The organism is Planococcus sp. 107-1 (assembly GCF_021513255.1).
Classification (GTDB): domain Bacteria; phylum Bacillota; class Bacilli; order Bacillales_A; family Planococcaceae; genus Planococcus.
On record NZ_CP090977.1, the window covers coordinates 1957934 to 2015604 of the forward strand.

Consider the following 57671-nt stretch of genomic DNA (forward strand, 5'->3'; position numbering starts at 1 on the left):
GATGGTGATATTCATGCATGAACCAATCCTTTATGAGTTCTTTATCGTTGGCCAATTCCCCAAAGACAATCATCCGCTCGATTTGTGCGAGCCATTGTTTTATCCAAGGACCTTGCTTTAGGCTATTCCACTTCATTAAATCCGAACCATTTACCGCCATATCTGCCTTATTGCGGATCGGCAGTTTGGATTTCTGCCCGGCAATATCTGCATTACGACCTTGCAGTGAAGCAGCAATCGTTAACTGCATCGCTGTATAACTGTAAAAAACCCACTCATCCCATTCCGGAAGGCGAGCGGCTTCTAATGCCCTTTTGATCATCTGTTTTTCTTCGTTGGAAAAACGATACGGCAAAATTTCTTCTATGTCTTTCATGTGCTCAAATAGCATGTATGACCAGCCGGCAACAGCTGCATCAACTGGACGAAACTTCGTCCAATCGGCTTTGAACAAATAACCTGAAGGCAGATGCTGCGCTAACCCAGTATCCGTTAAATAATCGAAACTTCGCCAAGCTTTCTCATGGAGCATAATCTTATCGATTTCACTCTTGATGCGTTCAATCGCAATCGATTCGATTAAATGTGCCTGATGCCCAATGGAAGTTAAGGTAGCCGGGTCGATTTGAAAATCCAATTGGCTGGAGAACCGGATGGCCCGCAACATGCGAAGCGCATCTTCTTGAAATCGTTCATCCGGATTCCCAACTGCCCGGATCAACCCTTTTTCTAAATCATGTGCTCCGCCAAAAGGATCTGTGATTTCCATTTTTTTATCCATAGCCATGGCATTAATGGTGAAATCGCGCCTTTTCAAATCCTCTTCCAACGATTGGACAAATTCCACAGAGTCGGGACGCCGGTTATCGGAATAAGTCCCTTCCGTCCGGTATGTCGTCACTTCGATTCCGGTTCCATCTTTTAACACAAGCACGGTTCCATGTTCAATGCCGGTATCGACCGTTTTTTCGAATAAGGATTTCACTTGCTCCGGTGAAGCATTGGTCGCCACATCAATATCATGCGGCATCTTTTCAAGCAGGTAATCCCGGACCGCACCGCCTACCATATATGCTTCAAATCCTGCTTTCTCGAGCTGTTCAATCACTTTAATGGCTGTTTTCATTGCAACTTCCTTCTATCTAATAAACCCTCATAGATTTTTTCATATTGCTTTAGAATCTGTTCCGAATGGAAACGTTCTTTGACAGTCGCCAATGCCGCAAGTTTCATCTTTTTGTGCATTTCTTCATCTTTTAGCATGCTTATAATGAATTCTGCAGCCCGGTCCGTATCACCTAACTCCACCAAAAAGCCGTTCTCTCCGTGGTTGATGATTTCGGGAATTCCGCCGATAGACGATCCCACACAAGGAACACCGCAAGCCATCGCTTCCAATAATACGAGGCCGAACGCTTCTTTCTCGGATAATAATAATTTGGCATCGCTTAAACTATAAAGTTCAGAGAGGTTGTCCCGTTTCCCTAAAAATAAAACCTGTTTTTCAAGGTTCAATTCTCTTACTTGCTGGACAATCCTGCCCATCTCCGGTCCATCTCCGACCAGCAATAATCGCGTGTCCATCTCTCGGTTTACTTTAGAAAAAGTTTCAACGACATCCATCACCCGTTTCACTTTCCGGAAGTTGGATACATGGATCAGAATTTTCGCATTCTCACTTAATCCCAAGTCCGCTTTTAGCCCGCTTGAATCTTTCGGGCTGTATTCCCTTTCGTCAACAAAATTGTAAACGGTTTGAATCTCTTTATCAGGATTGATCATTTCATAGGTTTGATTTTTCAAGGAATCCGAAACAGCCGTCACAACGTCCGATTTCTCGATGCCATAGCGGATTGCTTCTTTTAATGAAGAATCCGTTCCAAGCACTGTAATATCCGTCCCGTGTAAAGTTGTCACGATGCCGATATCCGATCCAGCCATATCCCGGCCGAGAATTGCACATACCGCATGCGGAATTGCATAATGCACATGCATCAAATCCAAATTTTCATTTTTGATCACTTCTGCGATTTTCGTAGCTAAAGCGATGTCGTAAGGGGCATATTGAAATACCGAGTAACTATTGACATCCACTTGATGGCTATAAATATTCGCATCCATTCCGTTTAAACGAAATGGGGTACTGGAGGTGATAAAGTGGATTTCATGCCCTTTTTCTGCAAGCATTTTCCCGAGTTCTGTCGCAACTACTCCAGAACCCCCTACAGTTGGGTAGCAGGTAATCCCAATTTTCATTTTACGCACCTGTATCTCCCCCTAGTTTCTGCGCCCTTGTATCAGGCGCCAATCCACAAATCCCTCTTTTAAGCCTTGCAGCAAAACTTCAGCCGTGCCCATATTGGTAGCAAGAGGAACATTATAGACATCGCATAAACGGATCAATGCCGTTACATCCGGTTCATGCGGCTGTGCTGTCAACGGATCTCTGAAAAAAATTACCATATCCATATCATCTTTCGCAATCATGGCTCCAATCTGCTGGTCTCCGCCTAGAGGTCCTGATTGGAAACGAATGACATCCAAACCGGTTCCGTCAATAATGCGTTTGCCTGTAGTGCCGGTTGCGTATAATGTATGTTCGGCTAAAATTGGTTGGTATGCTGTAACAAATTGGATTAAATCGTCTTTTTTCCGGTCATGAGCAATTAAAGCGATTTTCATAAAATCTTCCCCTTTTAAATGATATGTTCCAATCCGTAGATCAATTCTTCTTTTTCCATCACCGTTTCAATTGAAAGGACAACGCCAGACATAAATGAGCCGCGATTAAAAGAGTCGTGCCTGATTGTCAGCAATTGGCCGTCTCCTCCAAGCAAAACTTGCTGATGGGCAACTAAGCCCGGCAACCGGACGCTGTGAATCCGCATGCCGTCATAATCCGCTCCGCGAGCGCCTCTTAAAGTCTCTTTTTCTTTCGGATGCCCTTGTCCATGAACCGGACGCTGATCGGAAATCAAATGCGCTGTCTTCATCGCTGTACCTGAAGGGGCATCTAATTTTTGATCGTGATGCATTTCGATAATTTCGATGTCCGGCAAATACTTAGCAGCCTGTTCCGCAAATTTCATCATCAGAACAGCCCCCACTGCAAAGTTCGGCGCGATAATGCAGCCAATTTTCGAATCCCTCGCTAATTGGGTGAGTTCGTCCAATTCCTCATCTGAGAAACCGGTAGTCCCGACCACTGGACGAATATTCGACTGCAGCGCCATTTTCGTATGTTCATAGACGGATTCGGGTGAAGTCAAATCCACTAAGACATCCGGTTTCGTTTCCGTATGCAATTTTTTCAAATCCATATAAACAGGAACTTGATAAGTATCCGGAAATAATGAAGTATCCGCTAAACTTGCGCCGATTTCTTTGTAATCCAAAACAGCTACCAATTCCATGTTTTCATTTTTCATGACCGTATGTACAGCTTCTTGGCCCATTTTCCCCCGGGCACCTGCTATTGCTACTCGAATTGCCATTAGTTTTCTTCCTTTCTGGTCCAACGGTCTTTATCCCGTGTATTGAATTTCTCCATGACACCGTCATGGGCTTTTGCCAAATCGATATCCATTGAATTCGCCATGCAGATCAGGACAAATAGAACATCGCCCATTTCTTCTTCAATGGAATTCTTTTGTTCGGAGGATTTCTTTTTCTTCGGGCCGAATTGATGCATGACTTCGCGTGACAACTCTCCAAGCTCTTCTGTCATCCGTGCCATCATTTCCATCGGGGTGAAATACCCTTCTTTGAATTGTCCAATATAATTATCCACATCTTGCTGCAATTGTCTCATTGATTTATCTCCGCTCATATCATCACACTCCTCATCTCATCGTAAAGAAAACTAGAGTTGTTGTCAAAATCAGAATAATAAACGATAATACAGAAGTTGAGTTTTTCCAAAAGGAGTTGGTTCGGTGTCATGAAAGGTTTACAGTTGAAGAATATATTCTTCATTTTGCTTGGTGCAGCTATTTATAGTTTCGGTTTTGTCCATTTCAATATCCAGAATGAATTGGGCGAAGGAGGATTTGCCGGAATTACCTTGATTTTATTTTTCCTTTTTAATTGGGACCCTGCGTTGATGAACTTATTATTAAACATCCCTTTATTCTTCATCGGTTGGAAACTTCTTGGAAGGAAGGTTTTCCTTTATACGATCATCGGCACGGTTGCGGTTTCGGTGTTCTTAAAAATCTTTTTGGTCTACGAAATCCAAATCGATTTGCATAATGATCTGTTCTTGGCTACTTTATTTGCCGGAGTGTTTGTCGGTGTCGGCCTTGGCATCATTTTCCGCTACGGCGGGACTACGGGCGGAGTGGATATCATTGCCCGTTTGGTGCAGAAATACAGCGGCTGGAGCATGGGAAAAACGATGTTTCTATTCGATGCCTGTGTTATCGTCCTTTCACGCTTGACGTTCCTCGATAACCGGACGATGATGTATACCTTAGTCGCCGTTTTTGTCGGGGCACGCGTCATCGACTTTGTACAGGAAGGCGCTTATTCCGGACGTGGGGCCATGATCATTTCAAATTCCCAAGAAGAAATCGCCATGCGCATTGCGAATGAAATGGATCGAGGCATCACCATTCTCCGCGGCTATGGCCACTTCACAAAAGAAGAGCGGGAAGTGCTCTATTGTGTTGTAGCTAAAAACGAAATTGTCCGGCTTAAGAATATTATCAACAGCGTCGACCCCCATGCATTTGTTTCCTTGACGGAAGTCCATGACGTCATGGGTGAAGGATTCACGCTGGATGAACAAAAACAGCCAATTGGCTGAACATAGAAAAAGCCGGCCCATTCTCGGGCCGGCTTTTTCTATTAAGATCTGTTCATATTTGTGTAAATAAGCAATAACCGTGCAAGTTCCAATACAGCTACTGCAGTGGCTGCGACATAGGTCATGGCAGCGGCACTCAATACTTTCTTCGCATGGCGTTCCTCGTCGTTGCGGATGATATTATGCTCCAATAGCTGGTCCATCGCCCGGCTAGATGCGTTGAATTCTACCGGCAACGTAATCAATTGGAATAATACCCCAGCTGCCAACAAGATGATTCCGATCAGCAAACCCCCGCTCCAATAAGTAAACAAACCGATCATGATGAAGACCCATGACATATTCGACGAAATATTTACAATCGGAACTAAACGATGGCGCAATCTCAAGAATGAATAATCTTCAGCATCTTGGATCGCGTGACCCACTTCGTGCGCAGCAACTGCTGTACCCGCTACAGAAGCGTCGTGATAGTTATGGCTGCTTAACGCAACAACTTTTGTGAGTGGATTATAATGGTCACTTAACATTCCGCGGCTTTCAATTACTTGTACATCCGTTAATCCGTTGCGGTCTAATATAGTTCGTGCAACTTGTGCCCCAGTAATCCCGGAAGTTGACCGTATTTTTGAATATTTACCGTAGGTCCGTTTTAATTTAAACTGTGCCCACATTGGAATAATCAGCAAAATTATAAAATAGACGATAAAACCCATCTAATTATCACACCTCTCTTTTATTCCTCTCTCCTTATTTTACAAGGATTGGTCAGCTATGGTCAACTGATACGGCGCGAGGTTTATTGAGGTTCACAACGAAAAATGCAAAGGCGATGCATGCAATCGAAAGCCAGAAAGTGAAGTAGCCAATCTGGGCACTATAGGCATCTAAACTGCGATAAATGGGCATCTGGCCAAAGACATAATCAATGACATCGTTATGCAATGTCCAAATGGCAGCGAGCGAAGCGGAAATCCAGCCGAAGCGATAATGGTCAATATACAATACAGCTTGAAGTGCCATAGCAAAATGCGAACCGATCAGCATCCATCCCATCCAGCCGATCGAACCGGTTTCAACCAGTGTAAGCAGATTCATCACAACTGCCCACAAACCATATTTAATCAATGTGACTACCGCTAAAGCCTCGATCAAGCCATTCCTTTTGCCCATGAGCCAAAGCCCTAAGACAATGGTAAAGAACATACTCGCGGTTGGACTGTCTGGCACGAAAATAAGGAATTTGGGCTCGGTGATGTCCAATTGCCATTTATACCAAATGAAGCCATAGACAGTCCCGCCTAAGTTAATCAGAAATACTAAGAACAAAAATGGCCGGAACATCAGCCATGCAGAAATTTTTTGCATAAACGATATCAACTGGCTCACCCCTTCAGATAGAAAAAAAGAGCCGGTTTCCCGGCTCTTTTTCGCTATTATTCTTCTCCGCCAAGTCCAGCGATGAATTCAGTCATGACTTTAAGGTCTTCTTCTGAACCATCCCAAGACGGCGGCATTTTTTGTTCTCCATCTACTTCAATACCGTTTACAGCGATTTCAGCAATTTCTTCAGCTGAAAGGCCAGTAGCAGTAAGAGCCGGTCCAACTGCACCTTCTAAATTATCGCCATGGCAACTGATGCAAGCGGCGCCTGAGTAAATTTCATACCCCGGGTCGGCTGTATCGATTTCCACTTCTTCCACGATTTGTCCTTGTGCTTCAGCAGCTTCCCAGTCATGGTTCGCAACAGATTCCCAAGTAAGGAAAACGATTGAAGCCACTGCAAGAAGCATAAATCCTGTTGGAAGCGGACGTTTTGAAGGGCGTCTTTCTGGACCTGGATCCAAGAACGGCGCAAGAGCCAACGCACCAAATGCAAGACCTGGCATAATGATGGCACCGACGATGTTGAATGGACCAGATGCAAATTCATACTTTAATAATTGGTATAAGAATAAGAAATACCAGTCTGGCAATGGAATATAGCCTGTATCTGTCGGATCCGCTTGGCCTTCAAGAGGTGACGGGTGTGCGACAGTCAATAGCAAATAACCAATTAAGAAGACAGCACCAATCATCCATTCTTTCAAAAGGAAGTTTGGCCAGAAAGCTTCTGTTTTGCCAGGATATTCGGAGTAATCTTTGGGAACGTTCGGCATACGATGCTGTAAGCCTTTAACACGGGAGTCCCCAACGAATTTCATCCCTTTTCCGCGATGCATAGTGTCCCCTCCTTAAATAAATCCTTGTGGCCGCTAGTCTTATAGCGGGCCAGAAATACCTTGTCTTCTGATCATGATAAAATGCGCTGCAAGCAACCCAAGCAAAGCAGCTGGCAAGAAGAATACATGGATCGCGAAGAATCGTGTCAATGTTTGAGCACCAAGGATTGTTGAATCCCCAGCAAGCAAAATTTTGATTGACTCACCGATAACCGGTACAGAAGCGGCAATTTCAATACCAACTTTTGTTGCGAACAATGCTTTCATATCCCATGGAAGCAAGTAACCAGTGAAACTTAAACCAAGGATAACGGCAAATAGCATTACGCCGACGATCCAGTTCAATTCACGCGGTTTTTTGTAAGAACCCGTAAAGAATACTCGTAGTGTATGTAGGAAAATCATTACAACTACAAGAGAAGCTCCCCAGTGGTGCATCCCACGCACAATTTCTCCAAAAGCGACTTCGTTTTGAAGATAATAAACCGACTGCCAAGCATTTTCAATATCAGGTACGTAATACATTGTCAAGAACATACCAGATAGAATCTGAATTACTGTGATGAAGAACGTAAGTCCTCCGAAACAGTAAACGAATGCTGAAAAGTGGTGTGCGGGGTTAACATGTTCCGGTACTTCATGGTCAGCGATATCGCGCCAGATAGGCGTAATATCCAATCGCTCATCAACCCAATCATATAACTTGTTTAGCACTGGTGTCGTACCCCCTAACTATTAAACTATTGTGTTCGCTTTTACTGCCCCTAGAGCCACAAAACCATCTCTGTCTTCAACTTCGAATTCATCGAGCGGCCCAAGTGGCGGTGTTCCAGCGACGTTTTGACCATTTTTCTCATAGCGCCCTGCGTGGCACGGGCAGAAGAATTGGGTCGGGTGTTCCGGGTCGGCTGCCCAGTTTACTGTGCATCCTAAGTGTTTGCAGACTGGTGAAAGGGCAACGATTTTATCTCCCTCTTTGTACACCCACGCTGAACTAGTTACTTCAGATGTATACCATGCATCTACTTGTTCATAAGCGAAGTCGACGCGTACAGGTTCTTCTGATAAATCAGCTACTGCTGTGTCAGTCAATATGAAATCTCCAGCATCGTGCTGTTGGAGAATTGGGTCAACTGCAAAACGAACCATTGGCATTAGCATACCTGCCGCCATAAATCCGCCAACACCTGTTAACGTATAGCCCAAAAATTGACGTCGTGATACACGATTATTACTCATCCTTATCCCCCCTCTAACATTCAAGGTCAGTCCAATGGACATACTCATTTCAAATATAATTACTAGGACAACCTAATGATATATCAATCAAATGTTAAGGTCAATATCGCAATGAAGCGAATATGACAGTTTGTGAACATTTCATGAAGGCTTCGACCATTCTTTTAAGAAAACAGGCAATACCTGGCGCAGTTGGTCTTCCATGACCGATAGCTTGAAAGATTGATCCATGTTTTCCGTCGGAATGGCTGGAAGCCAGATGACATTTGGCGCAGTTTCAATGGCTCGCCATTCCGGGTCAGTTGTGACATAAAATACATGTTTAAATTCTGTGTGGTTTATTTCAGCGGAAATCTCCGCAGCAAGCCGGCATCGGTCTGAAGTTTTGCTGTAGGAAAGCGGCGGAAAAAGCAGCACACGTCCTTTAAATTGTTTTTCTAATAGATTGGTCAATGATTGCAAATAGTCGGAGGCGCTAGCGCTAGGCTTTAATCCGCCTGGGCTAAGGTCCAACTGAACCAAAGGCACAACAGCAGTATCGACATACTCTTTTTGCTGTACGTATTGATCCATATCTTTACCTGTAAAATGCATAAAGCTCATTCACTCTCCATTTTCTTTAAAGTCTTGACAGAATGAAGCAAAGCAGACAATTCAAAAAAACGTTCCCGGTCATTCGAATCCAATGCTTCATCAATTTGCTGGAGAATTTTCTCCTCCTGGAATGTGGACATGCTTTCTTCAAGCACTTTTTCCGCTATTAGGCGGTCTTGGTCCGTAATCGACGCGTTCTTCGGCATGTACGGATTTTCCTCAAGCACCGATATATAAAGAGGCGAAGGTGGACGGTTAGGAAAGTTTAATTGCACATACAGATCGTCATCTGGATTTAGCCGCAAATCATGAAAAGATTTCTCAGCATCCGCCGTCATCAGATTGCCCTTATAGAAACGGAAAGGAATTTCATCGGATTCTGTAGAAGACATCACCATAGCTCGGGGACAATAATGTGCTTCTTCCACGAAATGTGTTTTTTCCAGAAGCTCTTCATTGCTAAGCATGTAATTAAGAATCCATATGCATTCCCTTCTCTTCATCTTATAGGATTGCAAAAACCACTTGACGAATTGCTTTTTCTCCCCAACAGAGATATATGCGGTCATTGGCCAACCTCCTTTCATTCGAATGACTGCTGCCAGTCAAACCATTCAGGGTTTTCAGGTTCCAGAACCTGCAGCTCTTTAATGATTTCGAGAGCCCGCTCCCTTTTCCCTTCTTCAATTAAAAAGCGCGCGAATTTTTCAAGGAAGTTCGGATCATCTTGAAAAGCAGGATAGGCTTTTTCATAATATACCGTTGCTTGATTGAATTGTTCCATCCGTTCATAAGATTCAGCGAGCATTGGGTAGAGTCCGGCCCAATCATCTTCGTTGGCAATGACATTTTCCGCCAGCTCCAATACATCCTCATCCAATTCTTCCGCGTGGAAGTATGAAATCAGCGTATAAATGGCTTCCATGTATTCCGGGTCCAACGCAATGGCTTCACGCAAATACTTCACACCATCTTCTGTATGACCAAGCTTCATGGCTAATTTTCCGGCGAATAAATAAAGTTCTTTGCCAAACTCATCCCGGGCTATCCCTTCCAGACTCGCCTTGTAAGCCGCTTCATAATCTTCGGCCAAATTATAGCTCTGCGCCCGGAGCAGATAGGCAGAGAAATAATCCGGATCAATTTCCAGCAGTTCATTCAGCTGGCGCACGGCCAGTTCGTATTGTTTCGTCTGAAACGCAGCGAAAGCAGCACGGTACAAGACATCCGGCTGTACTTGCTGTTTCAAAGCTGCTTCATAATTGGGCAGCGCTTCTTCGTATGCAGCTCCAGCGCTGTATACTTCAGCCAGCCTTTCAGACAGATCGATGCCTTCTATCACAATGTCCTGATCTTTTAAATCCTGATAAATCTTAGCTGATTCAAGGTACCTTCCTGAATCCAGCAATAATTCCGCTTTCGCCTGCATAAGCAAAGGCTCCTCCGGCAGCAAGTCGATTGCTTCGTTTAGCCGGCTTTCTGCCGCTTCAAGCAACCCCTGCAATTGGAATAGATCGGCAAGCGTTACAAGAGCTTGTGGATACAATTCATCTTCTTTTGAAACTTCCATCAAACTATTCAGCGCTTCATCTTCCCTGTCGATTTCGATCAGGAGATTGGCGCGATCAATCTTAAGCTGCCCTTCTTCAGGGAAAATGTACTGAAGATGCTCCAGCACTTTTATCGCTTCTTCTACGTAGCCGATTTCCGCCAGCCATTCGGCCAATCCATATTGTTCATCGGGATCTCCGCTGAGCAGATAAGCCTCCAGTAAATTATTGACGGAATCGGGGTCTCCCAGTTCCACCGCTTTTTGAATATCTTCTATACTCGCCATTCAATCACCTATTCTTTTCAGTTTCATACTTCCATCCTACACGAAAGTTTGTTCGAATCATAATAAAAAACTCCCCCTAAGGAGAGTTATTGGAGTAGAGAATTCATCTCTTCGACAAAATTTGGAAACGACACAGCGATGCAATCCGGGTCGTCAATTTTCACTTCCCCATCCGCTATCAATGCGGCTACAGCGGCCATCATGCCGAGGCGGTGATCTCCATATGACTTCATATGCGCTCCGTGCAATTTACTCGGCCCGTTAATGATCATGCCGTCTTTCGTAGCGGTAATATCTGCACCCATTTTGGATAATTCTGCCACAACCGCTGAAATACGGTCCGTTTCTTTTACCCGAAGTTCTTCAGCATCTTTGATGACCGTCCGCCCTTCAGCTTGTGTTGCAATCAAGGCAATCAATGGAATTTCATCGATCAGACGGGGAATCAAATCGCCGCCGATTTCAATCCCTTTCAATTGGGATGAACGGATCGTTAAATCAGCAGCTGGTTCACCAGCCGTTTCAAGTTCTTTGACGTCAAAGTCGGCACCCATTTGCTCAATCACATCGAGAATTCCTGTACGCGTCGGATTTATTCCTACATTCGTCAATTTCACTGTACTCTTTTCCGTGATTAATGCGGCTCCGATCATAAATGCGGCTGAAGAAATATCACCCGGTACTTCAACATGTGCAGCCGTCAGCTTTTGCCCGCCTTCGATTTCGATGCGGCCGTCTGCTGTTCGGTTGATGCTTGCTCCGAAATGCTCCAGCATGATTTCTGTATGATCACGTGTCGGCATCGGTTCTACGACGACCGTCTTGCCTTCTGCTTTCAGTGCTGCAAGCAAAATAGCAGATTTGACTTGGGCACTTGCTACAGGCAAGGTATATTCGATCGCTTTTAACTGGGTTCCTTGAATGGCTAAAGGTGTAAATTGGCCATCTTGGCGGCCTCTTATATCCGCCCCCATCTCGCGCAGCGGGTTGATGATCCGCTTCATTGGCCGTTTTGCAATCGATTCATCCCCTGCTACAACTGAATGGAAAGATGAGCTGGCAAGAAGCCCTAACATTAACCGCGTCGTGGTTCCCGAATTCCCGGTATCCAGCACTTCGGCAGGCTCTTTCCAAGAGGCCTCACCTCCGCTTTTAATACTGACGGATTTTCCGTCCAGTTCAATTTCCACACCCATCTTCCGGAAGCAACTGATGGTGCTTAAACAATCTTCCCCGAGCAAAAATCCTTCGACTGTTGTCGTGCCTTCTGCAATCGATCCGAACATGATAGCACGATGGGAGATCGATTTATCGCCTGGTACTTGAATTTCACCTTTTAATGACGGTTTTGAAAAAGTTAAAGTTAATGCCACAATGCCGCCCCCTTTTACGAAATATAAGAATCATAAGAAGTTCTTCTATTAAAACAAATCCGAGCCTTTTCCCGATCTTCCGGGGTCTGGAAACTGATGACGAGGATACCGAAGACATCTTCACGGGTTTCGATGATCCGCAAATTAACAATGCTGATTTGCTCTTCAGCTAAATAACCCGTAATTTCGGAAAGGATACCGGGAATATCCGGAATGTCGATATACAAATCATATGCACTGTACAATGCCCCATGCCCTGCAATCGGCAATTCGTCGCGGACTGATTTTGCTTCTTGGAAATAATGTTGAATGGCGGTTTCTTCATTTTCGACCAACAACTCCCGAAGCTCAGCCATTTCCGCCATCCAATTATCCATTTGCTGTACAATCATCGCATTATTTTGAGTTGTGATATCCCGCCACATTTCCGGATTCGACGAAGCGATTCTCGTAATGTCGCGGAATCCGCCTGCAGCTAGTTGACGAGTAAAAGGATATTCTTCTTCTTTCGCCAATTGGTGAACTAGCGAGGCAGCAATCAAATGAGGGAAGTGGCTGACAATCGCCGTCATATGATCATGGTCTTTTGCAGCCAGAACTTCAATTTTCGCTTTCGTGACTGAAAGGAGTTCTTTCAAAAACGCAATGCTTTCCGTTGAAGCCCCTTCGTTCGGCGTCAGCACATAAAATGCATTTTCGAATAGCATTTCCTTAGCTGCTTCCACTCCGCTTTTATGGGATCCCGCCATAGGATGCCCACCGATAAAGATGCGATCAAGATTTTTTGCAGCTTCCATGATCGTTTTTTTCGTGCTGCCGGTATCCGTTAAGATAACGCCATTTTTCAAATCCCAGTATTTGCTTTGCTCCATCAATTTCAAGGTTGTCGCCACCGGCGTCGCAAAAATGATCACATCCGCTTCTTTGGCTGCAATTTCAACAGACGGTGGAGAACTATGTATGATTCCCATCTTGTAAGCTTTTCGAGCTGTCAGAGCATCCGCATCGTATCCGGAAATATGCACTTCTGGATGGCGTTGAAGGGCCTTTGCCAACGACCCGCCAATCAATCCAAGGCCGATGATTAGGACATGAGTGTTCATTTTGCTTCCACCCGGCTTTTCTTCACTAGATCAGGTCTAAGCTTAATCGCATCATTCAAGTAAATATGCTGGATTTCATTTTGAGCGACTTCTGTATTCACGTGCATCATGACACGGATGCATAATGGCAAACTTCCGGGAACATCCATCTCATGCGTGCACATTACTGGGACATAGGTCCAATTTTCAAGCGTCCGTACAGCTTTTGCGGGAAAAGCGGAGGAGATGTCAGTAGTTGTTGAAATAATGACCGATGCTACAGCATCCGGATCGATTCGGTTTTCCTTGGCCATCTCTGTGACAAGTTTTTTTGTTTCCATTAAAATTTCCTCAGGCTTATCTGCTGAAACCGTGATGGCTCCTCGAATTCCACGAATCATTTCGTCATCTCTCCAATCTTTAAACGTAGTTCTTCATAACTTTTTGCAGCAAATTGCTCATCGATTTTCTCCATTTGTGGCTGTGCGATTTGGTGAAGCATGACAAAATTCAAGTTTCCATCCGATGACTTTTTGTCTTTTTTCATATAAGGCAGCACGTCTTCAAACGAAATTCCCACTATCTTCTCAAAGGGATAGCCATGCCGGAACCCCCACTCCAAAAACACAGTGGACTTATCGCTGCCTGATAGGTGGAGAGCATAGGCCATGCCTAGCACGACCGCTTCCCCGTGTGTGATTTTTCCGTATCCAAGATGAGCTTCTAAGGCGTGTGCCAAGGTGTGCCCAAAATTCAAAAACTTTCTCATGCCATTTTCAAACTCATCTTCTTCTACAATAGCGGCTTTGACCGCAATCCCTTTTTCAAGATGCTCTATTAATTGCTGTTCGGTTAAATCTTTGAAAGACTCTACAGCCAGTAACTCATCCAACCATTGCCCATTTGAAATAAAAGCATGTTTGATGACTTCGGCCATACCCGACCGCCATTCGTGGTCCGGTAAAGTTTTTAACAACTGGACATTATACAGAACCGTCTCAGGCTGATAAAAAGTGCCAATCATATTTTTTCCTAAAGCATGGTTGATCGCCGTCTTCCCGCCAACTGCGCTGTCATGAGCCAAAATAGTCGTTGGCAGTTGGATATAAGGGATCCCGCGCATAAAAGTCGATGCAACAAAACCTGACAGGTCACCTGTCGCGCCTCCGCCAAAAGCAAGGATCAAAGTTTTTCTAGAACAGCCCTTTGCTAACAGAAAGCTATGGCAGTCCATGAAAACGTCAATTGACTTTGCCTGTTCTCCCGCAGGCACTTTAAAGACATCCACTTTATAAGATTCCAGATAGGGCAATAATTGGTCTAAATGAAGTGAAGCAACTTTTTCATCCGCAACTACGATAATACGGTCAGCTGATCCAAGCAGTTCACGGTATTCGGAATTCAATAACCCAAAAACATCCGATCCAATATGTACGCTATAAGGCCGTCCTGCTTCTACTCGAATGGTCGGCATAATCAGAACCCCTTTGTATAATCTAAGTAATTCTGCACGTTTTCTTTGAGCCTTGGAAGCTGGTCGGCATCAAATTGCTCTAATAGCGCATTAGCAGCTTCCCATGCGACTACATGTTCAGCCACAATCGATGCAGCTGGCACTGCACAGCTATCTGAACGTTCGATGCTTGCCTGGAAAGGTTCTTTCGTTTCAATATCAATGCTCTGAAGCGGTTTGTACAAAGTCGGAATCGGCTTCATGACGCCTCTGACGATAATAGGCATACCCGTCGTCATACCGCCTTCAAAACCGCCTAAGTTATTCGTTCTGCGCGTATAGCCCTGTTCTTCTGACCAAAGGATTTCATCATGCACTTGGCTGCCTGGTTTTCTCGCCATTTCAAACCCAAGGCCGAATTCCACGCCTTTAAATGCATTGATGCTCATAACCGACGCTGCGATTTTTGCATCCAGCTTCCGGTCATAATGGACGTAGCTGCCGATTCCAGGCGGCATTCCTTCAACGATAACCTCCACAGTGCCGCCTATCGAATCGCCATTCTTTTTCGTTTCATCTATTAAATCAGTCATTTGTTTCGTAACAGATGGGTCTGCACAGTAAACCGCATCGTTTTCAACGATTTCCCGGATTTCTGCAGCTGATTTCCCGATATAGCTTTCCGGATTTGTTTTTATGCCGCCAATTTCCGTTACATGGGAAACAATCTCTACTCCTAATTGTGATAGCAATTGTTTGGCTACCGCACCAACAGCTACACGAACCGTGGTTTCCCGTGCAGAAGAGCGTTCTAGAACGTTCCGAAGGTCCCGATGGCCGTATTTCATGCCTCCATTAAGATCTGCGTGTCCAGGACGCGGACGTGAAATTTGGCGCTTCACTTCATCGTTTTCATCAATCGGTTCGATTCCCATGATATTCGTCCAGTGCTTCCAGTCATCATTCTTAACGACTAAAGCGACTGGAGAACCCAGCGTTTTCCCGTGGCGCACCCCTGATACGATTTCCACTGTGTCCTTCTCAATCTGCATGCGTCTACCGCGGCCATGGCCGCCTTGTCGCCTTTTAAGCTCTTTGTTAATCATTTCTGCCGTTAAAGGCATTTGTGCCGGCAACCCCTCAATAATAGCTGTAAGCTGTGGCCCATGTGATTCTCCTGCTGTTAAATAACGCATCTGCACTTTCTCCCTTCAACGCACTAAAGTATTTATGTACCACTATAACATATTGCATTTCCTCAATTCTATCTTAAATTTAGATAAAACTAAACTGTCCAAAAATTATTAGGCAAAAACAAAAATGAGCAAAAAAAAAAGCAGCATACGCCGCTTTTTTAAAAGCTGGATTAGTTAACCCAGTTGTTCATTGTCTTTTCATAAGTTACTAATTCTTCTTCTTTGAAGAACAAGCCAATTTCACGCTCAGCGCTCTCAGCAGAGTCCGAACCGTGAATCATGTTTTTGCCTACAGTTACAGCGAAATCTCCACGGATTGTTCCTGGAGCTGCATCTTTAGGGTTTGTAGCGCCCATCATTTGACGTGCAGTCAAAATAACGTTTTCGCCTTCCCATACCATTGCAAATACAGGGCCTGAAGTGATGAAGTCAACTAATTCGCCGAAGAACGGACGCTCTTTATGTTCACCGTAATGCTGTTCAGCCAATTCAGTTGGGATCTGCATCAATTTAGCGCCAACCAAGTGATAACCTTTTTTCTCAAAACGTGCTACGATTTCACCGATTACATTGCGTTGTACTCCGTCTGGTTTAACCATCAAGAAAGTTTTTTCCATTATGAACACTCCTCTATTAAAAGCTCAGGCATTTTTGCCCACCTTAAAAAATACTATCAGTTTGAACCTATTTGTCAACTGTGTTCTAAAACTTTCTCTTGCCAATGAAGAAAGCGATTTTGCGCATCGTTTTGCTGGCTGAGCTTTTCGGCAAATAAGATAATTCTTCCAATGCTTTTTCTAAATACTTCTCGCTGATTTTCTTTGCTTCTTCAATTGCGGGGCTGTTGCGAATCGTTCTGACAATATTCAGCCTCTCTTCATCAGACATTTCCTTTTGAAGATTTTTCTTCAATAGCTCGTAGGTCTCTAGATCTTTACGCGCACATAAAACCGGCAAGGTCATATTGCCTTGCATAAAATCGCTCCCGGCTGGTTTCCCCAATTCTTCATCCGAAGAAGTGAAGTCCAAAATATCATCAATAATCTGAAACGACATGCCGATAAAATAACCAAACCTTCTCAAATGGGCAACCGTTTTTAAATCCGCTCCAGAAACCAAGGCACCGAGTTCACAGCTGGAGGAAATGAGCAAAGCCGTCTTCCGTTTGATTCGGCGCAAGTAATCACGCAAATTCTGATCTAATTTGAACTTGTCTTCAATTTGGATGATTTCGCCTCGGCATACTTCAATCATTGTCTTCGACAAGATTTGGTGGAGTTTTGGATCTTCAATTTCTGTAATATATTCCAATGCCCGAGCTAAGATGAAATCTCCCGTATACATCGCGACACTATTATTCCACTCTGCTTTTACTGTCGGTTTGCCTCTTCTAAGCTCAGAATCATCAATTACGTCATCGTGCACCAATGAAGCCATATGAATCAGCTCTAAAGGTACAGCGACGCGCTTCATCACATCAATATTGTAATTTCCAAATTTGCCGGCAAGCAAAACAAAAACAGGTCGGATTCGTTTTCCTCCAGCCTGTAATAGATGAAGAGAAGCATCATTTAGTAAGGGAGATTCGGAATCCACTGCCTGTTCTAATTCTTTTTCGATCATATCCAATTCCGGTTTAATATCGGAATAGAGCAATTTCAACTTCACCTTTTCCACTAAATAACCTTCTCCCGCTAATTTACTTTTTTCATGCCTAAATGAAGAGCTGCAGCTCCTCCTGTATAAGGCTTATACTTCACTTTAACAAATCCCACCTGGGTAAATAATTTCGCCAATGGTTTCATGCCCGGGAAATCTTTAGCCGATTCCTGCAGCCAAGAATACTCTTTATAGCTCTTTGCAAATAATTTACCGAATACCGGCATGATGAATCTGAAGTAGAATCTAAAAACCGGTTTGAACAATAAATTATTCGGCTGGGAAGTTTCAAGGCAAGCGATTACTCCACCCGGCTTGAGCACACGGTGCATTTCAGAAAGGACTTGGCGATAATCCGGTACATTCCGCAAACCAAAACCGATCGTGGCAAAATCAAATGAATTATCAGGGAAAGGCAAAGACATCGCATTGCCCTGAATCATTTTCACTTGAGGGAGGTGCTTAGTTTTTTCGATTCCTACATTCAACATGTTCTGGCTGAAATCCAGTCCCACTACATGGCCTTGTTCGCCGGTCGCTTCTGCATGTGCAATCGTCCAATCTCCAGTACCGCAGCAGACATCAATTACAGATGCGCCTCTTGGCACTTGAAGCTTTTGCATCGTATCTTTGCGCCATTTGCTATGTTGTTGAAAACTGATGACAGAATTCATGTGGTCATAATTATCGGAAATTTTCTCAAAAACTTCGTGGACTTTCTGTTCTTTTGTTTTTTGCATATCAGTCATCCTTCTCGGGTTAGCTGCTCAGCTCTATGCTGGTGCGGGGTTATTTTATGGAGCATGAAATTCTTCAATTCATAATCAAATTTAGCGTCTCGCATAGTTTCAATCACTTGATCATGCAGAACGTCCAATTTCTCCAAAAGCCATGTCTCTGTGTCCACAGAATACTGGAGAGATTTGTTTAACACTTGAAGAATGCGGCTTTGCCCGCCTTCTTTCAAACATTTTAATTCCTCTTCATATCTGACGTAACTAAGCATTGCTTTTGCCAACTTCGTATATTCTTGATAGCCATAAAATTTGTAGAACGTTTCAATCAGTTCAATTTCATTTTTTTGGATTTGCTCATCGACCAGTTTAATCGGGCGCACCACTTCGTCGTAAAAAGAAGCCTTTCTTTCGCTCACACTAATGATTGCCGAAGCCAAGTGCTTAATCATTGTTAAGTTCTCCATATTAGAAAGCATCTGGTAATAAATTCCGCTATAGAAATCACCAGCCAAAACCGTCAGCTGCTGTTTTTTCGAAGCCAGAATATCTTCTTTCACTTGGTCATGGGCATGCAACGCCGCGTAGACGATAGATACGGTTTTAGCCGTCTGTTCTATGTCTGCAGACCATTGCTTTCCGTCTAAAGATGGCAGCAGCAAGAAAAACAAACGCTCCCCGCTCGACGGATGGACCTTCCGTGTACTTTTCGAGCGTCCGCTGTTTTACAGCTTTAAGGACTTCGATTTCCAGGGAAGTAATTTTCGAATGTATTTGTTGTTCATTCATACTGCTTGCTCCATTCATGATTTAGCCATACTAGACTATTATATCACAGGCAAAGCCTTGCCTTCACCCAAATGACCCTATTTTTTCGTTTCACTTTCGATAACGCCATGAGCAGTTTGAATCTCCGCTTTTCCGCGAATTTTCATCGCTGACGTGTGTTCCGTGAATTGGGCGATCATCACTTCGCCTTTATCAAGTTTTTCTGTATGATGGAATTTTGTATCGTTTCCGCGTCAATCCAATTACGTTTACGCCGTCTTCCTGCGCACGGATCACAATGTATTCTGGTTGAGCCATTTCCACACCTGCTTTTTCTGTAATTTTCAATTCATATTAATATAAGTCATAACTTCAGCACGTTTAACATCATCCGTTTCGAAGATGCCTCTTGACACAGCCGTTACGGTCTTCGCTCCAGGCTTTTTAATGCCTCTCATCGTCATGCACATATGTTCTGCTTCAATCATTACATAGACGCCATGTGGATTCAACGTCTCCATTAAAGAATCTGCAATGGTTGAAGTAATGCGTTCTTGCAGCTGGGGGCGTTTCGCTACAGTTTCCACAGCCCTCGCTAATTTGCTTAGACCCGTCACTACTCCGTCCCGAGGAATATAAGCGATATGCGCTTTACCGAAGAAGGGAACTAAATGATGCTCACAAGTCGAGTAAAATGGAATGTCTTTCACTAATACAAGCTCTTCATGCCCTTCATGGAAAACCGTCTTAAAATATTCCTTCGGGTCTTCCTTCAAGCCTGAGAAGATTTCCGCATACATTTTAGCAACCCGTTTCGGGGTATCAAGCAAACCTTCACGGCCCGGGTCTTCACCCACAGCCTCCAATATCATTGTTACCGCTTTTTCAATTTTATCTAAGTCCACTTTTTGCGTATCTAAATCAATCACTCTGTTTCCTCCTGTATAAACGGATTCGGTCTACCCGTTAGCAGCTTCGTTGTTTTTAATTCTGTTATTGGGGCTCATATGTTCTTGATTTTAATCCAGTTCTATTCCAAATGGCTGAACTTGAGCGGCTCTCTCCGCTTTTCTCACATGAATCGTAGCATATACGTTCGGGATTCGCAAAAATGTATGCTTAAAAAAAGAATGGCTTTTGCGTGACAAATCACACAAAAGCCATTCTATGTACTGCACTGTAGATTATTTCACTGCGTCTTTAAGCGCTTTACCTGGTTTAAATGCAGGTACTTTGCTAGCTGCGATTTCGATCTCAGCACCAGTTTGCGGGTTGCGTCCTTTGCGGGCTGCGCGTTCGCGTACTTCAAAGTTACCGAATCCAATCAATTGGACTTTGTCACCTTTAGTTAGAGCGTCTTGAATCGCTTCAAATGCAGCGTCAACTGCTTTCGCAGCATCTTTACGAGAAAGCTCAGCTGCTTCAGCAACAGAGTTCACTAATTCTGTTTTGTTCATGCCATTCACCTCCTCTCAAAGGGGATGCAAACCATCAATCCTGTAAAAAGAGTATCATATCGAAAATCGCATAGCAACAACTAATAGAGCGCTTTAGCAATAAAACAGTAAAATACTGACAAAATATTCTAAATGCGGCTCTTTTTTAGCAGAAATCTTGTTAAATCAATAATTTACTCGTTATTAAAGATCGGTTCCATTTCTTCGTTGACAGTGTACGGAAGTGAATAAGCAGGGACAATCGGGCTGTCATCATATAACAAAAACCGGATGTCCTGCCCCTCTTCAATCGTTCCTTCGTATTCCTGCAGTTCTGTATACAAATCCATGGAGTAATCAACGTAAACATCGCCTCTGCCCGTAATCACCAGCGGCAGATTACGGCCGCTATAAGGGCTTATTGCCACTTGCTCTTCCCTGAATCCCATTGCCGTATAGTTTAACCGGTAAACATTGTCTGCGATGATTTCAGCGATTGGAGCTTGGCCGCCGTTAGCGCTTTTTCGGACATTGATGGAGCGAATGGTTTCAGCCACTTGAAGGTCGACCAATTTTACCGTCGGATTTTCTTCGACGTCCATCAACACATACTGAAAGATTCCGCCAGTCTCAAAAGCATTGGAAGGAATTTCAGCTAAATATTTCGGAACAATCTTTGAAAAATCAATCGGATATTTGATGTATTGGTCCACATCCATATCTCTTGTCTTAATCGGCAATAATCCGCCGCTTTCCTCTTGATACTGCTTGACTGCATTTTGTACGGAATTAACTTGTTCCTCGTAAGGGATCTGATTTTCAGCCCGTTCGCTTTCAGGAAACATGCAGCCACTCAAAAGCAGTGCAATAACCGTAAACATGATAAGCATTGAAACTTTTTTCATTTTTATCACCTCAAGCGCCGCCTGTCGGCCCGCTGAATATAATAAATACCATAATAAAGAATCCTAAGATCAGCAAAATATATGCGACCAACGCGAAAATAAATTTTAAGAAGCCGTTATTCAGCTTGTATCTGCTCAAGTAAATCATTCCCATGGAAATCATTAAAAAAGCAATTCCTGCAAAAGAGACCCACATCTTGTCTAAAGAACTCATAATTGCCCGCCTTTCGTTCAGTTTCAGTCCATAGTATAGCATAAGAAATGCACAGGTGCCTGTGCAGATTTGACGGGCCTGGGACAATTTCACGTCCGGAAAAACCTTCCTGTTCCCACATGCCCAAGCTCCCTTAAATTTCCCCGCAACAAAAAAGAAGAGTCCGCAATATTGCAGCTCTTCTCTTTTTTACGGTTAAAGCAGGTTGATTAAATCTTCCATTTCATTCTTCTTCATTCTGCCCATTAGCTTTTCGGCAGCTTCATTGGTTGATACTTCTTCAAACAGGACGGCATAAAGAGCCGCAGTAATCGGCATCGGAACATCATAGGCTTTCGCTAGCTGAAATGCCGCTTTCGTCGTCCGAATGCCTTCTACTACCATTCCCATTTCTTCCAGAACCTCTTCGATCGTTTTGCCTTTGCCGAGCATATTGCCCGCGCCAGTTCCGGGAATGCGGACTGGTGCACGTAACGATCAGGTCGCCGACGCCGGATAGTCCGGAGAAAGTAAGTGGCGTAGCCCCCATCTTCACTCCTAGACGGGCAATTTCCGCAAGGCCACGGGTCATTAAAGCCGCTTTGGCATTATCGCCGTACCCTAAGCCATCTGTAATCCCGACAGCCAAGGCAATGATATTCTTCAAAGCACCGCCAATTTCAACACCGATGACATCCGTATTCGTATAAACGCGGAAGTAATGGTTCATGAAGAGATCTTGCACAAATTCAGCTGAAGCCGTATTCTCACAAGCGGCAGTTACAGTCGTCGGATGTTCAAGCACCACTTCTTCTGCATGGCTTGGCCCTGAAAGAACGACTACGTCTTCAACCCATTGTGCCGGAATTTCTTCACGAATCATTTCACTGATGCGTTTTAACGAATCCGGTTCAATGCCTTTAGAGACATGGACAAATAAAACCTTTTCAGTTAAGTTTTCTTTTATCTTTGCGCAAACCTCTCTGATTGCTTTCGTAGGAACTGCTAAGACCAAAACTTTCGAATGATGGACGGTTTCTGCCAAGTCACTTGTCGCCTTTAGACTGTCAGGCAATTTGATCCCTTTCAGATACTTCTCATTCGAATGCCTATTAATTTCATCAGCCTGCTCGGCACGGTGGGTCCAAAGCAGAACATCGTGGCCATTTTGAGCAAGGACAAAACTTAATGCAGTTCCCCAGCTTCCTGCACCATATACAGATACTTTTTCCATCTTATCGCACCACCTTTAAACAATTATGTCCGAGCACGCGTAATCAGCCGGAGCGGAGTTCCTTCGAAATCAAAACTTTCACGGATTCGGTTTTGCAGGAAACGTTCATAACTGAAGTGCATCAATTCGGGTTCGTTGACAAACACGACAAATGTCGGCGGCTGGATAGCCACTTGCGTCGCGTAATAAAGGCGCAGACGACGGCCTTTATCAGATGGTGCCGGGTTCATTGCCACTGCATCTTCGATAACTTCATTCAATATGCTGGACTGGATGCGGCGTGAATGGTTGTCATTGACTTTATTGACAACTTCCAAAATATTATGGACGCGTTTTCCGCTAATTGCGGAAACAAACATAATCGGAGCATAATCCAAGAATAAGAAATGTTCACGGATCTTACGCGTCATGACATTCATCGTTTTCTCGTCTTTTTCAATTGCATCCCATTTATTGACAATAATGACAATTGCTTTCCCTGCTTCATGGGCATATCCGGCAATTTTCTTGTCTTGCTCCTGGATGCCTTCTTCGGCGTTTAAAACGACCAAAACTACATCAGAGCGTTCGATTGCGCGAAGTGCACGAAGCACGCTGTACTTCTCTGTCGTTTCGTAAACTTTCCCTTTTTTGCGCATGCCCGCTGTATCAATGATCACATACGGCTGATCTTCATACGTATACTGGGTATCAATAGCATCACGTGTAGTCCCTGCGACTTCGCTGACAATTACTCTTTCTTCTCCTAAAAACGAGTTGACAAGTGAAGATTTCCCGACATTTGGACGTCCGATTAAAGAGAATTTAATCACATTTTCTGGATATTCCTCTTCATCTTCTTTCGGGAAGTTTTTAGCCACTTCATCCAATAAATCTCCAAGCCCTAGTCCATGTGAACCGGAAATCGGGAATGGTTCGCCTGCCCCTAACGTATAGAAGTCATAAATCATGTGGCGCATGTCCGGATTGTCAATTTTATTGACAGCCAAAATAACTGGCTTTTTAGTGCGGTATAAAATTTTCGCTACTTGCTCGTCTTGAGCCGTGACGCCATCGCGTCCGTTTACAAGGAAGATGATAACATCTGCCTCATCCATTGCGATTTCCGCTTGCTGGCGGATCTGTTCTAAGAACGGTTCGTCCCGCAGGTCGATTCCGCCTGTATCGATGATATTGAATTCATGTGTCAGCCAATCTGCCGAACTATAGATGCGGTCACGTGTTACTCCTGGAATATCTTCCACTATAGAAACGCGTTCTCCAACAATCCGATTAAAGATTGTCGATTTCCCGACGTTCGGCCGGCCAACGATTGCTACTACCGGTTTTGACATAATTAGTTCATCCTTCCACTTCTGATATGCCTATTATACACGAAAAAGGTGATGGCATCTTGTAAATGTCCATCACCTTAAAAGGTGTAATATTCAGTTTTTCTTGCGCCTTGCAAAAGATTTAGGATCCAATCCTCGAATTTCAAGGTAATGATAAAGTTCTCCCGAAATAATTAATGGACATTTTTCAAGATCACTCATTTTTTCTGCACCCAATGCAGTCATCATCATTTTAAGATCTTCCAGCAGTAATTGAATTTCTTCTATTAAACTTGCTTCCCCTTTATAGAAGGCTGTCTTTAAAAAAGATCCCGCAAGGCCGGCTGCTGAAGCGCCTAGGGCAAAAGACTTGATCATCTCTTGCGCATTCCGGATGCCGCCGGAAGCTAGCACCGTTTTCCCGAAGACTGATTTCGTTTCTACAATCGCCGCTGCGGTCGGAACGCCCCAATCTTGAAAATACGATAGTTTCCGCTGCCTGCGCTCGTTTTCTATCGAAGCGAAATTCGTCCCGCCGTAACCGCTGACATCAATAGCAGCAATTTGTGTTGCCGCCAATAATTCGGCTGTTTCTTTAGAAATGCCAAATCCGGTTTCTTTGACGATGATCGGCACTTCCACGGATTCAGCGATTAGGCCGATACGTTCCAATGCACCTTTAAAATCCCGATCACCTTCTGGCATGGTCAATTCCTGAATTACATTCAAATGGATTTGAAGTGCATTTGCCTCGAGCATTTCAATCGCTTCCTGCGCCTGTTGAATGCTCGCTTCACTTCCCAGATTGCCCATAATAAAACCAGACGGGTTTTCCTTACGGACGATTTCGTAGCTTGCTCTTTCGCTGGAATCTTTCAAGGCGGCCATTTGAGAGCCTACCGCCATGGCAAGGCCTGTTTCTTTTGCAGCTCTTGCAAGCATGCCGTTTAATTTTGCCGTTTCACTGCCGCCTCCGCCCGTCATGGCATTAATAAAAACAGGTGATTCGAATTCCAAATCACCTGTTTCCATATGAATGCTGACATCCGAAAGGCCAATTCCAGGCAACGCAGAATGGACGAAGCGAATATCTTCGAACATTGTCTCATCGCTTTGGCCAGTGGACAGCGCAAATTGAATATGATCCATCTTTCTTTCTGCTCTCGACATATTATTCAGATTTAAATCCTTTTAATTTATCGCCGATGACATCGCTAATGGAAAATCCGCTTGACTCTTCAGGCATTTCATAATTAGAAAAATCCTGTTCCCGCTCTTTTTCCTGGAGTTCCTTGATGCTAAGGGATAGGCGTTTATCCTCTTTGTTGACATCAAGGACTTTCACTTGGACTTCCTGGCCTTCAGACAGCACTTCATGCGGCGTTCCGATGTGCTTATGGGCAATTTGAGAAATATGGACAAGGCCTTCTACCCCTGGCAATACTTCTACGAATGCTCCATAACTCACCAGACGCTTCACTTTGCCGTCATGGACAGAACCTTTCGGAGCTTTGTCTTCAATCGAATCCCACGGTCCAGGAAGCGTGTCTTTAATTGATAATGAAATCCGTTCTGAGTCACGGTCAACAGAAAGCACTTTTACTTGCACTTCTTGGCCTTCTGTTACAACATCAGAAACTTTTTCGACATGCTCGTGCGACAATTGAGAGATATGGACAAGGCCATCTACTCCTCCGATGTCCACAAAAGCGCCGAATGAAGCGATGCGCTGGACTTTGCCAGTCAGTACATCCCCAGCATGGATGGTTTCCATCACTTCAACTTTTTGGGATTCCTTTTCAGACTCTACTACCGCGCGGTGGGAAAGGATCAAACGGTTATTTTCCTTCTCCATTTCAACAATTTTAAAAGTCATGACTTTTCCTTTATAGTCCTCGAAGGACTCAACGAAATAATCTTCAACCAGTGAAGCTGGCACAAATCCGCGGACGCCAAGATCCACGACCAATCCGCCTTTTACGACATCCTTCACTTCCGATTCGATGATTTCGCCGGATTCGAACTTTTTCTCCAAGTCGTCCCACGCCTGTTCGGCATCGACTTTGCGCTTGGACAATACGAAGTTCTCATCTTCGACTTTTGTGATGACCAATTCCAGTTCATCACCTACTTGTACTGAATCTGATGCTTTTTCAATGTGGAGGCTCGACAATTCGCTAATCGGTATAACCCCATCAAAAGGTGCTCCTTCGATTGTCACGGTTACTGCTTTTTCTTCGATTTTAGCAACTATACCTTTTACATGACTTCCGACTTGGAAATCACTGTTTTCCATCATATTCATTTCCTCAGACATAAGTAGCCCTCCTTCACAAACTATCCACTTCCTATTTTATTCGAATTCTCTAATAAAAACAAAAATAATCACTTATTTTTACTGTATTCATTCAGAATATCTTGGATGCTTGCCATAATCACTTCGGTCACTTCATCAGCAGAAGCTTTTCTCTCCCGAAATGGAGCCATTTGAATCGGATCACCGTAGACCACTTTCACTTTTCTAAACGTTTTATAGGGGCCGATAATCGCACACGGCATCACGTCCGCCTCGCCTCTCAAGGCAAAGAAACCGCCGCTCAAGCCTTTTTTCAAAACTCCGTCAGTTGACCGGGTGCCTTCCGGAAAAAGGCCGACCACTTCTCCGCTTTTCAGCACTTTTAATGCTGTCCGCATCGCTTCCCGGTCGCTCATTCCGCGCTTCACAGGAAAAGCATTTACTTTCGGCAAAATGCCGCCGAGCACCGGCAGCTTAAATAATTCTTCCTTAGCCATGAAATGGACAGTTCGTGGAGCTGTCATGCCAACGACCGGCGGATCCAGTGCATGAATATGATTCGAGCAAAGCAGGATTCCACCTTCTTTAGGGAATTTTTCAGCACCGATCACTTCAAATCGGTACAGAGGAGTTAATGCTGTTTTAACCAATGCTTTACCAAATGCATATAAGTTCACTTTAACTCAACCTTTCTTCTGCCAGTTTCAATATTTCTGAAGCCGCTTCTTGTATCGTTAACGTGGTAGTATCCAAGAAAATAGCATCTTCCGCTTTTTTCAAAGGCGCCACTTCACGTTCGCTGTCCATTTTATCGCGTTTGGCAATTTCAGCCTGAAGCTCATGAAGCGGCGTTTCGATTCCGCGCGTTTTGTTTTCCTTGAATCTTCTCGCTGCACGTTCTTCTACACTTGCTGACATGAAGATTTTCAGCGGAGCATTTGGCAGCACGTGTGTGCCGATATCACGGCCGTCCATTACGACACCGCGCCCTTCAGCCAATTGCTGTTGCAACTCAACCATGCGCTCACGTACAAGCCCGTGTGCAGACATCTGCGATACGGCTTGTGTCACAACTTGTGTCCGGATTTCTTCCGTCACATTTTTTCGATCTAAAAATACTAGCTGTCCGTTCGTTGAAGGCTGAAGATCAATTGCCGTTTCTAAAAGCAAAGCCCCCGCCTCTTCATTGCTCGAAAGATCAATCCCTTGATTGATCGCTTTCAGCGTAATCGCACGGTACATCGCTCCCGTATCAATATATATATAACCTAATTTCTCTGCCACAATTTTAGCAATCGTACTTTTTCCTGCCGCCGCAGGTCCGTCGATCGCAATTTGTATCGGTTTAGCCAAAACAGTCACCTCATCATATGTATTCGATTTATTTTAACATAGAAAAGCGAAGGCGCCTATCCAGCACCGACAAGCGCTGGAGGACTTTCAGGAAATGGCGCTTTTTGCCATTAACTGAAAGTCCGAAGCGTCTCGAGGGGCTAGGCCGCCTGAGTCTAGACAGATGAAAAGCGCAAGTGCCCGTGTAGATTCGACGAGCATAAGACAATCGCTCGAAGCGGCGTCTCTTCAGCCGCACAGAGGGATTGGCTTATGACCTAGAGAATCTGGGCGCTGGAGCTAGACAAGAAAAGCGCAAGTGCCCGTGTAGATTCGACGAGCATAAGTCAATCGCTCGAAGGGGCGTCTCTTCAGCCGCACAGAGGGATTGGCTTATGACCTAGAGAATCTGGGCGCTGGAGCTAGACAAGAAAAGCGCTAGCGTTTATCTCAGCCACATAACCTTCCAAAGAAAATAAAAAAATCGCCGCATCCGAATTTAAGGATGCAGCGAAGTATGGTCGTGATAATGCGTCAAAGACAGTTGATGCGCTTGCTTGACTTTCCGAAGGCCGAACCACCAAAGGAACAGCATGAACGGAATGACTCCATACGACCAACTTGTATTCGAATACAAGATCGAATTATAAAGAATGTGGAGCACCAAGGAAGCCAATAAACTCCAGAAAAGCCATTTGCGGCCATCATTAGAATTTGTAAATTTTGCTCTTCCTAAATAATAACCCATTACTACTCCAAATAGTGCATGGCTTGAAACCGGAAGGAAAGCCCGGATAAAAGCTGTCTGTAGTCCGAATTCCAATAGGTAGAGCACATTTTCAACCGTCGCGAACCCAAGAGACACACTTGCCCCGTAAAGAATTCCGTCATAGGGGTCTTCAAAATCAATATGCCGATAAACTGCGATAATCAATACCAGCCATTTAAAAAACTCTTCTACAGTACTTGCAAAAAGAACATTTTGAGCAAACAAATGGTTAAAAACGCCTTCAGTCTGGAAAACGTATTGGATAAACATGATTGGAAAAGTTAAGACCGCCCCGTAAATAAAGCAATTCAGCAAGAGCCTTGAAGGCTCACTCGAAAATTGATCGCGAAGGTAAAAATAACTAAACAAAGCTAAACTGGGAGCAATTGCAACTGTCAGTAAAATAATCATACGCCTGCTCCTTTGCTTAGAGTCTCTTTAGTATAACACGATTCACTGGAAAATTTTAGCCGAATCTGCCCTAATTGAAATTCAATAAGTAAAGCTATTGATATCTATTTCTTTCTTCTCAGACAGCATTACCGCTAATTTAATTCTTGCTTTTTTACTGTCGTAATCACTTCCCAAAAGAACGCCTTTCAGCAGCAAGTCATGTGCACTGCCCGGATAGCCATAACTCGGATAAGCATTTCCTTCTTCGGCACTCGTTGTTAATACTACTGTTACGCCTTTTTTCACAGCACGTTCTATCGCATCAACCATATGCGGCGATACTTGTCCTCTGCCTGCCGCTTCCAGAATAATCCCCTCAGAACCGCTTTCTACCAATAAATCAACCAGACGGCCGTCTTGTCCGGAATAGCATTTTACAATATCCACCTTCGGAAGAACTCCGTTTAAGGAATGGACTTCGCGTGAAATCGGCTTTTGATAAACACTCACAACATCATTGTCAATTATCCCTAAATAGCCGTGTCCGAAAGAGTCGAATCCTTGAAGGTTGCTCGAATGGACTTTTTTAACATATTTTGCTGAATAGATCCGTTCATTAAAGACGACCACTGTTCCGACGCCGCGCAAAGTTTCATCGACTGACACGTAAATGGAATTCCGCAGATTCGAATAGACATCTGTTCCGACGTCATCCGGTGAACGCTGCGAACCCGTTACAACGACCGAACGTTCATCGTCCACTGTCAAATCCAAGAAGTAAGAGGTCTCTTCTAATGTATCTGTACCGTGCGTGACAACTACCCCATCCACATTTTCATCTTGCAGTTCTTTATCGATCGCTTGTTTAATTATTTCCATTTCCTCAAAGCCGATATGCATGCTCGGCAATTGAAAAATATCGATTACATTCACTTCAATTTCTTCCGGCAACTGGCATAATGCCGCTAGTTCTCTACCGGATATTGCGCCGGACTTCAACAAGCCTTTCGAAATTTCCTTACTTGCGATTGTTCCCCCTGTAGTGATCAAAGAAACTTTTTTATTCATCGTATATACACCCTTTCCCCCCTATATTTTACACTATTCCAGATGCCAAAAAAGGCTTTCTTCGTGAAATAAATAGAAAAAGGTTCTGGAAAATTCCAGAACCTTAAAGCTCATCCCAAATTTAAGTAGCAAAGAAAGTTTTAAATGAGGTTTTCTTTTCTCGCAATGGACTCGGCAATCTGATCGCCGTGGAATCGCCCGTTTTCAATAAAGATTTCATTGGCATTATTGCCAGCTGCAATGACACCTGCGATATAGAGATCTGCCACACCGGTTTCAAATGTTTCTTCGTTGATTTCCGGGCGGCCCGTTGCCCCGTCAATTGTAATGCCGAGTTTCGTCAAAAATTCATGATCCGGATGATAGCCGATCATCGCAAAAACGAAGTCGTTTGGAATCACTTCTTTTTGGTCGTTTACTGTAAGCTCGACTTCCGTTTCTGAGATTCGGTCCACAATCGAATCAAATAGCATCGTAATTTCGCCTTTGCGTACTAAACTATCGAATTCAGGCAAGATCCAAGGCTTGATGCTTTTCGAGTAACTGGTCCCGTGATAAGACACCGTAACGTGGCTGCCCGCTTTGTGCAGTTCAAGCGCCGCGTCAACGGCAGAGTTTTTGCCCCCGATCACCAGCACGTTTTGGTCAAAATACGGATGGCCTTCTTTGAAATAATGCATGACTTTCGGCAACGCTGCCCCTTCTACGTCCAGTTGGTTCGGCTGGTCATAATAGCCTGTAGCGGCAATGACATATTTCGCTTCGTAAACACCTTTCGTGGTTTCCACTTTAAAGAGCCCATCTTTAGTAACGCCCAGCACTTTCTCAAAGGGGCGGACATCAATGCCACTTCGTTTTACAACTTCCCGGTAATAGACCAGTGCCTGGTTGCGCTTCGCTTTTCGGTCCTCCGTGATAAACGGAATATCGCCGATTGAAAGTTTTTCGCTGGAACTAAAAAAAGTCTGATGGGTCGGATAATGATAAATGGCATTGACAATATTGCCCTTTTCAATGACCACCGGCTGCAATCCGATTTTTTGTATCGCAATAGCTGCAGCGAGCCCGCAAGGACCTCCACCAATAATTACAACATCTTTCGTTTCCACATCTAACATCTCCCGAATTTAAATCAATTTGGTGCTTTCTTTTGGTTTAATGGTCAATAAATGATATTCAGCTTCCGCCCCTAAACGCAGCGGCAGATGGGTCGTACCATAGCCATTGCTGACAAGCCGGTAAACCCCGTCTTCTTCTGTAAGGCTGCCTTTTTTATAGAGTCCCCACTTCCCGAGCCGGATCTGACCGCCATGTGTATGGCCGGCTAGCATGAAGTCTACTGGATAATCCGCCTTCACCCGCGGAAAAATGAAAGGCGTGTGCGAAACAAAAATGACCGTGTCATCAGGATCCACATTCTCAAAGCTTGAATCCAATGGGTTTTCCCTAAAAGCGAAATAGTCCAAGCCCACTAATTTAAGTCGGCTATTTCCAAAAAGCGGGACCGCTTCATTTTCCAGCAACCGCACATGATAACGCTCGAATAAGCTTCTCAACTCTGTTTCATCGACTTCCCGGTCATTATTGCCCCATATGAAATATACCGGTGCAAGAGAGCTTAAAACCTTTAGATTATGTTCCACTTTTTTTAAAGGTACTCCTTTTTCAGCGATATCGCCACCGATGACAATAAGATCGACAGGAAAATCAATCATCTTTTCAGAAAGGACCCGATGATGAATATCTGAAATAAAAACCATTTCAAACGGTTTGAACGGCTGTTTTGCTTTCAGGTAAAGAGTTTGTCGCTTTAAGGTATGGACATGGGCGTTCCTGAACATAAAAAGAAGCAGCCCCATAGCCGCCAACCCGAATTTCAAAATCAGTTTCACTTAAAGAATCCTTTCTAATCAATAAAGAGGCACAAGCAAAGCTCTGCTTCCGCCTCTTTAACTATTATTTTATAAGATCAATCTTCTGAAACATCGAGTACCCGGAATCCGGATTTCTCCAACTCTTTTCTAAATTTATCGACATTGTCTTTTTTGCGTACTTTTAAAACGATCCGGCGGACCAATTTGTCCGTTTCATCAAATGTCACTAATGAAATAACCGACTCTTTGTGTTTTTCAATGATTTCGCCGAGACGGCCAATTCGGCCTTCTGACTCAACAGACGTGAAAGTGATGCGGACGCCTTCTTTGTTCATGCCGAATGCACTTTGCAATTGGTTCATAATATCAAAACGTGTAACGATTCCTAGAAATTCTGATTTTTCGACTACCGCAATAATCGGAAAATCATTCAATTCAAGGATCGCTTTTTCGTAGACATCATCTATTCCTAAATAAACGTCCTGATTAACGACAACGTCGCTGACTTTAGCTGTTTTAATAAATTCTTCCTTCGTCTTCCCTGAGTGGAAAAATGCACGGTAAGCATGGTACCACGTAAAGATTCCCTTATATTCTACTCCATCTATGACCGGAAGTGCATCTATTGTATGCTTTTCGAGCAAATCCATTCCTTTTTCAATGGAATCATCCATTGTCACTGTAATACATTTCTCTCTTTTGACCATTACGCTTTTCACAAACATGCAGTTCACCTCTACTTTAGATTCTTTTCTCTCTTTGACTGTATTTCGACGTGTACCGCTAGAATTCCTTTTTTTATGGCAAGACTAAAGTTTGGCCAACACTGATCTCGTTCGAAGGCAATCCATTTGCCTGCTTAATTTTCTCTACTCCCGCGCTGGCTCCGGCTGCTCCGTAAGTATTTACAGCTATGCGGTATAAAGTTTCGCCTGCTTGAACGGTATGGGATTTAGAAGATGCTGGCGGCGTTGGCTTTTGAGCTGCTTCTTTTTCTGCCTGGGCTTTTGCAGCTGCTTCAGCTTGCGCTCTTGCTGCAGCCTCTTTTTCAGCCTGCACTCTTGCTGCCGCTTCTTTTTCTGCTTGCGCTTTCGCCGCTGCCTCTTTTTCCGCTTGGGCTTTCGCCGCCGCTTCTTTTTCAGCCTGCGCTTTCGCCGCTGCTTCTTTCTCCGCTTGCGCTTTCGCTGCCGCTTCTTTTTCAGCCTTTGCTTTCGCCGCTGCTTCTTTTTCTGCCTGCTCGTCAGCAGCCGAAGTTTCATCCTGTTCTTCATCTTCACCAGGAATCGCAGCAGTATCCGGCGAAGCCGATCCTGATTCAACACTTACTTCGTTCGCAGTTTCATCCGTCGGCAATGTATCATCGGGTTCAAATAAGAAGGCCACATAAAACAGGATGGTAACAGGGATTAAAATGAAGATGAAAAATAAAGCCGGCAATAACATATTCTTGGTTTTCTTCGGTTTTTCTTTGACTGCATTCCGCTGCGCTCTTCTTGAAGGAGCGGAGCCTCGTTCTACGGCAATTTCCTGTCGGTCTTTTTCAACTGATTCACGATAATTCTGTTTTCCCATAGTAGACTACCCCTATCTTAACTAATATCTTTATTATGCCGAAAAATATCCAGTTTGTAAATGAGGCTTCCATAGTTTGTCATAAAGGCAATAGTGCATTTAGCCGATTTTGCCAACTTAACGGATCCCTCTTTTTAACCGTTTCATTGCGCAGCTCAAAAGCTTCGTAATCGATGTGGTCATTCACGCAGCAGCTTTCCGGTTTTTGAGTCATTTCCTGATCAAAGCTCTCTATCAGATATTGACGAATACAAGATGTAATGGTTACAAGCATTTTTATTTTTCCAGCTTGTTTCACTTTTTCTTGTTGAAGCATCTCTATTTGCTTGTATGTCTCTTCAAGCGATAATTGTTTTAACCAATAGTCAATGACGCGGTAAGCCGTTTCACGTACAATCCCATCGCTTACTAGGCTTTTGGGATCGTTCGACTGATGGACCTCGTATATTTCGTTTCTTGTCGGAAGATCTTCTAGCACGATGCTTTCCATTAGCCCTTCGTCGCCAGGCGCCAGCAATAAAGTTGCAAGTGCCTGTTTGCCGTCGCGTCCTGCCCTCCCGACTTCCTGTACATAGCCTTCGATCGATGTCGGCAATTGATAATGGATTACGTGTCGAATATCCGGAATGTGGACACCCATTCCGAATGCATTTGTCGAACAAACCCATTCCAATTCTTTGTTTTGAAATTGCTGCTGGACGAATATCCGGTCCTGGTGTTCCATGCCTCCGTGATAGTAGGCTGCTGAAATCCCGGATCCATTTAAGAGCGCTGCGAGTTCCTGCGATTTTTTGCGTGTTCCTGCATAAATGATTCCGGGCCCTTCAAATTTCTGCACAAAATCCTGAAGCCATTGAAGCTTTTCTCCCGTATTTTCAAAACGCTTGATGTCATACGCGATATTTATCCGATCCATCGGGTGGGTATAGACAAACGGTTCGTCAATTTTTAAATAGGTTTTTATTTCATGAGTGACCTTGGCAGTCGCTGTGGCGGTTAATGCCAGCACCTGCGGATTGCCCAGCACAGGCAAAATTTCAGAAATCCGCAGATAATCGGGACGGAAATCAAAGCCCCATTGAGAGATGCAATGCGCCTCATCCGCCACTAGCAAGGAAATGTTAAGCTGCTCCAATTGTCTTTTGACGAAAGGCTGAACAAGCATCTCAGGCGAAATAAAAATAAAGCGGTATTGGTTCAGCGATTGCCAAATTTTTTCTTTGTCTTCCCGCTTTAAAAATGAATTGAGGGCGACCACTGATTTTTCACCCATTTTTTTCAATTGGGCGACTTGGTCTTGCATTAGCGACAAGAGCGGCGACACAATCAGAACACTTCCAGGCAACAGATAGGCCGGCAATTGGTAGCACATTGATTTGCCCATTCCAGTAGGCAGTAAAGCGATCACATCATTTCCTGCCACCACTTGTTCGATGATTTCTTTTTGGCCAGGCCGAAAAGATGTGAAACCGTATGTCTGATGGAGCAATTCTTCCAGTTTCATTTCACTTCCTCCTTTATAGCTAAAGCTAGGCGAATTTGAAAATAACTGGCAGCTGGAACTTTGTCTTTTATATTCCGTAATCTTTTTGTCTGTTCAGCTTTGCTGATATCCGTAATTTCCCTATACAATTCCGGGCTTAAAAACGCCGAGTAATCAAATAGCGGATCGTTCATGGCAAGTTCAACAAAATGATCCTCAATGGTACTGATTTTCAACTGCCGCTTTGAAGAGATTTCATCCAGTGAGTATCCTTCTTTGAATAGCTTTTCCGTTCTTCTCGTGGATTCTGTCAAAGAGGATAATTCGACAATATTTTCTTTCATTCCATTTAATAAGGGATGCCGCTTTTCATCTATCGTTTCCAGCCAAGCATGTAAGCTTTCAATCACGGCTAATCGGGCATCTAAGACATGTATCCCTTGGATATCTGCGATTTGCTCCCATGTAAGTCCGCTCCATCCGAAACCGCTTAAACGCTGCATCAGCGCGTTTTTATGGCCATCACTTACTTCAAGGGTTTGAAGGCTATCGAGAATTTCCGCCTTTAACTTAGCGACGGATTCCAAGTCACGGAAATGGATGGCCTTTAAATACCTTTTAACCCATCCTTGGATGTCCTCAGAATTGTCGATCGGATCGAATTTATTGATCGATCGGCTCGTATGGGAAAGAGTCTGAATCACCAAAGACAGGCGATTGAAGAAAATCATCTCATTCCCTCTGTACTTCCAGCCGTTCAAGCTGGTAGTGGGCAGCGGATGGGTCAATGCTTGCTCAGTCAAATCAATGACATCTTCATTGAAGCGTATGTATTTTTTGTTGATCAAACCTTTTACCGCTTGATCATAGACCTTTTTCTCCAACTTTGGCATCAAGCCAAAATAAGGATGCAATTTATAATAACCGACATCTTGAATTGTTTGGCCTGACTTTTTCCCTTTAATGATGTGGTAAGGAGCTGATAATGTCCGCTCCAGATTTATGGTTTTCATGATGGCAATTACGAGTTCATCAAATAACAAGAGCGGTCCCCCTAGCGTTTTTGGTTGAAAATCTTCACAAACACCTTTAGAATGAATACGATAGTATAACTGAACTTGTTCGGAGATAAAGGAGAGGAAAATAATTATGGCTAAGTATACCATTGTCGATAAGGATACATGTATCGCTTGCGGCGCTTGCGGAGCTGCTGCACCTGACATTTATGACTACGACGACGAAGGAATTGCGTTTGTTATTCTAGATGATAACATGGGGACTGAGCAAGTTCCAGACGAATTGGAAGAAGACATGGAAGATGCATTCGAAGGCTGCCCAACTGACTCCATTAAAGTTGCGGACGCTCCATTTGAAGGCAATCCATTAAAATACGAAGACTGATTATAACTACGCGCATGTAAGGCTTTTGCCTTGCATGCGTTTTTTTGCAGTAAAAAAAGCAGGAAGCCAGTGACCTCGCAAGCGTCGGTCAATGGCTTCACTGCTTTTCTATAATTTATGATTGGTAATAAAGCCGCTGTTTCTCAATCCAGGAGTACATGCTATTGAAGATCAATAAGACAACAGCAGCAAGTGCAATTCCTTTAATCAGATTGAAAGGCAGGATACCGAGCACGATTGTGCCGAATAGGGCATTGCCTGTTTCAGCCGGCATATTTAAGAAGTAAGTGTACATCGGCAAGAAAACCAAATAATTCAAGAGGCTCATACCGATAGCCATGGACAATGTTCCAGCAGTTAACCCGATGATCATTCCTTTTTTAGAAGCAATTCTGCGGTAAATCACATAAACGGGTGTAATGAACAGAATGCTGGTCGCAAAGTTTGCCAGATGGCCGACTGGCACTCCTGTCGGGCTTCCTGCAAATAGCCAGTCCAGTACGTTTTTGAAAAACGCTACTAGGATTCCGGCAACCGGCCCCATTGTGATTGCGGCGATCAAAGCCGGCACATCACTGAAATCAACTTTCAAAAATGCGGGTAATGCTGGTAATGGAAAGTTAAAAAGCATCAAAATAAATGAAATACTGCTCAACATTCCGATTACAATCATGGATTGTAATTTTTTGTTCTTCATATTCCTCTCTCCTTGTCGTGATTCACCAGAAGAAAGGCTTGGACTATGCTGCTACATAAAAAACCCCTTAAGCAAACTTCACTTAAGGGAGAAAAGGCACACTTAAAATAGCGTTCCGTTTATATGTAAACGATACACGTCCGCACCTTCACCTTCTCCCATCCAGACTATACTGTCGGCTTTGGAATCTCACCAAATCCTGCGTTTTACGGCTCGCGGGCTTAAGGACTGCTGTCCAATTACCGCCGGTAGGGAATTGCACCCTGCCCCGAAGATGAATCGATATTTTGTTATGTCCTAATATTAGTAGAAAAAAGGCATAATGTAAACAGAAATGCTTCACATTATGCCTTTTTATTTATTTTTTCTTTTAATTTAGCGGCCATTGAAGTTCGTTGGGCGCTTCCGGTACAGGAAGCGGCTCCTGGAAATTAAACTCCTGCCATTCGTTTTGCGCCATCCCCGCTAATTCAACCGGTTTTTCGAACGATTTCGCAGTCAACGAAAAATTCTCAATCATTTTCCGAACGGCCTGCTCATCGAAGCTACTGAAATCCAGCGGCTCAGAAAAATTGATTGTTATCGATTCATCATTTTCTACAACTTCATATTCCACATCCTGCAAAATGGAGCTTTCGAGAAAATCATTCGGTGAATTTTCAAGTGCAGCTAGCGCATCAGAAGCAGACTCATAGACCATTCCATAATCGGGTACAGAATAGACATTGCCGTCAGCAGCTGTATAAGAATAGTAGGCATGCTTTTCCGGTGCTGTTAGAATCGGCTCCATAGCTCCTACCTGATCGAATTCAGCTGGATTCCCTTGCTCATCAATTACGCGAATTTCATCCATATCTTTAAATGTTTCCTGGAGGGTTCTTGTGTAGACTTCAATGCTTGCCGAGGCCATATCGTATTGATGATCGGCCGGCAGCACGTGTTCTGCCACTCTGCCATTTTCAGAAAGCTCGCCAAGCAAAGGATGGTACTCATCAAATCCTAAAGCCTGCTCATCCAATTGGCCCGCATAGCGGTTATACATATCAATGGATGAAGGACTCGCCTGTGAAAAATCCTGAGCAATCTGTTCGTTTGGAATTAAGAAAGACACCGGAATAACAAATGCATTTTCATTCAATCCGATCGTAAACAGCGTGTTGCCGTTCAAATCATCTTCATATATCGCCTGTATTCCGGAAGCTTCTCCGCTTTCTTCTCCACCAAAACTTTCGATTGAACTGGCACCTTCTGAACTTTCCGCTTCCGGTATAGCCTGTTCGTTTACATTGTTTGCATCCGATGTGACCGCTTCATCTTTTGAACTTTCCGAACCGCTGGAATCAGATGCGCTATTCATGCCATTTTGGCTGATAATGGAAGCGATTAAAACGCCAACCGTGATAAATGCCAAAGCCGCGACCAAAAATGGCAGCCACCGCTTTGGTTTTTTCTTCACAGGTGCGACCTGGTTTAAGCGCATATAAACTTCTTCTTTAGACCGTTCGTCTTTAATCTGCGGGAACTCCTTCAGCATACTTTCAATCTGGTCATCGTCCCATTGCTTATTCGGCATGCGCTTCTCCCCCTTCCATAGAGGATAATTTTTCACGGAGCGACTTAATTGCACGGTGCTGCGTCGTCTTTACTTTGCCTTCGGTCCAGCCGAGGACTTCCGCCGTTTCAGCGATCGATAAATCTTGGAAAAAGCGCATAATGATGACCATTTTCTGATCGCCTGTACACAAATCCAAAGTTTTATACAGTAAAATCTTATCTTCATTCAATAACGAAACTTCTTCCGGTATTTTCTCCGGGGAAACCAATTGCTGGGTTTCCCAATCGAAATGTTCCATCGAATGCTTCTGGCGCACCGCAGCTTTTCGGAAATGATCAATCGCTACATTTTTCGCAATCGAAAAAAGCCACGTTTTTTCAGAGCTTTTCCCTTCAAACCGGTCGTATGCTTTAAAAACGCGTATATAGACTTCATGCATCAAATCTTCCGACAGATGGCGGTTTTTCACTAAGTATATTAGAAATTGAAAGACATCCTGATGGTACTCATCGTAAAGTCGATGGAAAACGGAGTCATTCATATGCTCCCCCCGTTCTTAGATTAGTCGTTTTTCAGTCCAGCAAAGTTACATTTTTTTCAAAGGCAATAAGAAAATGAAAGAAGTACCTTCACCCACTTTGCTCTCTGCATAAATCTTGCCTCCATGGGAGTCAATGATATTGCTGGCAATCGCTAAACCTAAGCCGGTTCCGCCTTTGCCTAATGTACGGGCCTTATCGGCTTTGTAGAACCGTTCAAAGACATATTGCAGATCTTCTTCCGGGATTCCGACGCCGGTATCATTCACCGAGATTTTGGCATAGCCCTGTTCTTGTTCAACTTTAACGACGACATCTCCGCCTTCAGGAGTGTGGCGCATCGCATTATCGATCAGATTCGTCATGACTTGTTCAATGCGGTCTTCATCAAGTTCAGCTGCCGCCCAATCGTCCATGTCCGTTTCAAAAGATAAATGGATGCCGTTTTCTTTTGCTACTTGCGAAAACTTCATCGTCATTCGTTCCACAATTCCGTTCAATTGAACCAACTCTTTATACAATCGCATATGGCCGGATTCCATCCGGGCCAAATTCAAGAGATCGGTAACCAGACGGCCCATCCGCTGAGATTCTTCGTAAATGATTTTCGTCATTTCACGGCGATCTTCCTCGGAAGCTCCGACATCGTCGAGGATCGCTTCGCTATAGCCTTGCAGCATGGCAATCGGCGTACGCAATTCGTGCGAAACGTTGGCGATAAAATCTTCTCTCAGTTTTTCCAAGCGATGCTGTTCCGTCATATTGTGCAAGACGGCTACCGCTCCGCGAATAGATTCCCCGCTATATAACGGACTGAAAGAAACGCCATAATATGCGCCTTTGATTTCCAATTCCTCTTCAATTTCTTCTTCGAAATCGAGTACATGCTCAAGCATATGAAGCAATTCAGCTGGAAGCGGCTGTCCTTTTTCAGGGCCGTTTTTAAAAAGCCAATGCTGCAATAATTTTTCAGCAGGCGGATTGCTCAGCAAAATCGTACGGTCTTGGTTAAAGGTGATAACAGCATCTGCCATTGAGGTTAATATACTTGATAATTGTTCTTTCTCTTGTCCAATCACTTCGAGATGATGCTTTAATTGCTGCCCCATCTGGTTAAAGGCCGTCGCCAACTGGCCGATTTCATCTCGTGAAGTGGCTTGGACTTTTGTATCAAAATTCCCTTTCGCAAGTTCAAACGCACCTTCACGCATTTTGCGGAGGGGAGATGTAATTCTGGAAGATAAAAAGAATGCAAAAAAAGTTGTTAAAATAAATGCGATAAAAGCGGAAAGAAAAACAATATTCGTCGTCCGGCTTGCTGTACGGTCCATCACTTCTAACGATTGATAAATAAAGACGGTACCATGGACCTCATCGCCCGTTTGAAGCGGACTAGCTAATACGATATAGGATTCCATCCGTTTTTCTTCAGTCAGTGATGGCAAAAGCATTTCTTTCATCACGGTTTCATCCGTTTCAAATACTTTTTGGAAGGCTGGTTCGTTAAGGATTTTCTCTCTTGTTTCATCGCCATTTTTGCCGTCGTGAATATAATAAGAACTTTCAAAAGGCACTTCGGCAATAACCGCATTTGTTTCAGGACCTAAAATATCTTCTATAATCGTAAGCGAGATGTTCAAATTACCATGGTCGTTAAAAATCCTGGCAATGGTGGCCGCTTCTTTGTTCAAGGTTTCTTCTACCGCTTCGCTGTGGTAATTCCCCAAAAACTCAAGCAATAGAACGGTTACAATAAACAGGACAAATGAAACGAGAAGCAGTATGGTGATCCACAGCTTCCCGACGACACTATTCCATATTCTATTCATTGTTTACCTCGAATTTATAGCCGACGCCCCAAACCGTTACAATCATTTTCGCTGCGGATTCAGAGACCCGGTTCAATTTTTCTCTTAACCGTTTTACATGGGTATCCACTGTGCGTAAATCACCGAAGAAATCATAATGCCAAACTTCTTTCAGCAAATGTTCGCGGTCAAATACTTTGTCCGGTGATTTTGCCAGGAAGTAAAGCAATTCATATTCTTTCGGCGTCAAATTCACTTCCACATTATCCGCCGTGACGCGATGCGCATCATGGTCAATCGTTAAATGAGGGAAGACAACCAGATCTTTCGAGACAGACGAATTCGCCACCGGAGAATAAGCGGAAGATCGGCGCAGAATCGCTTTCACCCGCAGTACAACTTCACGAGGGCTGAAAGGTTTGACTATGTAATCATCTGCGCCCGATTCAAAACCTTCCACACGGTTAGCCTCTTCCCCTTTTGCCGTCAGCATGATAATCGGGGTCATTTTTTTCTCGCGCAATTCCGTACTTACTTCAATGCCGTCTTTTTCCGGCATCATCAAATCAAGCAAGATGCAGTGGTAATCTTTTTCTAAAGCCATTTCCAGTGCTTGTACACCGTTTTCAGCTTCTTCTACAATATAGCCTTCACGCTCTAAATACATTTTCAACAATCTTCGGATTCTTTCTTCGTCATCTACCACCAAAATCGTAATTTCTTCTGACATTGTAACCCCTCCAACTTTTGTCTCTTAGTTTTCATTGTACCGTCAACATATGTAAAAATAAATAAAAAGCCTTTTCCAAGGCGGAAAAGGCTTTTTATTGTAAGGTTGCTGAGTATTCCAAGCGTTTCGCTTTTCGTTGTCCAGACTAAAGCAGCCAGGTTCTCGGGTCGTAAGCGGTTGTTACCGCTTTTCATTGTTATGCGTAAGAATGCAAACCTGCAATAATCAAGTTTACCGCTACTAAGTTGAACATGATGATGGCAAAACCGATCACACCAAGCCATGCTGATTTTTCTCCATGCCAACCTTTTCCAAGACGGAGGTGAAGATAAGCTGCATAGAATAACCAAGTAACGAGTGCCCATACTTCTTTCGGGTCCCAGCCCCAGAAGCGGGACCAAGCAATTTGCGCCCAAATCATAGCAAAAATCAATGCGCCTAACGAGAAGAGTGGGAAACCGATAATTACAGCTCGGTATCCGATTTCATCCATTAATTGCAAGTTGACATTTTTAACAAATGGTTTGAAGATCGCGGCAATTCTTTTCCGTGCGATCAATCGAATCAACCAATAAAGGATGGTTCCGACAATCAAGGACCAAGTAACAGTCGTTAATTTACCGGCATTGACCACTGCAGGAGTTTCCATCAGCGGCGTCATCTTGTCTTCAGACAGCTGCTCATATTCATGCATTCCAAAAATGGCAGGCATGTGATACGTAATTTCAGCAGCTGCCCCTTCTTTATCCACATAAGTGAAATCGGATTGATAGCCTGTTAATGTGAAATACGAACTTGCTACAACAAAGCCGACAACAAGGACCAATGAATACATAATGGCTTCCAACCAAAATCGCTGTTTGGATTTTTTGTTCAGATCAACCACTTTCAACAAGTAAATCAATCCGGCAGCGGCGCTGATTGCCAGCACCCCTTCGGCAAGAACTACTGTGCTGACATGGATTGCTAACCAGTTAGACTGAAGCGCCGGAATCAACGGGCTGACTTCACTCGGGAACATGCTTGCGAATGCGATGATCAATAATGCAACAGGCAATACGACCATCCCGACAACTGGTGTTTTATACAATGCGTAGATGACAATGAACCCGGCTACAAGCGTCATGCCGAATGCTGTTGTAAATTCGAACATATTGCTTAGTGGCGCATGCCCTGTAGCGCCCCATCGGGTAAAGAAATAGCCTAAGTTGGCGATAAAGCCGCGATGGTGATGATGAATGCGATTTTGCCCCATCGGCCTTCGGATTGAAATGAACCTTCTTTGTTTCCTTTTACTGCTCCCCCAAATACAATTGCCGCAATTAAATAAGCAAAAAATGCGACATATAAAAGGTTTGCGCTTAAATCAGTTAAACTCATGACTGTTCCTCACTTTCCAATTTCTCTGCTTTCTCGATTTCCTCCTGCTGGTCTACATATGCAGGAAGCGATGCATATTCCGTCACTTGGTCAAGATCTTTCTTCAAGCCGAACCAGTTTTTATTGGTATGGCCTGCTAAAAGGATCTCGCCATCCGCTTTTTGCTGAATCCAGAAACGGCGGTGGTTAAAGTACATCCCTTGCGCAACCCCGATCATAAAGATCAATCCACCTAAACCGAGAATCGGCAAAGTGCGGTCTTTACGGATGGTCAATCCGGAGACATCACGAGTTTCCGCTGCTTGGAAAGCAAGTTTATATTGGTTTTCCCCAAAAGGTTCTACTGTATTTTTGATCGTGATAAAACTGGTTTCTCCATCAGGTGTTTCAGGTGTTTTCATTTCTACTAAAAATCCTGGATTGTTTGGCAACGGCGTTGCAGTTTGAGGTTCTCCGTTTTCAAAGCCTGAAAAATCCGGATAATAACCCAATAAATTCACGGTAGCGCCATTTTCAAACTCATATGTTTTCTCAGGGTTGATCAAATCGATTGTCAATTCCCCTAGTGATTCTTCTGTCTCTTTATTGGTTAACTGAAATTTCATGGCTTTTAGCTCATCTAAACGGAAATCCATTTGATAAATTGCATAGCCATCAAATTTTAACGGTTCGTTAACGCGGATAGATGATTCTTTTACTTTTTCTAAATCCGTTGCACCTGGCAAACTATCTTCAGGCTTTTGATAAAGAACAATGTCCGTTTGATAGTTTTTCGCTACTGAACCGACACGGTCAATTGCTTCATTAAAGACCGCTTCGTCGTCTTCACCGGTATATGTCTCCAATTCAAAGCCTTTGCTTTCCAAGGAATAGCCCGGGGCTTCCGGAATGGCTCTTGTCTCTCCTTCACGCAGCCAAAGACTTTCATCCACATAAAAGCCCGGCATCATCCGCAGCATGACCCCGAAAAGGAAAATGATTAATCCGATATGATTGACATAAGGGCCCCATCTTGAAAACCGGCCTTTTTCAGCCAATAAACCATTTTTGTCTGTCGTGACCTTGTATTTAAGTTCTTTCAGCTTCGCTTCAGCTTTTTGCAAACTGTCGTCAGCTCCAGGGCCGTCAGCGAAAATCCGCTGTTTGTTCATGAAACTGATGTGCCGCAGCACACGCTGATTTTTCAATGAACGGTAAAGCGGAACAAAACGGTCCAGACTCGCAACAATCAATGAAATTGCCAGTAAACCGACTAAAAGGATGAACCAGAAAGAACTGTACATGTCGTGGAATCCGAGAAAGTGATAAACTCGCCCGACGCTTCCGTAGACATCAGTGTAATAAGCTTTGATTTCTGCAGCTGTTGTTGCTGGAATATAAGCTTTTTGAGGCAAAATGGTTCCGATTGCCGCCGCAACAAGCAAGAGAACAATTAAACTGACTCCTACTTTAACACTGGAAAAGAAATTCCAGATTTTATCAATTATGGACTTATTGTAAGTTTGCGATCTTCTGGCAGTTCCTTCATATCGCATATCCACAAGCTTGCTTTTCTGTTCTTTTTCAGTCAACGAGCGTCCGCACGCTTCACACAATACTGTTCCGGGCGGATTTAGATGACCGCATTGACATTGTATTTTCTCCATCCGAAAAAAACTCCTTATTCAGGTTTGATTTCTTCCATAAAACCTTTGATATCCTCTTCCGTCATTTCACCTGTGACGATCCGTTCAATTTCACCTTCTGGATTGATAAGCACCGTTGTCGGCAACGGCCGGATATTATAAGCGGTCATGACACTTTTGGTTTTATCGATCACAATCGGAAATGATAAGCCATATTGATCTGAAAAAGACTGTACCTCAAAATCGGACTGTGCTATATTCACAGCCAACACTTGAACACCTTGGTCTTTAAAGACATCAAACTGTCTATCCATCGCCGGCATTTCTTTGGCGCACGGTTTGCACCAAGTTCCCCAGAAATTCAAAAATACCCCTTGCCCTTTGTAATCGGACAATTTATGGTCATTGCCTTCCAGGTCCGCTAATGCGAAATCAGGCGCTTTATCCCCGACTTCCAGTACGGTTACGTCGTCTGCTGTCGCACTATTGTATATGGTGTAGCCGATTGCAGCGATTAAAACAAGCAAAATAGCCGATCTCATGATGAGCCTATTTTGCTTCTTCTTGTTTTTCTTTTCGTTCAATTTTATTCCTCCTTCGAGGTTTAGAATGCAAATCCAATTATAGCAAAGTTTCATACTTGTAATGGATGGAGTTTTGAAGGGTTTGTGAACGTTAGTGGCGCTTGCCAGTCTCTGCCATTACACGCAGCAGCTTTACTTCATGAGCAGACAATTCTCTTGATTCACCAGCATTTAACCCTTTTAATGTCAAAAACGCAAATTGTTCACGGCTCAATTTTTGGACAGGGAAACCAATTGCATCGAACATTCTTCTCACTTGGCGGTTTCTTCCTTCATGGATGGTAATTTGAACTATCGCTTTGCCCGTCTTTTTATCCCCTGACAATAATTTCACTTTTGCTGGAGCTGTCATGCCGTCTTCAAGTTTGATGCCACGCTCTAATTTCTGCAAATCCTCTTTTGTCGGGATTCCTTTCAAGCAGGCGACGTATGTTTTGTCGATTTCAAATTTAGGATGCGTAAGAATGTTGGCAAATTCGCCGTCATTTGTCATCAGCAAAAGTCCAGAAGTGTCGTAATCCAGACGCCCTACCGGATAAATCCGTTTATCGATATCATCAAAGAAATCCGTTACTACTTTGCGGTTCTTGTCATCGCTTACTGCTGAAATCACACCGCGCGGTTTATACAGTAGATAATAGACTTTTTGCTCTTTTTCCAATTGAACGCCTTCTACTTCAATGGTATCCGATTGGGAAACTTTTGTGCCCAATTCTTTTACCACTTTACCGTTAACCCGTACTTTGCCATCTAAAATCAATTGCTCCGACTTCCGTCTTGAAGCAACGCCTGCATGCGCAAGCATTTTCTGTAATCTCTCCATAAGTTCACCTCATTGATATATTTTGAAAAGCGGAAGCGCCTGCTTTCGCACACTCTTGTTCCCGTAGTCTCACTCGGAATTATGTCACATTTCGAAGAAAAGAGAAAGTGCTCAGCATTGCGGCCAATTGGAAAACAAGCTTGTTTGGCACCTAAAGAATCCGATGCGAGGAGTTGAAAGCCATTCCATCGAAAGAAAACCATAATTGCCGCTTTTTTTGAACGAACAAAAAATGGCGGCCGATTCTCGGCCGCCTCACACCCATTATGCTTTTACTTCTTCTTTGAAAGCCTCTTGAAACCGTGTCATAAACAGATCTGTTTCTTCGTCTTGGCTTTCATTTGCCTCTTCCGGCAATGCCGGCAATTCGCTTATGTCTTTCAAGCCGAAATAATTCAGAAATTCTTTGGTTGTGCCGTAAAGAATCGCTCTGCCTGCGCCTTCAGCGCGGCCCACTTCTTGAATCAATCCTTTAGCTGCCAATGTATGGAGCGGCTTTTCGCTTTTTACTCCGCGCAAATCTTCCACTTCCAACCGTGTTAATGGCTGTTTGTAAGCAACAATCGCCAATACCTCTAATGATGCTTGGGATAGCGCTTGGCTTGTCGGATTTTCGACCAGTTTCTGGATCGTTTCTGCCACTTCCGGTTTGGTTACGAGCTGATAAACCCCAGCCAATTCTTTCAGCATGATTCCTGAATCGCCTTCGCTATATTTATGTGTCAATTCCTTGACACTTTCTTGAATTTCATTTTCTTCAGCCTCTGTCAAAAATTGAAGCTGTTTCATGGTCAAGCCATCATCACCTGTCACAAACAACAATGCTTCTATTTTACTCGAAAGAGTCGTCATCATAATCCCACGTCTCCTTTTTTAATTCCACCATTAAATCGGTGAAATTCTTTTCTTGTTCCACTTTTACGACTTGCCGTTTCATCAATTCCAAAATAGAGAGAAACGATACTACCAAAACCGTTTTATCATCAGAAGAAAATAGATCTGCAAAGTTAGTCCGGCCATTTGCTATCTTCAGACGATTGACAATCGAACCCATTTGATCTTTAATAGATACTTCTTGGCGTGTAACCCGGGCCGACAGCGGCGCTTTAAGCTGCTTACGCCGAAGCATTTTTTGGAATGCACCAAGCATGTCGTAGGCATTCACTTCCAGATCTACATTCTCTGTAGTTGGGTTTGCTTGAAGTTCGTTTAAGTCCATCGGCGCTTTTGTATAAATGGCCGATCGATTCGCTTCCAGCTCTTTTAACTTTATGGAAGCTTCTTTGAATCTGCGGTATTCGATCAATCGGGAAACCAGCTCATCCGCGGGTCTTGCTCGTCGAATTCGTAGTCGATCTCTTCTATATCCCCTTCATGTACCGGCAGCAGCATTTTGCTTTTGATCGCCAGCAAGGTAGCGGCCATTACTAAGTACTCACTCGCCTCATTCAATTCAAGGACTTGAAGTGCACGAATGTGTTCCATGTACTGAGAAGTGATCTCAGAAACTGGAATATCGTAAATATCGATTTCCAAACGGTGTATTAAATGCAATAATAAATCAAGAGGACCTTCAAAAGCCTCTACTTTTACTTCATAAGACATGATTGACCACCTGACTGTTGATTTCAGTAATATTGAATAAATAGATTGCCTACGGCTAGCGCCTAATCCATATAAATGAAGTTGCATTTCGATTCAATCAACTTCATTATATTATAGTAGAAAGGGGATTAAAATGCACCCACTCCACCATACACTTTTTATTGAATTTATCATTCATTTTAATTATGAAGAAGATTATTTCGAATGCCATGAAGTAGGGGAAGAGTATTGGAAAGCAGTAGCTCCGAAAGATAAAACGCACCCCTTGACCGGCTGGATCCAATTAGCGGTCGGCATGTACCATTGGAGAAGAAGCAATTATCCAGGGGCATTGCGCTCTTTTATCCGCTCTAGAGTAAAGCTTACAAACGCTGGAGTCTGGACAGAGGGATTCGACGAACAGCAATTGATTGATTGCCTGACGCATGCGATTGATGCCGTGACAGAACGGAAACCTTTTGCTCCATTCAAGGTGGCCATTACATCAAAAGAGCTTGAAAATGCAGTGTCAGCGTATCGGCAACAGCATCCAAATGCTGCTCAAGACCCTTATTATCTCATGCATAAACATCGCCTGCGCGACCGCTCCTCCATCATCAACCTTCGCGAACAACGCAAGCGCAGAAACTTAGAACTATAATGATTCTAATATAGTCAGCTGGTAAATCTTTTTCACTAGAAAATGCACGCGCTATTTCAGCAGTGCTTTTTTATTTGCGTAAAATTTATTGGAAACATTTTTTAAATATAATAATTACCACAAAAAAGAAAGTGCCATATTGGCACTTTCTTTTTTGTTCTATGCTGTTTTCTAAAGAACCGCTTAACTTATAATTCAGCTTTTTTTCAGGGCATTTCTCTAAAAAAGACTGCGTTTCTTCTGTTGCGCGCATTTCTTTGCCTTGCATGGTTTGCTGGATTTTCTCAACCATCGCCCGGCCGATTCCATCGCCTCTATGTGACGGATTTACCGAAACATGATGGATAACAAAGTATTCTTCTTGCACTTCAACACCTAAGAGCCCGACAAAATCTTCGCCTTTTTTCCAGAGGTATAGTTGCCAATCCGGATTTTCTTCATATATATGCATCGTTTGCTGCAGTTTCTTCAACTCTCGCTCTTTCGGCATGAACGATAACAGCCCCATAGCGATTTTCTCAAATGATTTCTTATATCTGAATAACATATCCGATCCCTCATTTTCATGTTTAAGCGGCTTTTTTTATCCTACTATAAACTCGGAAATAACTCAAGTTCGGTCAGTACTATCCGTTGATGACGCCTTCTGCAAAGAATAGCCAGTAGATGACGCCCCATCCAATTGCCATCGCTAAAAGCAAGATCATCAAAAGGATATTGGTTTTTCTCATTAAGGTTTCACCTGTTGTTTATAAGACATGTCTTGTTTAATCAAATCGTCTAAGTTTTCCCGTCGGACAACTAATTGATGTTCACCATTTTCCGCAAAAACCACCGCAGGGCGGCAATCCGGTTATAATTGCTTGCCATCGAATAGCCATATGCACCTGTACAGAAAACACCCAGTATGTCTCCAGACTCCACTTTCGGCAAATCTGCTTGTTCGATTAACTTATCACCCGATTCACAGCATTTTCCGGCAATTGTATATTGCTCATTAATCGCTTGATCGGCTTTATTCGCCAAGATCGAACTGTATTTCGCCCCGTATAATGCCGGGCGGATATTGTCCGACATGCCTCCGTCCACAGCTGCATACTTCCGGGTTCCTGGAACTTCTTTCATGGAACCGATCGTATAAAGCGTCGTTCCGGCATCGCCAATCAATGAGCGGCCGGGTTCAATCCAGATTTCAGGAATTGGAAAATCCATCGCAATTGTCGTTTCTTTTACAGTTTCAATCATTTCTTTCACATAAACAGAAGGTTCTAGAGGCTCGTCATCTTCTGTGTAACGGATGCCGAAACCGCCGCCCAAATTCAAGACAGGGCATGTATAACCAGATTCCGTTTTCCAATGGCCCATTTTCCCGACTAATTTCTCAGCGGCTAAACGGAACGCAGCAGTATCAAATATTTGGGAACCAATATGGCAATGCAGGCCCAGCAAATTTAAAAATCCATGTTGATAAACTTCCTGAAAAGCCTGATCTGCTTGGCCATTCATTAAATCAAACCCGAATTTCGAGTCTTCTTGGCCCGTCGTAATGTAATCATGGGTATGCGCTTCAATTCCTGGGGTTACGCGAAGCAAAATATTCATCCGCTGCTGACGTTGTTCTGACAATCTTTTTATCGATTCAATCTCATAGAAGTTGTCGACAACGATGCAGCCGATGCCTTCTTCAAATGCCATCTGCAGCTCCTCAAAACTTTTGTTATTGCCATGGAAATGGATTTTTTGTTTTGGGAAGCCGGCTTTGATGGCTGTATATAATTCTCCGGCAGAAACGACATCAAGCGATAAATTTTCTTCAGCTGCTACTTGATAGATCGCGATTGTCGAAAAGGCTTTACTCGCATAGGCCACTTGATAGCCAATTCCGGCTTCTTCGAATGTTTTCTGGAATGCTTTTGCCCGGTCACGGAATAATTGAATATCGTATACATACAACGGTGTTCCATATTCTTTCACTAGATCGATTGAATCTGTGCCTCCGATTGTTAAATGGCCCTCTTCATTAATCGTTTGTGTTCCGTATAGATACATGATTTCCCTCCTGTTGCGCGAATGGCGGATGTTAAAAAACCTTGCTGAGAATAATCTCAGCAAGATTTGTCAATCGGTGATCAGCGCTGAAATCAGCGGCGTCGTTTCAACCGGTTCGCTTGTATATTCGATACTATTATATATCATCTTCATGCATTCTGCGAGTTCTTCTGTGTTCGAATAAATAGTGGCAATCGATTCGCCTTTTTCTCACGAAATCGCCCACTTTTTTATTCAATACAATGCCGACAGCCAAATCGATTTCCGATTCTTTCGTCGCGCGTCCAGCCCCAAGAACCATTGCAGCTGTTCCAATTTCATCCGCTTCCATGAATGAAATATAGCCTTCTTTTTCCGAAGGAACTTCATTCACGTATTTTGCTTGCGGCAATAAGCTGACATCGTCAACAATTGCAGGGTTTCCACCTTGGTTTTCGATGAATTGTTTCATGACCTTCAAGGCTTCACCGTTTGCAATCACTTCTTCAAGCATCGCACGGGCTTCTTCCAAGGTTTCCGCTTTTCCGCCGACTACTACCATCTGGCTGCCCAGTACTAAGCACAATTCTGTTAAATCTTCTGGACCGTTTCCTTGCAATGTTTCAATCGCTTCTTTGACTTCAAGTGCATTGCCGATTGCAAACCCAAGCGGCTGGCTCATATCTGAAATGATGGCCATTGTCTTCCGCCCAGTCGCATTGCCGATTCCAACCATGGCATGCGCCAGTTCTTTAGCGTCTTCCGCCGTCTTCATGAATGCCCCTTCACCCGTTTTAACATCAAGGACGATTGCATCTGCACCGCAGCAATTTTCTTGCTCATGATGGAACTCGCGATTAGAGGAATACTGTTGACTGTCGCTGTTACATCGCGTAGTGCATACAATTTCTTATCTGCAGGCGTCAAGTTTCCGCTTTGGCCAATAACCGCCAATTTAATATCATTTACTTGCTTGATGAATTCTTCCGTTGACAATTCGACATGGAATCCTTCAATTGCTTCTAATTTATCAATCGTACCGCCTGTATGGCCGAGGCCCCGTCCGCTCATTTTCGCAACCGGAACGCCGCAAGCCGCTACTAAAGGACCCAACACTAAAGTAGTTGTGTCGCCGACTCCGCCAGTTGAATGCTTATCGACTTTAATGCCGTCAATTGCCGATAAGTCGATTTGATCTCCTGAACCTGCCATAGCGAGCGTCAAGTCTGCCCGTTCGCGGTCTGTCATGTTTTTAAAATAGATTGCCATAAGGAAAGCACTCATTTGGTAATCTGGAATATCTCCTGCTGTATAGCCTGTAACGATGTGTTGGATTTCTTCAGTAGACAGTTCAAAACCGTCTCTTTTCTTTTCAATTAAATCAACCATTCTCATGAACGATTACCGCCTTTTTTAGTTTAGTTTAGATAGGAAGCTTGAACCGAATTTCGGCATCGGCGCTGCAAAATTCTCTGCAATCGTTGCTCCGATATCTGCAAAAGTTTTTCCTAGTTCGAGCTCTTTTCCACCGCTAAAGCGCGGAGAATAAGCAAGAAGCGGAACGTATTCACGTGTATGGTCAGTGCCCGGGAACGTCGGATCGTTGCCGTGGTCGGCTGTAATAAGCAATAAATCATCATCTTTCATTTGCTCAAGCACTTCCGGCAGGCGCTTATCGAAAGCTTCAAGAGCTTCTCCATAGCCTTCCGGGTTTCTTCTATGGCCGTAAAGCGCATCAAAATCCACTAAGTTCAAGAAGCTTAAGCCGTTAAAGTCTTCTTTTACCACCTCGACGAGCTTATCCATTCCATCCATATTGTCTTTCGTACGGATGGCTTTAGTCACGCCTTCACCATTGTAGATATCATTGATCTTGCCGATCGCAATGACATCTTTACCGATGTCTTTCATTTCGTTCATTACAGTACGGTCAAACGGCTTCAACGCATAATCGTGGCGATTTGAAGTTCGCTTGAATGCGCCTTTTTCCCCTAAGAACGGGCGAGCGATAACTCGTCCAACCAAAAATTCAGGAGAAAGCGTCAATTCCCGGGCAATTTCACAAATCTTATACAGTTCTTCCAACGGAATGATTTCTTCATGAGCCGCGATTTGCAAAACTGGATCTGCAGAAGTATAGACAATGATTGCCCCAGTCTCCATATGCTCTTCCCCAAGCTCATCCAAAATTTCAGTGCCGCTGGCCGGTTTATTGCCGATCACTTTGCGCCCTGTTTTTTCTTCTAATTGCTTGATCAAGGTTTCCGGGAAACCTTCAGGATACACTTTGAAAGGGGTGTCGATATTTAAGCCCATGATTTCCCAGTGCCCTGTCATTGTATCTTTGCCTACAGAGGCTTCTTGTAATTTCCCGAAATAAGCGGAAGGGCTTTCAGAAGCTTCCATTCCTTTTACTGGGACAATGTTGGCAAGCCCCAATTTTTCCATGTGTGGCATAGTAAGCCCGCCTATCGCTTCTGCAATGTGGCCTACCGTATTAGAACCTACATCGCCGAATGCTTCAGCATCAGGCGCTTCACCAATTCCCACAGAATCCAGTACGATTAAATGTATGCGATGAAACGGTTTATTAGTCATATTTCTTCCTCCTTGTTTACGATTCTATAGTAACATATTTCCCTGTATTGTCAGAAGTCTGACCTGTGTTTTTTAAGCACGAGGATGAAATTGCGTATATACGTCTTTTAATCTTGTTTTGCTGACATGCGTATAAATTTGTGTTGTAGAGATATCGGCATGGCCAAGCATTTCCTGAACTGCCCGCAAATCCGCACCATTTTCAATTAAATGAGTCGCAAACGAATGCCTAAGCGTATGCGGCGTCAACTCTTTCTGGATGCCGGCTTTTTGGGCATGCTGCTTGAGCAGTTTCCAAAATCCTTGTCGAGTCAAGCGTTTCCCGCGTTGATTGATGAACAGCGCATCGGTTTTTGTTTCCGCTTTCACAAGTTCTTGGCGCGGTCCATCCAAATAAACTTTACAAGCACTTAAGGCTGATTTTCCCAATGGAATGATTCGTTCTTTCCCGCCTTTGCCAAAGCACCGGACAAATCCCATCGTCAGGTTGATGTCATCTATATTTAAATTTATGCATTCACTGACCGCATGCCGCTTCCATAGAGAAGTTCCAGCATCGCCTGGTCGCGGATTCCATTCGCTTTTTTTGTATCCGGCGCTTGGATCAACGCATCCACTTCTTCAATAGATAAGACGTTCGGCAATTTCTTATCCATTTGAGGCATTTCTAAATGGACGGTAGGATCGTTGTCGACTACCCGTTCTCTAATAAGAAATTGGTGGAATGACCGGATAGAAGAAATGTGGCGGGCAACGGTCCTAGACGTTTTCGTATTTTCTTTCAAATGGCGCAAATGGTTTAAGATATGTACGCGTTCCACTTTTCTTAAGGAATCCAATTGCTCGACTTCTTTTAAATAATGCAAATAGCTTTTTAAATCACGTTCGTAGGAAACCAGCGTATTCGCAGCCAGTTGGCGTTCTACCCGCAGGAAATGCAAATAATCGTCTAGCGCATCTTGTGCATATTTCATCTTTTCCCCTCCTAATCCAAAATAGAAAAGGAAGGATGACCTTTAAACGGCCGTCCTTCCTTTTCTCACCAATCATTGGGACGAATCTTGTGAGTTGCGGTCATGGCAACGCCAGCAAATGCCATGAAACGTGAGACGGTGGTCTTTAATTTGGAAATTCCACCGTTTTTCTACAACGGCCTCCACATCTTCAAGCAAATCTTCTTGTATTTCGTCTACTGCTCCGCACTCTATACAAACTAAATGGTGATGGAAGTGAGCTGCGCCTTCTTGGCGTAAATCGTAGCGCGAAACTCCGTCACCAAAATTGATTTTGTCGACAATTTTCAACTCTGTGAGTAATTCCAATGTCCGATACACTGTGGCCAATCCGATTTCCGGTGCTATGTCTTTCACTAACAGGTAGACGTCTTCTGCACTCAAATGGTCTTCTTCATGGTTTAACAAGATTCGGACAGTTGCTTCACGCTGTGGCGTCAGTTTGTAACTCGCAGCGTGCAACTGTTTTTTTATACGGTCAATCCTAGTTTCCATGCGACGCCCTCCCCTAAACTGTCTTCATTATATCAAAAGACAGTTCTCATTTACAACAGATACAACCATTCTTTATTAAGAATGATTATAAATAAGAAGGAGTTCAATTCTCATTTGCGATTTTCTGTTTTGCCCACAATACAGCAAAAGCCGTTTTAGCATCGTAAATGCGGTTCTCTTTCATCAATTGCTCTGCTTCTTCAATCGTCACTTCTAATAGTTCCACAAATTCATCGTCATCTAAAACCGCGCCTGAAGTCGATTTCTTTAATCCTGTTGCGGAATAGAGATGAATCACTTCATCTGCGAACCCGGGTGAAGTCGAAAATGATTGGATCAGTTCAAGATGATCTGCAGAATAGCCGGTTTCTTCTTCCAGTTCACGCATCGCCGTGTATTTCGGGTCTTCGCCTTTTTCAATTTTCCCAGCCGGAATTTCGATGATGGTCCGTTCGAGCGCTTTCCGGAATTGCTCTACCATAATTATTTTATGATCTTCCGTAATGGCAACCAATGCGACAGCCCCTGGATGCTCGATCAGTTCGCGTTTCGATTGGTTGCCATTCGGCAAAATAACATCATCAACTTTCAAGTTAATGATTTTCCCTTCGTAAATTCTTTCGGATTGGATCGTTTTTTCTTCAAATTTACTCATGCTCTGCCTCTTTTCATTTGTGATTTCTCTATGGCAAAGTATACCATAAGGAAAACAACAAATTAAACGAGGTGTAATGATGAAGAAAAGAACTTTAGGGTCAAGCAACATCCAAGTGAGTGAAATCGGTTTTGGCTGCATGTCATTGCCGCAGAACCAGCAAGAAGCTGGAACCATTATCGACGCAGCTGTTTCTTCCGGCATCAATTATTTTGACACAGCTGATTTGTACAATAAAGGCAAAAATGAGGAGTTGGTCGGCAACTTGTTAAAACCTCATCGCCAGAACATCATCCTTGCCACCAAAGTCGGCAATCAGTGGGAACCCGAATCAGAAGATGTGAAATGGAACGCCACTAAATCCTATATTACGGAGCAAGTGCATCATAGTTTGCGACGCCTCCAAACGGATTATATCGACCTTTATCAACTTCATGGCGGAATGATTACCGATCATATCGATGAAACGATTGAAGCTTTCGAATCGTTGAAAAAAGAAGGCTTGATTCGGGAATATGGCATTTCGTCTATTCGGCCGAATGTTATAAAGCGTTATCTTGAAAAAAGTAATATCGCTTCGATTATGATGCAATACAGTCTTTTGGACCGAAGACCTGAGGAATATTTAGAGGCTATCGAGTCGGCTGGCCGTTCTGTCGTTACACGCGGCAGCCTCGCAAAAGGAATGTTGACCAGTGAAGGATTGAAGCGTGCAACAAAATCAGGCAGCTATCTGACTTATCAGGAAGGCCAACTCGTGAATATAGTAGAGGAATTGACGAATATCCATCCGAGCCTTCACGCCCTTTCAGTGCACTCTGTGTTGCAGCAGCCTGCCATCGCATCCATCGTTGCAGGCGCCAGTTCTCCTTCTCAAATAGAAGCTACTCTGCAAGCCTATGAAACGGCTGTGTCACCTGAACAAATTAACGAGGCACTTAGCCTAACCAAACAAGACCGATATAAAGAACATCGCGAGTAACTTAAAAAAGGCTGTCGGCGAATACGCCGGCAGCCTTTTTTGTATTTCACTGTGAAGGCAGAAAGTCGTTTAAACAGTCAATTTTCAAAACCCAGCCTTTATAATACGTTTCTATTACTGTTACCGACAGTTTCGAATTTTGTATCAACGCTAGTGTATCCCGGTTTAAATGACAACCGCCAAATGCTTTTTTCCAAAGCGGCGTCATCAAATCCTGTGCTTTTCCCATTATTGGCTGCGGCATCCGCACATGTTCAAGAAAAAGATCCTTGCACCAGGTTTCGCTACCCGCTGAATTTCCTCAAGCGCCTTTTGAGGATCAGGGATCGTACAAAATACGAGAGTCGCTACGACCGTATCAAACACATTCTCATTAAAGGGCAATTGTTCTGCTTTAGCAACATGGAGATGGATAGGCGCTTTTGCCATTTTGACTTGTTTGCGTGACCGGCTAACTCTTCTTTCATCCGGTTCAATGGCATCTACGCTTAACGCATTTTTATAAAAAGGAAAGTTCGCTCCTGTGCCGGATCCAATTTCCAGCACATGGCCATAAGCATTTCCGCCGATTGCTGCTCTTAACTGAGTGATGCCTGTTTTCCTTGGAAGTTGATTTGAATGTCCGGCCTGGCTGCTATATTTTTCTTTCATCTCTTCCCCTTCTCTCTTTTTTCAGAAGCATGATCTGCCGATTTACACTGAATTTTATGCGTAGCATGAAATAAAAAAAAGTCTTTACGCTCGCCTGTTCAATAGGAGAAAAAAATTTTATGAAGCTATTGTCATCAAGATTCCCCTTCCCCTTAACCTCTAAACTGAATAAATGCATAGTTTAAAGTGAAATAGGGAAAATGCTTTAGAAGACAATATGGGAGGTGCAGCAAATGGAAAAACTTATTACAGCAGAAGAAACTACAAATTTTATGAAGCAGCCCGGCTTGAATTTCCTTTATATCCTAAGCCCGTCCTGAAGTGTTTGCCATGCACTGCTTCCTCAGGTTGAGGAAGTGTTGAATGATTTCCCGAAAATCCAAACGAAAACGGTTGATGTAACGGATCAGCCAGAACTTGCTGGTCAACTATCGATCTTCACAGCACCTGTTTTACTGCTTTTTGATCAAGGATTGGAATTATTAAGAGAAGCACGATTTGTACATCTCCAAGAGCTCGAAAGAAAAATCGATAAAATCTATTGGTCTTATTATGGCTAAGATAAAACTTCCATAATAGACTTACTTCAACCATCGACATTTTTATGTCGATGGTTTTTCTTTTCTTCCACCACTTCAATTAATTTCCTCTTAAAAAAGTTATTTTTTTGTTTCCGATGCCTTTTTAACTAATTCAAAAGAATCATTTTACGATAAATTAACCAAATATTTTAATTTTTAATAGGTTTTTATATGTGCTTTTATGTTATTATCAAAAACAATAAGTTATTTGAATATTCAAAATAGACTTATCAATTATTTACAGCTTATTAATGCTTTTTTCTAAATTGACGGATCACTATTGAGGAGGATGGATTATGACGAAAAAATTCTTTACCTATGCAGCGGCTGCCGCAATGACTTTTAGCCTCATTGCGCCAGTGCCGACCTTAGCTGCCGATTCAGCTTTTACAGAAGTAGCACCTGCGAACGCCGCTGCCGATGTTTACCGAAACGCTTCATTAGAAGCC

Annotated in this window: 60 protein-coding genes, 9 pseudogenes and 1 riboswitch (3 of these 70 only partly in view); of the genes and pseudogenes, 7 read left to right on the forward strand and 62 right to left on the reverse strand. The window is 43.5% G+C overall.

Annotated elements, in window-relative coordinates; all coding sequences use genetic code 11:
• On the reverse strand, positions 1 to 15 hold the 5' end (the start) of the coding sequence (locus L0M13_RS10360) for a biotin--[acetyl-CoA-carboxylase] ligase (RefSeq protein WP_235196425.1). 969 nt of this gene lie to the left of the window's left edge; 15 of the gene's 984 nt are visible here — the first part of the coding sequence; the start codon lies at positions 13 to 15; its stop codon lies beyond the left edge, outside the window.
• On the reverse strand, positions 1 to 1126 hold the 5' portion of the coding sequence (locus tag L0M13_RS10365) for a CCA tRNA nucleotidyltransferase (RefSeq protein ID WP_235196426.1). Its footprint begins 8 nt before the window's first position; only the first 1126 of its 1134 coding nucleotides appear in the window; its start codon is at positions 1124 to 1126; its stop codon lies beyond the left edge, outside the window. The genes L0M13_RS10360 and L0M13_RS10365 overlap by 23 nt, the downstream gene beginning before the upstream one ends.
• Positions 1123 to 2256, reverse strand: a complete 1134-nt coding sequence (gene bshA, locus L0M13_RS10370) for an N-acetyl-alpha-D-glucosaminyl L-malate synthase BshA (RefSeq protein ID WP_235199306.1) — start codon at positions 2254 to 2256, stop codon at positions 1123 to 1125. The genes L0M13_RS10365 and bshA overlap by 4 nt, the downstream gene beginning before the upstream one ends.
• 21 nt (positions 2257 to 2277) lie before the next feature.
• Positions 2278 to 2682, reverse strand: coding sequence for a methylglyoxal synthase (gene mgsA / locus L0M13_RS10375; protein ID WP_235196428.1), 405 nt, complete (start codon positions 2680 to 2682; stop codon positions 2278 to 2280).
• A 14-nt stretch (positions 2683 to 2696) separates the two neighbouring features.
• Positions 2697 to 3494, reverse strand: a complete 798-nt coding sequence (gene dapB, locus L0M13_RS10380) for a 4-hydroxy-tetrahydrodipicolinate reductase (protein ID WP_235196430.1) — start codon at positions 3492 to 3494, stop codon at positions 2697 to 2699.
• Positions 3494 to 3829 carry a nucleotide pyrophosphohydrolase gene (locus L0M13_RS10385; protein ID WP_235196432.1) on the reverse strand — a complete coding sequence of 112 codons (336 nt, stop codon included), beginning with the start codon at positions 3827 to 3829 and terminating at the stop codon, positions 3494 to 3496. Before L0M13_RS10385 ends, dapB begins: the two co-directional genes overlap by 1 nt.
• Positions 3830 to 3940: 111 nt before the next feature.
• Here L0M13_RS10385 and L0M13_RS10390 point away from each other — a divergent pair, with 111 nt between their 5' ends.
• Positions 3941 to 4807, forward strand: a complete 867-nt coding sequence (locus L0M13_RS10390) for a YitT family protein (protein ID WP_235196434.1) — start codon at positions 3941 to 3943, stop codon at positions 4805 to 4807.
• Positions 4808 to 4848: 41 nt separating this feature from the next.
• Here the strand turns inward: L0M13_RS10390 and L0M13_RS10395 are convergent, their stop codons facing one another.
• From L0M13_RS10395 to L0M13_RS18725, 35 genes and pseudogenes are all read right to left on the reverse strand, one after another.
• Positions 4849 to 5523, reverse strand: coding sequence for a zinc metallopeptidase (locus L0M13_RS10395; RefSeq protein ID WP_235196435.1), 675 nt, complete (start codon positions 5521 to 5523; stop codon positions 4849 to 4851).
• A 52-nt stretch (positions 5524 to 5575) separates the two neighbouring features.
• Entirely contained in the window at positions 5576 to 6187 is a 612-nt protein-coding gene (locus L0M13_RS10400) for a lipoprotein heptaprenylglyceryl N-acetyltransferase LhaT (protein WP_397443479.1), read from the reverse strand.
• 56 nt (positions 6188 to 6243) lie between these two features.
• On the reverse strand, positions 6244 to 7029 hold the full coding sequence (locus L0M13_RS10405) for a menaquinol-cytochrome c reductase cytochrome b/c subunit (protein WP_235196437.1): 786 nt from the start codon (positions 7027 to 7029) through the stop codon (positions 6244 to 6246).
• Between the two features lie 39 nt (positions 7030 to 7068).
• On the reverse strand, positions 7069 to 7743 hold the full coding sequence (qcrB, locus tag L0M13_RS10410) for a menaquinol-cytochrome c reductase cytochrome b subunit (protein ID WP_235196439.1): 675 nt from the start codon (positions 7741 to 7743) through the stop codon (positions 7069 to 7071).
• Between the two features lie 21 nt (positions 7744 to 7764).
• Positions 7765 to 8268 carry a QcrA and Rieske domain-containing protein gene (locus L0M13_RS10415; RefSeq protein ID WP_235196440.1) on the reverse strand — a complete coding sequence of 168 codons (504 nt, stop codon included), beginning with the start codon at positions 8266 to 8268 and terminating at the stop codon, positions 7765 to 7767.
• 141 nt (positions 8269 to 8409) lie between these two features.
• Positions 8410 to 8871: a DUF2487 family protein gene (locus L0M13_RS10420; RefSeq protein WP_235196441.1), complete on the reverse strand. Its 462-nt coding sequence runs from the start codon at positions 8869 to 8871 to the stop codon at positions 8410 to 8412.
• Positions 8868 to 9431, reverse strand: a complete 564-nt coding sequence (locus L0M13_RS10425; protein WP_235196442.1) for a ReoY family proteolytic degradation factor — start codon at positions 9429 to 9431, stop codon at positions 8868 to 8870. The genes L0M13_RS10420 and L0M13_RS10425 overlap by 4 nt, the downstream gene beginning before the upstream one ends.
• Positions 9432 to 9445: 14 nt before the next feature.
• On the reverse strand, positions 9446 to 10699 hold the full coding sequence (locus tag L0M13_RS10430) for a tetratricopeptide repeat protein (RefSeq protein WP_235196443.1): 1254 nt from the start codon (positions 10697 to 10699) through the stop codon (positions 9446 to 9448).
• 86 nt (positions 10700 to 10785) lie between these two features.
• Complete coding sequence (gene aroA / locus L0M13_RS10435; RefSeq protein WP_235196446.1) at positions 10786 to 12072, reverse strand: 3-phosphoshikimate 1-carboxyvinyltransferase; 1287 nt, start codon at positions 12070 to 12072, stop codon at positions 10786 to 10788.
• A 14-nt stretch (positions 12073 to 12086) separates the two neighbouring features.
• Entirely contained in the window at positions 12087 to 13175 is a 1089-nt protein-coding gene (locus L0M13_RS10440; protein WP_235196447.1) for a prephenate dehydrogenase, read from the reverse strand.
• Positions 13172 to 13555, reverse strand: coding sequence for a chorismate mutase (gene aroH, locus L0M13_RS10445; protein WP_235196448.1), 384 nt, complete (start codon positions 13553 to 13555; stop codon positions 13172 to 13174). Before aroH ends, L0M13_RS10440 begins: the two co-directional genes overlap by 4 nt.
• The gene (gene aroB, locus L0M13_RS10450; RefSeq protein ID WP_235196450.1) at positions 13552 to 14628 is read right to left on the reverse strand and encodes a 3-dehydroquinate synthase; all 1077 of its coding nucleotides are present in this window, start codon (positions 14626 to 14628) and stop codon (positions 13552 to 13554) included. Before aroB ends, aroH begins: the two co-directional genes overlap by 4 nt.
• 2 nt (positions 14629 to 14630) lie before the next feature.
• Entirely contained in the window at positions 14631 to 15803 is a 1173-nt protein-coding gene (aroC, locus tag L0M13_RS10455; RefSeq protein ID WP_235196451.1) for a chorismate synthase, read from the reverse strand.
• A gap of 170 nt (positions 15804 to 15973) precedes the next feature.
• Positions 15974 to 16420 carry a nucleoside-diphosphate kinase gene (gene ndk / locus L0M13_RS10460; RefSeq protein ID WP_052651396.1) on the reverse strand — a complete coding sequence of 149 codons (447 nt, stop codon included), beginning with the start codon at positions 16418 to 16420 and terminating at the stop codon, positions 15974 to 15976.
• A gap of 85 nt (positions 16421 to 16505) precedes the next feature.
• Positions 16506 to 17480 carry a heptaprenyl diphosphate synthase component II gene (hepT, locus tag L0M13_RS10465; protein ID WP_235196453.1) on the reverse strand — a complete coding sequence of 325 codons (975 nt, stop codon included), beginning with the start codon at positions 17478 to 17480 and terminating at the stop codon, positions 16506 to 16508.
• Between the two features lie 17 nt (positions 17481 to 17497).
• On the reverse strand, positions 17498 to 18202 hold the full coding sequence (locus tag L0M13_RS10470) for a demethylmenaquinone methyltransferase (protein WP_235196454.1): 705 nt from the start codon (positions 18200 to 18202) through the stop codon (positions 17498 to 17500).
• A 5-nt stretch (positions 18203 to 18207) separates the two neighbouring features.
• Positions 18208 to 18858: a heptaprenyl diphosphate synthase component 1 gene (locus L0M13_RS10475; RefSeq protein WP_235196455.1), complete on the reverse strand. Its 651-nt coding sequence runs from the start codon at positions 18856 to 18858 to the stop codon at positions 18208 to 18210.
• On the reverse strand, positions 18800 to 18985 hold the full coding sequence (locus L0M13_RS10480) for a hypothetical protein (RefSeq protein WP_235196457.1): 186 nt from the start codon (positions 18983 to 18985) through the stop codon (positions 18800 to 18802). The genes L0M13_RS10475 and L0M13_RS10480 overlap by 59 nt, the downstream gene beginning before the upstream one ends.
• Before the next feature lie 149 nt (positions 18986 to 19134).
• Positions 19135 to 19282, reverse strand: a pseudogene (gene mtrB, locus L0M13_RS10485) (trp RNA-binding attenuation protein MtrB); the annotation flags it as partial.
• A 26-nt stretch (positions 19283 to 19308) separates the two neighbouring features.
• On the reverse strand, positions 19309 to 19893 hold the full coding sequence (folE, locus tag L0M13_RS10490) for a GTP cyclohydrolase I FolE (RefSeq protein ID WP_260107308.1): 585 nt from the start codon (positions 19891 to 19893) through the stop codon (positions 19309 to 19311).
• Between the two features lie 255 nt (positions 19894 to 20148).
• Entirely contained in the window at positions 20149 to 20421 is a 273-nt protein-coding gene (locus tag L0M13_RS10495; protein ID WP_052651392.1) for an HU family DNA-binding protein, read from the reverse strand.
• 173 nt (positions 20422 to 20594) lie between these two features.
• On the reverse strand, positions 20595 to 21305 hold the full coding sequence (locus L0M13_RS10500; protein ID WP_235196459.1) for a hypothetical protein: 711 nt from the start codon (positions 21303 to 21305) through the stop codon (positions 20595 to 20597).
• 10 nt (positions 21306 to 21315) lie between these two features.
• Positions 21316 to 21519: a DUF2768 domain-containing protein gene (locus L0M13_RS10505; RefSeq protein ID WP_235196461.1), complete on the reverse strand. Its 204-nt coding sequence runs from the start codon at positions 21517 to 21519 to the stop codon at positions 21316 to 21318.
• A 195-nt stretch (positions 21520 to 21714) separates the two neighbouring features.
• Positions 21715 to 22732: pseudogene (locus L0M13_RS10510) on the reverse strand (NAD(P)H-dependent glycerol-3-phosphate dehydrogenase).
• A 23-nt stretch (positions 22733 to 22755) separates the two neighbouring features.
• The gene (der, locus tag L0M13_RS10515; protein ID WP_235196463.1) at positions 22756 to 24066 is read right to left on the reverse strand and encodes a ribosome biogenesis GTPase Der; all 1311 of its coding nucleotides are present in this window, start codon (positions 24064 to 24066) and stop codon (positions 22756 to 22758) included.
• 93 nt (positions 24067 to 24159) lie between these two features.
• Positions 24160 to 25194 carry a type 2 isopentenyl-diphosphate Delta-isomerase gene (fni, locus tag L0M13_RS10520; protein ID WP_311195555.1) on the reverse strand — a complete coding sequence of 345 codons (1035 nt, stop codon included), beginning with the start codon at positions 25192 to 25194 and terminating at the stop codon, positions 24160 to 24162.
• Between the two features lie 22 nt (positions 25195 to 25216).
• Entirely contained in the window at positions 25217 to 26362 is a 1146-nt protein-coding gene (gene rpsA / locus L0M13_RS10525; protein ID WP_052651387.1) for a 30S ribosomal protein S1, read from the reverse strand.
• Positions 26363 to 26430: 68 nt separating this feature from the next.
• Complete coding sequence (locus L0M13_RS10530) at positions 26431 to 27018, reverse strand: lysophospholipid acyltransferase family protein (RefSeq protein ID WP_235196466.1); 588 nt, start codon at positions 27016 to 27018, stop codon at positions 26431 to 26433.
• Between the two features lies 1 nt (position 27019).
• Complete coding sequence (gene cmk / locus L0M13_RS10535) at positions 27020 to 27694, reverse strand: (d)CMP kinase (RefSeq protein ID WP_235196468.1); 675 nt, start codon at positions 27692 to 27694, stop codon at positions 27020 to 27022.
• A gap of 478 nt (positions 27695 to 28172) precedes the next feature.
• A complete protein-coding gene (gene prsW / locus L0M13_RS10540) occupies positions 28173 to 28853 on the reverse strand; it encodes a glutamic-type intramembrane protease PrsW (RefSeq protein ID WP_235196470.1) in 681 nt (226 codons plus the stop codon).
• An 81-nt stretch (positions 28854 to 28934) separates the two neighbouring features.
• Positions 28935 to 29903 (reverse strand): asparaginase, encoded by a 969-nt coding sequence (locus tag L0M13_RS10545; RefSeq protein WP_235196471.1) that lies wholly within the window; start codon positions 29901 to 29903, stop codon positions 28935 to 28937.
• A gap of 140 nt (positions 29904 to 30043) precedes the next feature.
• Positions 30044 to 31012, reverse strand: a complete 969-nt coding sequence (locus tag L0M13_RS10550) for a YpdA family putative bacillithiol disulfide reductase (protein ID WP_235196474.1) — start codon at positions 31010 to 31012, stop codon at positions 30044 to 30046.
• A gap of 18 nt (positions 31013 to 31030) precedes the next feature.
• Positions 31031 to 31795, reverse strand: coding sequence for a metallophosphoesterase (locus L0M13_RS10555; protein ID WP_235196476.1), 765 nt, complete (start codon positions 31793 to 31795; stop codon positions 31031 to 31033).
• 77 nt (positions 31796 to 31872) lie between these two features.
• Entirely contained in the window at positions 31873 to 32502 is a 630-nt protein-coding gene (locus tag L0M13_RS10560) for a CBS domain-containing protein (protein WP_235196478.1), read from the reverse strand.
• A gap of 73 nt (positions 32503 to 32575) precedes the next feature.
• On the reverse strand, positions 32576 to 32836 hold the full coding sequence (locus L0M13_RS18725) for a LysM peptidoglycan-binding domain-containing protein (RefSeq protein WP_397443538.1): 261 nt from the start codon (positions 32834 to 32836) through the stop codon (positions 32576 to 32578).
• Positions 32837 to 32855: 19 nt separating this feature from the next.
• On the opposite strand from L0M13_RS18725, the pseudogene L0M13_RS18730 reads away from it, so the two are divergent.
• Positions 32856 to 33164, forward strand: a pseudogene (locus tag L0M13_RS18730) (hypothetical protein); the annotation flags it as partial.
• Positions 33165 to 33428: 264 nt separating this feature from the next.
• Here the strand turns inward: L0M13_RS18730 and L0M13_RS10570 are convergent.
• Complete coding sequence (locus L0M13_RS10570) at positions 33429 to 34853, reverse strand: RecQ family ATP-dependent DNA helicase (RefSeq protein WP_235196481.1); 1425 nt, start codon at positions 34851 to 34853, stop codon at positions 33429 to 33431.
• A complete protein-coding gene (locus L0M13_RS10575) occupies positions 34850 to 35875 on the reverse strand; it encodes a YpbB family protein (RefSeq protein WP_235196483.1) in 1026 nt (341 codons plus the stop codon). Before L0M13_RS10575 ends, L0M13_RS10570 begins: the two co-directional genes overlap by 4 nt.
• 106 nt (positions 35876 to 35981) lie before the next feature.
• Between L0M13_RS10575 and L0M13_RS10580 the strand changes: the two genes are divergently transcribed.
• On the forward strand, positions 35982 to 36233 hold the full coding sequence (locus tag L0M13_RS10580; RefSeq protein ID WP_052654464.1) for a ferredoxin: 252 nt from the start codon (positions 35982 to 35984) through the stop codon (positions 36231 to 36233).
• Between the two features lie 115 nt (positions 36234 to 36348).
• Here L0M13_RS10580 and L0M13_RS10585 read toward each other — a convergent pair whose 3' ends face one another.
• From L0M13_RS10585 to L0M13_RS10635, 11 genes and pseudogenes are all read right to left on the reverse strand, one after another.
• Entirely contained in the window at positions 36349 to 36930 is a 582-nt protein-coding gene (locus L0M13_RS10585) for an ECF transporter S component (protein WP_235196484.1), read from the reverse strand.
• A gap of 146 nt (positions 36931 to 37076) precedes the next feature.
• Positions 37077 to 37210, reverse strand: a riboswitch (FMN riboswitch).
• A 90-nt stretch (positions 37211 to 37300) separates the two neighbouring features.
• Positions 37301 to 38503, reverse strand: a complete 1203-nt coding sequence (locus tag L0M13_RS10590; protein WP_235196485.1) for a hypothetical protein — start codon at positions 38501 to 38503, stop codon at positions 37301 to 37303.
• A complete protein-coding gene (sigX, locus tag L0M13_RS10595) occupies positions 38493 to 39026 on the reverse strand; it encodes an RNA polymerase sigma factor SigX (RefSeq protein ID WP_235196486.1) in 534 nt (177 codons plus the stop codon). Before sigX ends, L0M13_RS10590 begins: the two co-directional genes overlap by 11 nt.
• A gap of 45 nt (positions 39027 to 39071) precedes the next feature.
• Positions 39072 to 40853, reverse strand: coding sequence for an ATP-binding protein (locus L0M13_RS10600; protein WP_235196487.1), 1782 nt, complete (start codon positions 40851 to 40853; stop codon positions 39072 to 39074).
• On the reverse strand, positions 40846 to 41562 hold the full coding sequence (locus L0M13_RS10605; RefSeq protein ID WP_235196489.1) for a response regulator transcription factor: 717 nt from the start codon (positions 41560 to 41562) through the stop codon (positions 40846 to 40848). Before L0M13_RS10605 ends, L0M13_RS10600 begins: the two co-directional genes overlap by 8 nt.
• Positions 41563 to 41758: 196 nt before the next feature.
• Positions 41759 to 42942: pseudogene (gene ccsB, locus L0M13_RS10610) on the reverse strand (c-type cytochrome biogenesis protein CcsB).
• Positions 42939 to 44588, reverse strand: coding sequence for a cytochrome c biogenesis ResB family protein (locus L0M13_RS10615; RefSeq protein ID WP_235196491.1), 1650 nt, complete (start codon positions 44586 to 44588; stop codon positions 42939 to 42941). Before L0M13_RS10615 ends, ccsB begins: the two are co-directional and overlap by 4 nt.
• Positions 44589 to 44602: 14 nt before the next feature.
• The gene (gene resA / locus L0M13_RS10620; RefSeq protein ID WP_260107330.1) at positions 44603 to 45205 is read right to left on the reverse strand and encodes a thiol-disulfide oxidoreductase ResA; all 603 of its coding nucleotides are present in this window, start codon (positions 45203 to 45205) and stop codon (positions 44603 to 44605) included.
• Positions 45206 to 45242: 37 nt separating this feature from the next.
• The gene (locus L0M13_RS10625) at positions 45243 to 45974 is read right to left on the reverse strand and encodes a pseudouridine synthase (RefSeq protein ID WP_235196492.1); all 732 of its coding nucleotides are present in this window, start codon (positions 45972 to 45974) and stop codon (positions 45243 to 45245) included.
• Positions 45975 to 46238: 264 nt separating this feature from the next.
• Positions 46239 to 46829, reverse strand: coding sequence for an SMC-Scp complex subunit ScpB (gene scpB / locus L0M13_RS10630; protein ID WP_235196493.1), 591 nt, complete (start codon positions 46827 to 46829; stop codon positions 46239 to 46241).
• Positions 46807 to 47579, reverse strand: a pseudogene (locus L0M13_RS10635) (segregation/condensation protein A). The gene scpB and the pseudogene L0M13_RS10635 overlap by 23 nt, the downstream one beginning before the upstream one ends.
• Positions 47580 to 47712: 133 nt before the next feature.
• Between L0M13_RS10635 and L0M13_RS10640 the strand changes: the two are divergent.
• A complete protein-coding gene (locus L0M13_RS10640; protein ID WP_235196494.1) occupies positions 47713 to 48219 on the forward strand; it encodes a DUF309 domain-containing protein in 507 nt (168 codons plus the stop codon).
• 199 nt (positions 48220 to 48418) lie between these two features.
• Here the strand turns inward: L0M13_RS10640 and L0M13_RS10645 are convergent.
• The 7 genes and pseudogenes from L0M13_RS10645 to L0M13_RS10675 form a co-directional block, all read right to left on the reverse strand.
• A pseudogene (locus L0M13_RS10645) lies at positions 48419 to 48766 on the reverse strand (GNAT family N-acetyltransferase); the annotation flags it as partial.
• 183 nt (positions 48767 to 48949) lie between these two features.
• Positions 48950 to 50268 (reverse strand): annotated as a pseudogene (gene lysA, locus L0M13_RS10650) (diaminopimelate decarboxylase).
• Between the two features lie 167 nt (positions 50269 to 50435).
• Positions 50436 to 51642: pseudogene (locus tag L0M13_RS10655) on the reverse strand (pyrimidine-nucleoside phosphorylase); the annotation flags it as partial.
• An 18-nt stretch (positions 51643 to 51660) separates the two neighbouring features.
• Positions 51661 to 52845: a phosphopentomutase gene (gene deoB / locus L0M13_RS10660; protein ID WP_235196496.1), complete on the reverse strand. Its 1185-nt coding sequence runs from the start codon at positions 52843 to 52845 to the stop codon at positions 51661 to 51663.
• A gap of 72 nt (positions 52846 to 52917) precedes the next feature.
• Positions 52918 to 53819: pseudogene (gene xerD / locus L0M13_RS10665) on the reverse strand (site-specific tyrosine recombinase XerD).
• 72 nt (positions 53820 to 53891) lie between these two features.
• Positions 53892 to 54353 carry a ferric iron uptake transcriptional regulator gene (locus L0M13_RS10670; protein WP_235196498.1) on the reverse strand — a complete coding sequence of 154 codons (462 nt, stop codon included), beginning with the start codon at positions 54351 to 54353 and terminating at the stop codon, positions 53892 to 53894.
• Between the two features lie 103 nt (positions 54354 to 54456).
• Entirely contained in the window at positions 54457 to 55008 is a 552-nt protein-coding gene (locus L0M13_RS10675) for an NUDIX hydrolase (protein WP_235196499.1), read from the reverse strand.
• A 79-nt stretch (positions 55009 to 55087) separates the two neighbouring features.
• Here L0M13_RS10675 and L0M13_RS10680 point away from each other — a divergent pair, with 79 nt between their 5' ends.
• Positions 55088 to 55990 (forward strand): aldo/keto reductase, encoded by a 903-nt coding sequence (locus L0M13_RS10680; protein ID WP_235196500.1) that lies wholly within the window; start codon positions 55088 to 55090, stop codon positions 55988 to 55990.
• A 228-nt stretch (positions 55991 to 56218) separates the two neighbouring features.
• Here L0M13_RS10680 and L0M13_RS10685 read toward each other — a convergent pair whose 3' ends face one another.
• On the reverse strand, positions 56219 to 56641 hold the full coding sequence (locus L0M13_RS10685) for a class I SAM-dependent methyltransferase (RefSeq protein ID WP_235196501.1): 423 nt from the start codon (positions 56639 to 56641) through the stop codon (positions 56219 to 56221).
• Between the two features lie 335 nt (positions 56642 to 56976).
• Here L0M13_RS10685 and L0M13_RS10690 point away from each other — a divergent pair, with 335 nt between their 5' ends.
• Together L0M13_RS10690 and L0M13_RS10695 are read left to right on the forward strand one after the other, a co-directional pair.
• Entirely contained in the window at positions 56977 to 57201 is a 225-nt protein-coding gene (locus L0M13_RS10690; protein WP_260107773.1) for a thioredoxin family protein, read from the forward strand.
• A 317-nt stretch (positions 57202 to 57518) separates the two neighbouring features.
• On the forward strand, positions 57519 to 57671 hold the 5' end (the start) of the coding sequence (locus L0M13_RS10695) for an S-layer homology domain-containing protein (protein WP_235196503.1). 2298 nt of this gene lie beyond the right edge of the window; only the first 153 of its 2451 coding nucleotides appear in the window; the start codon lies at positions 57519 to 57521; its stop codon lies beyond the right edge, outside the window.

Excerpts from the sequence above, each read along its gene's own strand:
- L0M13_RS10425 (WP_235196442.1), bottom strand. The coding sequence starts at position 9,431 with ATGACCGCATATATCTCTGTTGGGGAGAAAAAGCAATTCGTCAAGTGG.
- L0M13_RS10615 (WP_235196491.1), bottom strand. The coding sequence starts at position 44,588 with ATGGAGAAAATACAATGTCAATGCGGTCATCTAAATCCGCCCGGAACA.
- ndk (WP_052651396.1), bottom strand. The coding sequence starts at position 16,420 with ATGGAAAAAACTTTCTTGATGGTTAAACCAGACGGAGTACAACGCAAT.
- L0M13_RS10625 (WP_235196492.1), bottom strand. The coding sequence starts at position 45,974 with ATGGAGAGATTACAGAAAATGCTTGCGCATGCAGGCGTTGCTTCAAGA.
- L0M13_RS10430 (WP_235196443.1), bottom strand. The coding sequence starts at position 10,699 with ATGGCGAGTATAGAAGATATTCAAAAAGCGGTGGAACTGGGAGACCCC.
- der (WP_235196463.1), bottom strand. The coding sequence starts at position 24,066 with ATGTCAAAACCGGTAGTAGCAATCGTTGGCCGGCCGAACGTCGGGAAA.
- L0M13_RS10385 (WP_235196432.1), bottom strand. The coding sequence starts at position 3,829 with ATGAGCGGAGATAAATCAATGAGACAATTGCAGCAAGATGTGGATAAT.
- aroC (WP_235196451.1), bottom strand. The coding sequence starts at position 15,803 with ATGCGTTATTTAACAGCAGGAGAATCACATGGGCCACAGCTTACAGCT.
- L0M13_RS10670 (WP_235196498.1), bottom strand. The coding sequence starts at position 54,353 with ATGGAAACTAGGATTGACCGTATAAAAAAACAGTTGCACGCTGCGAGT.
- scpB (WP_235196493.1), bottom strand. The coding sequence starts at position 46,829 with ATGATGACGACTCTTTCGAGTAAAATAGAAGCATTGTTGTTTGTGACA.
- L0M13_RS10405 (WP_235196437.1), bottom strand. The coding sequence starts at position 7,029 with ATGCATCGCGGAAAAGGGATGAAATTCGTTGGGGACTCCCGTGTTAAA.
- L0M13_RS10480 (WP_235196457.1), bottom strand. The coding sequence starts at position 18,985 with ATGAATGAACAACAAATACATTCGAAAATTACTTCCCTGGAAATCGAA.
- L0M13_RS10545 (WP_235196471.1), bottom strand. The coding sequence starts at position 29,903 with ATGAATAAAAAAGTTTCTTTGATCACTACAGGGGGAACAATCGCAAGT.
- rpsA (WP_052651387.1), bottom strand. The coding sequence starts at position 26,362 with ATGTCTGAGGAAATGAATATGATGGAAAACAGTGATTTCCAAGTCGGA.
- L0M13_RS10505 (WP_235196461.1), bottom strand. The coding sequence starts at position 21,519 with ATGAGTTCTTTAGACAAGATGTGGGTCTCTTTTGCAGGAATTGCTTTT.
- L0M13_RS10680 (WP_235196500.1), top strand. The coding sequence starts at position 55,088 with ATGAAGAAAAGAACTTTAGGGTCAAGCAACATCCAAGTGAGTGAAATC.
- fni (WP_311195555.1), bottom strand. The coding sequence starts at position 25,194 with ATGGATCATATTCAATTTGCGCTGTCCACTGGCCAAAGCGATGAGACA.
- L0M13_RS10570 (WP_235196481.1), bottom strand. The coding sequence starts at position 34,853 with ATGAAACTGGAAGAATTGCTCCATCAGACATACGGTTTCACATCTTTT.
- L0M13_RS10590 (WP_235196485.1), bottom strand. The coding sequence starts at position 38,503 with ATGCCGAATAAGCAATGGGACGATGACCAGATTGAAAGTATGCTGAAG.
- dapB (WP_235196430.1), bottom strand. The coding sequence starts at position 3,494 with ATGGCAATTCGAGTAGCAATAGCAGGTGCCCGGGGGAAAATGGGCCAA.
- L0M13_RS10640 (WP_235196494.1), top strand. The coding sequence starts at position 47,713 with ATGCACCCACTCCACCATACACTTTTTATTGAATTTATCATTCATTTT.
- L0M13_RS10395 (WP_235196435.1), bottom strand. The coding sequence starts at position 5,523 with ATGGGTTTTATCGTCTATTTTATAATTTTGCTGATTATTCCAATGTGG.
- L0M13_RS10440 (WP_235196447.1), bottom strand. The coding sequence starts at position 13,175 with ATGAACACTCATGTCCTAATCATCGGCCTTGGATTGATTGGCGGGTCG.
- L0M13_RS10560 (WP_235196478.1), bottom strand. The coding sequence starts at position 32,502 with ATGTTTGTGAAAAGCGTAATGGTCAAAAGAGAGAAATGTATTACAGTG.
- L0M13_RS10500 (WP_235196459.1), bottom strand. The coding sequence starts at position 21,305 with ATGAAAAAAGTTTCAATGCTTATCATGTTTACGGTTATTGCACTGCTT.
- aroB (WP_235196450.1), bottom strand. The coding sequence starts at position 14,628 with ATGCCGACCATTCGAGTAGAAGCAGGACGGCCTTATAGCGTACATATT.
- aroH (WP_235196448.1), bottom strand. The coding sequence starts at position 13,555 with ATGATTCGTGGAATTCGAGGAGCCATCACGGTTTCAGCAGATAAGCCT.
- L0M13_RS10415 (WP_235196440.1), bottom strand. The coding sequence starts at position 8,268 with ATGAGTAATAATCGTGTATCACGACGTCAATTTTTGGGCTATACGTTA.
- L0M13_RS10390 (WP_235196434.1), top strand. The coding sequence starts at position 3,941 with ATGAAAGGTTTACAGTTGAAGAATATATTCTTCATTTTGCTTGGTGCA.
- L0M13_RS10495 (WP_052651392.1), bottom strand. The coding sequence starts at position 20,421 with ATGAACAAAACAGAATTAGTGAACTCTGTTGCTGAAGCAGCTGAGCTT.
- resA (WP_260107330.1), bottom strand. The coding sequence starts at position 45,205 with ATGAAACTTTGCTATAATTGGATTTGCATTCTAAACCTCGAAGGAGGA.
- L0M13_RS10685 (WP_235196501.1), bottom strand. The coding sequence starts at position 56,641 with ATGAAAGAAAAATATAGCAGCCAGGCCGGACATTCAAATCAACTTCCA.
- prsW (WP_235196470.1), bottom strand. The coding sequence starts at position 28,853 with ATGATTATTTTACTGACAGTTGCAATTGCTCCCAGTTTAGCTTTGTTT.
- L0M13_RS10600 (WP_235196487.1), bottom strand. The coding sequence starts at position 40,853 with ATGAATAGAATATGGAATAGTGTCGTCGGGAAGCTGTGGATCACCATA.
- bshA (WP_235199306.1), bottom strand. The coding sequence starts at position 2,256 with ATGAAAATTGGGATTACCTGCTACCCAACTGTAGGGGGTTCTGGAGTA.
- L0M13_RS10585 (WP_235196484.1), bottom strand. The coding sequence starts at position 36,930 with ATGAAGAACAAAAAATTACAATCCATGATTGTAATCGGAATGTTGAGC.
- L0M13_RS10470 (WP_235196454.1), bottom strand. The coding sequence starts at position 18,202 with ATGCAAAAAACAAAAGAACAGAAAGTCCACGAAGTTTTTGAGAAAATT.
- mgsA (WP_235196428.1), bottom strand. The coding sequence starts at position 2,682 with ATGAAAATCGCTTTAATTGCTCATGACCGGAAAAAAGACGATTTAATC.
- sigX (WP_235196486.1), bottom strand. The coding sequence starts at position 39,026 with ATGAATGACTCCGTTTTCCATCGACTTTACGATGAGTACCATCAGGAT.
- L0M13_RS10420 (WP_235196441.1), bottom strand. The coding sequence starts at position 8,871 with ATGAGCTTTATGCATTTTACAGGTAAAGATATGGATCAATACGTACAG.
- L0M13_RS10580 (WP_052654464.1), top strand. The coding sequence starts at position 35,982 with ATGGCTAAGTATACCATTGTCGATAAGGATACATGTATCGCTTGCGGC.
- L0M13_RS10675 (WP_235196499.1), bottom strand. The coding sequence starts at position 55,008 with ATGAGTAAATTTGAAGAAAAAACGATCCAATCCGAAAGAATTTACGAA.
- L0M13_RS10605 (WP_235196489.1), bottom strand. The coding sequence starts at position 41,562 with ATGTCAGAAGAAATTACGATTTTGGTGGTAGATGACGAAGAAAGAATC.
- deoB (WP_235196496.1), bottom strand. The coding sequence starts at position 52,845 with ATGACTAATAAACCGTTTCATCGCATACATTTAATCGTACTGGATTCT.